Consider the following 56,394-nt stretch of genomic DNA (forward strand, 5'->3'; position numbering starts at 1 on the left):
GTCGGATTCCTCATGATGGCTCACTCGATTCCGCCGGAGAAGCTGGCCAAGCAGGCTCGCATCATGGCCGACGCGGGTTGCCAGTGTGTGTACGTGGTCGACTCGGCCGGCGCGCTGGTGCTCGAGCAGGTATCCGATCGCGTCGAGGCGCTGGTTCAGGAACTCGGCAACGACGCTCAGGTCGGCTTCCACGGACATGAGAACCTGGGCCTGGGCGTCGCCAATTCCATTGCGGCAGTTCGTGCGGGAGCCAAGCAGATCGACGGTAGTACCCGTCGGTTCGGTGCCGGCGCCGGCAACGCCCCGGTCGAGGCGTTTGTCGGTGTCTGCGACAAGATCGGAGTCAAGACCGGTATCGACTTCTTCGCGATCGCCGATGCAGCCGAAGACGTTGTGCGCCCGGCAATGCCGCAGGAGTGCCTGCTCGATCGTCAGGCACTGATGATGGGCTACGCCGGCGTGTACTCGAGCTTCCTCAAGCATGCCGAGCGTCAGGCCGAGCGGTACGGAGTGTCGTCCGCGGAACTGCTGGTGCGCGCAGGTAAGCGCAAGTTGGTCGGCGGACAGGAAGATCAGTTGATCGACATCGCGCTGGAACTCCAGCGCGAAGCAGCGGCTTCCTAGGTCATGGCAGACGTACTGGCCGGAAAAGTGGCCTTGGTGACCGGCGCGTCCTCAGGGTTGGGGCGCGCGGTGGCCGAGATACTCCACCGCAGGGGCGCACAGGTTTTCGGTATCGCCCGCGACAAGGAAAAGCTGCGACAGTCGATGGTCGAGGTGGTCGGCGCGGATGGAGAGCGTCGTTTCGCGGCGACGGACGTCTCGGATTCCGCTCAGTGTGATGCGGCCGTGCAGGCGTGCGTCGACGAACTCGGTGGTATCGACATCCTCGTCAACGTGGCGGGATCGCACTCGTTGCGCCACACGGCAGACATTGCGGATTCCGAATGGGCACATGACCTTGCGGTCAATCTGAACGGACCGTTCTTCCTTTCCCGAGCAGCACTGCCGCACTTGCTGGAACGGGGCGGCAACATCGTCAACGTCTCCTCGATCGCGGGACTGGAAGGGCAGGCGTACTCGGCTGGATACTGTGCTGCCAAGCACGGACTCATCGGACTGACCCGAGCGATGGCGATGGAGTTCACCGGAAAGTCTCTGCGTGTCAACGCAATCTGCCCCGGCGGCATGATGACTCCTCAAGTCACCGGATTCACCTTCCCCGACGGAGTCGACTTCGACCTCGTCATGAAGGTTGCCTCGCCGCGTGGCTTGATGGAAGCCGAGGACGTTGCGAAGATGGTGGCTTTCGTCGCCTCCGACGACGCCTCGGCGATACACGGGGCCGTCTACTCGGTGGACAACGGAAAAATGGCATGACCCCGTTGGTCTCGGGACCGATCTTCCAGATCTGCTGGGCGGTCGAGGAGATCGAGGCCGCCGAACAGGAGTTCACTCGGCAGTGGGGAGTGGAGCGATGGCTACGTATGCCAGACATCGCCTTTGGTCCCGAGACCACAACGTATCGAGGTGAGCCCGCGGACTATGTCGTTCACGTGTCGATCGGATATGCGGGCAGCCAACAGCTCGAGTTGATCCAACCAGTGTCCGGACGCAACCTGTACACGGAGTTCCTGGAGACTCACGGCGTCGGAGTTCATCACATGGCTTGGGTTCCAGGCGATTACGAGGCGACGCTGCTCGAGGCCGAGCGTCGCGGAATGTCGGTGGTGCAACAAGGTCGGGTAGAGGGCGCCGGCATGGAGTTCTCCTACCTCGATGCCGGGCCGTTGGGTGGATACGTCGAGTTGATGAAGCTCTCGCCCGAGATTCGGTTGATGTTCGCTTCGCTCATTCCTGATTGACGGCAAACACTTTCGTGAAGTAATCGGAAACGTTCTCCGGGTGACCACGGAATCCGAGGTAGCCGTCGGGGCGAATGACCAGCGCCGCCGTACCTTCGACCCCATACGCGGCGCACAGTTGCGAGGCGTTGTCCTCGATGATCGGCACCAGCGAGTCGACGGTCACGGTTCCCGGTGGCACTATCGCGTAGACGTCCAGCAAGCCGTGCGCTGATCGAATTGCGGCGTCGGCGACCTTCTCCAAGCTGTTGATGCTCTCCGCGGATCCGTCCGAAGTCAGCAGTAACGTGTGGTCGACTCCGGACAGCAAGTCGAACAACCGAATTGGATACTGCACACCGTCTCGGCGCATTCCGCGTGCATCGGGTGCACGCTCGCCCGGTTGAACGTGTGGACTCGAAGAATTACGCCCGGTGTTCAGCGGACTCTCCGAGTAGTCGATCAACAATTGAGCCTGGCGCCGCATTGCCGTGTCGATGGAGGACTCTCCCGAACCGATTCCTTCTCGAGCATTTCGGACCGTCATCCCGACGACTTCTTCACCGACCGGCCGCCTTTCGGCGTCGTAGGTCTCGAGAAGATCCGCTTTCGCAACACCTTTGACGGCGAGCGCTATCTTCCACGCAAGATTGTGGGCGTCCTGGATCCCGGTGTTCATGCCCTGCGCGCCAGTCGGGGGATGGATGTGCGCGGCGTCGCCGGCGACAAAAACCCGTCCGCGGCTGTAAGCGTCGACGATGCGGTGGCTGATGCGGAAGACCGAGGACCATCGCAGCATCGAGGCGGTTGTCGGTTCTGGGGACAGTCTGTCGAGCACGGCCTGGATGTGATGGAGTTCAGGTGTCTTGCCGGTTGAAAAACCGTGTTGTACAGCGGCTTTGTTCGACGATTCGTCCGGCATCAACTCGTCCGGAACGAGCATCGACATGCGGTACCGCTTGTGTCCGGGAAGTGGGATGCAGACGAGTAGATCGTCGGTGGTTCCGTCGTCGGCGGTGTGGTTGGCGCGGACGGAGTAGCCGCTGGGTATCGACCAGTCGACTTCGACGTCGCCGAGCATGTAGCTCTCGGCAAACGCGCCGCCCTCGAAGCTCAGGCCCAGCCCTTTGCGGACCACGCTGTGCGCGCCGTCGGAACCCACCAGGTACCGGGCTGTCACAGTGCTGCCGTCGCTGAGGGTGCAGGTGACGGCGTCGTCGGACTGTTCGAATGCGGTGAGGCCGACTCCGCGTTCGACGGTTGTTCCCAACTCGGTGAGGCGCTCGGTGAGGATGCGCTCCGTCGAGTACTGAGGCAGGCAGAGAAACCAGTAAGGAACGTCGTCGGGGAGGGTGAGGTCGACGCGGCCGACCTCGACGCCGTTCGTGTACATGATCTGACCGCGCATCAATGTCGAGGCGTCGAGTGCCTGGCGGAGCACCCCCATGTTCTCGAAGAGTTCGAGAGTGCGTGGCTGAATCCCGACTGCTTTCGCGTATTGCCGCGGTTCGTCGAGGGGGTCGACTATTCGACAGGAGACACCGCGTCTGCGCAGCTCGATCGCGGTGGTCAATCCGATCGGGCCGGCGCCCGCTACCAATACGTCGGTATCCATGAGGACCCACTCACGTCGGGGACAGTCGGTCATTTCAGTATGGGTACGCGAACTTTTGTTTTGGGGAAATTCGCGCAGATCGGGCATTTTGGGGCTTTCCACACGGGTCGCAGACGTTGAGGTCGTGGGAAGATCGCGACGTGAAGGCAGGCGAGTTGCATCATGAGCCGCCTGGGTACCGGTGCCCGTTCTGTCGCTTCGCGCTGGGCGAGTTCGACGAGCACAACGCGTCGACCGACCTGGTTGCTCGAACCGACCACGCAATCGCTCGGATTTCCCCGAAGTGGTGGCCGGGCAACCCCGGCCACGTACTTGTGTCGCCGATCGAGCACTTCGAGAATCTCTACACTTTGCCCACGAGCGTCGGGCACTCGGTTTTCGACCTGGTTCAGGCCGTGGCTGTTGCAATTCGTGAAGCCTACGGCTGCGACGGCGTCTCGACCCGGCAGCACAACGAACCGGCGGGCAACCAGGACGTCTGGCACCACCACGTCCACGTATTTCCGCGATACGAGGACGACCACCTGTATTCCCGGCATGGCGAGGCGGCCTACGTTCCGCCTGAGGCGCGAGCGCCTTTCGGCGCACTTTTGCGCCCTCGATTCCTTGAACGCTGATCTCCCGCCACATCCTAGTGATGTACAAATCTGCGTGTTTGTAAAACTTTTACCTCAAAAATCGTTGACAAAACGCCATCATTTGTCCACTCTCTATACATAGATGTTGTTCGTGTCGCGGATTACCGCGCAGGACGCACTCACTGATCCGAACGAGAACTGGAGAATTCGATGGCGGCGTTGGTGTACACCGAGCCAGATGGTCGGCTCGCAACTTGGAGAGACCGGAAACGCTACTTGTGGCTGTTGGCGCTGATTCCGTCATCGGCAACTTTCATCGCCGTGGGGCTTGTTACCGCCACCGGATGGAATGTCTTCTGGTGGACCGGCCCACTGATCGCGTTTGCTCTCATTCCCGTCATCGACATCCTGGCGGGTGAGGACGGGAAGAATCCGCCCGACGAGGTGATCGACGAACTCGAGAACGACCGCTTCTACCGGTGGTGCACCTACGCCTATCTGCCGCTGCAGTACACGGCCTTCTTCCTGTCCTGCTACATCTGGGCGCGTTGGGATTTGAGCGTCCTCTCCAATATCGGACTGGCCGTGACGATCGGCGTGACGGCCGGAATCGGCATCAACACCGCCCATGAACTCGGGCACAAGAAGGAGAGCGTCGAGCGCTGGTTGTCCAAAATCGTTCTCGCGCAGAGTGCTTACGGTCACTTCTACCTCGAGCACAACCGTGGCCACCATGTGCGAGTGTCGACTCCGGAAGATCCGGCGACCTCGCGCTTCGGTGAGACCCTCTACGGTTTCTGGCCGCGCAGCGTCGGCGGGGGATTGAAGTCGGCGTGGCATCTCGAGAAGACCCGCTTCGAGCGTTTGGGCACCACGCACTGGAGCATCAAGAACGACGTGCTCAACGCCTGGCTCATGTCTGTAGTCCTGTTCGGTGTCGCGCTTGCAGTGTTCGGGATCGGCATCGCGCCGTACCTCGTGATCCAGGCGTTCATCGGGTTTTCGCTGCTCGAAGCGATAAACTACCTCGAGCACTACGGACTCCTGCGTCAGAAAACCGCAAGCGGACGGTACGAGCGATGCACGCCGGCGCACAGCTGGAACAGTGATCGCATCTGCACCAACGTCTTCCTTTATCACTTGCAGCGGCACAGCGATCATCATGCGAATCCGACACGGCGCTACCAAGCGCTTCGCAGTATGGAAGAGGCCCCTCAGCTCCCGAGCGGCTACGCCAGCATGATCATGCTCGCCACAGTTCCGCCCCTGTGGCGCAAGGTGATGGACCACCGCGTTCTCGAGCACTACCGAGGTGACATCACCCAGGTCAACATCGCGCCGAAGAAGCGGGCCAAGATCCTCGCAGCCTACGGGGTGAACGCATGAACGCCTACATCTGCCCGATCTGCGACTACACGTACACCGAATCGACAGGCGCTGCGCGAGAAGGCTTTCCGCCCGGCACACCGTGGTCGAGCATTCCGGACGACTGGTGCTGCCCCGACTGCGGTGTCCGCGAGAAGGTCGACTTCACCCTCGTCACGCAATCCTGATCGAATTACCCACCGGTGAAAGGAAAACCGATGTCCGAGACTGCCACTGCATACAAATTGTTCCGCTGCCTCCAGTGCGGGTTCGAGTACGACGAAGCGATCGGCTGGCCCGACGACGGTATCGAGCCGGGTACTCGCTGGGACGAGATTCCCGAAGACTGGTCCTGCCCCGATTGTGGTGCTGCCAAAGTCGATTTCGAAATGGTGGAGGTGGACCGCTGATGACAGCGGTCAGCGAGCCCGACACCCGGACCGTCGTGATCGTGGGCACGGGTATCGCCGGTTCCGGTGCGGCGCAGGCTTTGCGCAAGGAAGGGTTCGGCGGCAGCATCATCCTGATCGGCAGCGAACCTGAGGAGCCGTATCGCCGCCCAGCGCTGTCGAAGGAGCTACTGTCCGGGAAAGCGTCGATCGATCGGGCTCGGTTGCGGCCGTCGACTTTCTGGACCGAGCAGAGTATCGATCTTCGGATCGGCGCAACTGTCACGAGTATCGACACAGATTCCCGCACAGTACTTTTAGCCGACGGTGACAGCATCGACTACGACGTTCTGATTCTTGCCACGGGTGGACGGTCCCGACGGTTGACCGCGGAAGATTCTGAGCGCGTTCACTATCTTCGGGATATCGCAGACATGCGACGCTTGCAATCCCAGCTGATCGAAGGATCCTCGCTTTTGGTGGTCGGCGGTGGCTTGATCGGATCGGAGGTGGCGTCAACGGCACGCGACTTGGGTTGCAGTGTGCAGGTTCTCGAAGCGCAACCGGTGCCCCTGTCCAGGCTGCTTCCACCGTCGATAGCGGAGAAGATCGCCGCGCTGCACGCCTCGGCGGGCGTCGCCTTGCAGACGGGAGTTGACCTCGAGACGCTCACGACGGGTGCCGACGGCGTCACCGCACGTGCGCGTGACGGACGCGAGTGGACAGCGGACTTGGCCGTCGTCGCAATCGGATCCTTGCCCGATACCGATGTGGCTGCTGCGGCGGGTATTGCGGTGGACAACGGGATTTCGGTAGACGGATACCTCCGGACGTCTGTCGATAATGTGTACGCGATCGGCGATGTGGCCAACGTGCCCAACGGTTTTCTCGGCGGCATGCACCGTGGTGAGCACTGGAACACTGCGCAGGACCACGCAGTTGCAGTTGCCAAGACCATCGTCGGGAAGGAAGAACCCTTCGAATCCGTCCCTTGGAGTTGGTCGAACCAATTCGGCCGCAACATTCAAGTAGCGGGTTGGCCAGGCGCGGACGACACCGTGATTGTTCGAGGAGACTTGGACTCCTATGACTTCACTGCGATCTGCATGCGCGACGGAAATATCGTCGGTGCTGTGAGCGTGGGCCGGCCGAAGGACATTCGTGCCGTCCGAACCCTTATCGAACGCTCCCCGGACATCAGCGCCGACGTACTCGCCGATACAAACAGGGATCTGACCGAACTTGCGGCGGGTCTTGTCGCCTCACCGGTGCTCTGAGTGCACTCGTGACTTCTGTGGCTTGCGTGTCCACCGTTTTGACACCGAGCACGGGCGATGGAAATCTTCCCGATATGTCCACCGCTCGTGCCCGTGTCCCGTACCACGAGGCAGCTCGTCAACTCCTCCGTGCGTCAGCGCTCGACGCCACACGCGAACTCTTGACCGAGAAATCGTGGAACGACATCACGATGGCGCATATCGCGGAAGCTGCGGGCATGAGCCGGCAGACGTTGTACAAGGAGTTCACGTCCCGCCAGGGATTGGCGTCCGGATACCTCATCCGTTTCGTTGACGAGTTCCTCGAAGAGGTGGAACGCGAAGTAACGCTCCATCATTCGGATCCGCGGGGCGCGGTCTCGGCAGCCTTCCGTGCCTTCTTCGACGCCGGTGCCCGGGATCCGATGGTGGTCAGCATTGTCGGTCCCCGGCCGCAGCACGACCTGCTGAGCTTGGTCACCACTGACGGGACTCCGCTGCTCGAACATGCGAGCGCGAGGTTGGCCGAGATCTTCATGACCAGTTGGGCGAACGTCGACCGCATCCATGCCGAGATGTTCGGCAGCACGATAGTGCGTCTGGCGATCAGTCACGTGACGTTGTCTTTCGGTACCCCCGATCAGATCGCCGAGAACCTGGGGGAGATGTTCGGGCCGTTCCTCGATCAGGTCATCGGTTCGGGCACAGTCGAACCGAACTGAGCCGACAGGATCGATACGGTTTCCGGGCTAGGACGGAAGTTCGATCGAGCGTGATCGCCGTAGTTCTTTGGTGGGAAATATCGTCGTTATGTGTGAATCCGCGTCTCACTTCTCGGTAGCGTGCCGGGCGTAGATCGAGGTGCGATCCGCAGGGGGTGGCTCGCGTGAATTTCCGTCAACGGTGGAGGAATTCGAAGATGAAGAGCCGCAACAAATCTCGAGTGATGTCGACAGTCGCGCTAGTTGCAACATTTGTCATGGCCGGTGCAGGTGTGGCAATTGCCGACGAATCATCGTCAGGGTCTTCCGGCAGCGGATCGCTCGGTTCCTCCGGTGCGGCAGCGGTTGATCCGTTGACCTTCGACGGTTGGGGCACGTGCCCGATCGAGGATCTCGAGGTGACGACGTGCGCCAGCGTCGTAGTTCGCGGAGGGACCATGAAATTGGGCGCACTTTCGGTGCCGATCCCGGACGGAAGCCTCAAGGTTGCGGGCGGAGTGAAATACGCGACCCAGTCGGACAACAGTTTCATCGAGACGTTCGTCGCCAAGCAGGACGGGTCCAACGGGGTCTATTCCAATCCGATTTCGGTACCCGGAGGTGCTCTCGGGATCGATACTCCGCTGGGACTGACTCAGATCAGCGCGACAGTGGAATCGGTGGGAGTCCCGGATCTGAAGGTTCTCGAGCAGGAACTCACCATGCCTGTTCGATTGAAACTGTCTAATCCCTTGCTCGGTGACGATTGCTACATCGGTTCGGTTTCGAATCCGATCAACCTTCACCTGACCACAACCGGAAACCCTCCGTCGGAACCTATCGGTGAGTTCCCCGGTGCAGTGTTCCCGGCAGTCCCACATTCGGATGCGGTGTTTGCGGCGCCGGGAGCCAGCGGGTGTGGACCGCTGGGTGCGCTCAACTGGGCCGTGAATCTACGCGGGGGAGTGCCGGCGGCCAGCGGAAAGAACTCTCTCACCACGTCGAGCGACGTCTACGCGGTGGCTGCACGAAAGGTGCGACCGCCTGCCTGACGGACGCGCGGGCGCTGGAACGTAAAACGAGGGCCGACCCGTGGGTCGGCCCTCGTTCTACACAATCAGGTCAGCTGACCTCGGGATCACGCACCGTGATGGTGCCGTCCCTAACCGCGTCGGCGATGCTGTCGTGCAGTTTCGGGCATCCGTCTTTCAATGCCGACGACTGCCCGGAAGCAATTGCCTCTTTGAAGGTGTGGCAACGCAGCGCCGGGTCGGAAGTCCACTGAACGCTGGTGTGTTTGTACGTGTTCTTGCGAACCAGTACGCACGCGCCGCATGCCTTGCAGTCGACTTCCTGCAGACCCGAGTCGAGGTATTCGTGCTTGTCCTCGATCGTCTGGGCCGCGATCGCCTCGAGCCGTTCCGTTTGCCCGGCAAAGTCCGGTGCCTTGGCCCAACGAGCCCACCGTGCGTCGGTTCCGATCGAGGCGCTCACGACTAGACCTCTGCTTCCTTCTTTGCCGCTTCTGCTGCAGCTTCCTTCTCGGCCTTCTGGCGTGCGAGGTTTTCCTCGACCTCGGCGTGCCAGGCTTCGTTTGCCTTGGTGGTGTCCACCTCGAACTCGAAGCGCTGCGTCATCTTCTCGGTGACGTCGGCCTTGTCCACGTAGAACTGCTCGTACCAGCGTCGTAGCTGGTAGACGGGGCCGTCTTCTTCGCAGAGAAGGGGATTCTCGATCTTGGTCTTGTTCTTCCAGATCGCGACGTCCTGCAGGAATCCCTCGCTGATGCCCTCGGTGAACTTGCCGGCCAACTTGTCGGCCATCTCGTCGGAGACACCCGTCGGCTTCTTCACCGTCACGCCCCACTGCAGCACGAACGAGTCCGGGCTGATCGGGTAGTGGCAGTTGATCAGAACACTCTCGACCTCGTATCCGCTGTAGCTGTTCCACAGGGGATTGACCATGTACGACGGTCCGTAATACGCAGCTTCGGAGCGAAGCAGCGTGTCGCCGCCGTACTGGGAGGCCATTCCGATGTCGGGACGGCCCGTGGTGTTGAGGTACTGAGTGGCGATCTCACCTTCGAAGACATTCTTGAAGTACGTCGGGAAGGCGTAGTGGATGTAGTAGAAGTGCGCCATGTCGACCACGTTGTCGATGATCTCGCGGCAGTTAGACCCCTCGATGACCATGGAGTTCCAGGTCCAGTCGGTCCATTCGTCGCTGTACGCACCCTCGATACGAGGAATCACGATCTCTTCGGGCGGCGGATTGCCCTCGGGGTCGTTCCAGACGAAGAGCTGACCGTTCTGCTCGAGGGTCGTCCACGCGCGGGTGCGTGCGAGCGGAGGCACGCGGCGGGCATAAGGAATGCCGGTGCACTTGCCGTTGCCGCCCCAGCGCCAGTCGTGGAAGGGGCAGGCGATGGAATCGCCCTTGACCTCGCCTTGTGTGAGGTCACCACCCATATGACGGCAGTATCCGTCGAGAACTTTGATGTCGCCCTTGCTGTCGGCGAACACCACGAGCTTCGTACCGAAAGCCTCGATCGCGTGCGGTTTGCCGTCCTTGAAGGTCTTCAGTAGACCCAGGCAGTGCCAACCGCGGGCGAAACGAGTTTGCACCGTTCCGACGTCGATCTCGCGAATCTGCGCCATTGTGACCTCACATCCCTTCTAGCTGTTAGTAGAACACGTTATAGAACTCGATCCGGTTCCGCCAGATTTTGGGGGCACTTGTTACAGCATTGCGGCCACAAACGGGACCTTTGTCAGCGTCTCGACAGAAAAGAGAACGTGTTCTAGTCTCAAGTGTAAGTGAACCAACCGATCGAGGAAGACGGGAGCGTCGAAGTGGGTAACCATGACAGCCACGAGGTGATGCAGAGGCTCGACGCACTACTGCCGGCACTGCGCGAGCGCGCACAGGAGACCGAGGATCTGCGTCGTATCCCCGACGAGTCCATCAAGGCTCTTCAGGAAACAGGCTTCTTCCGCTTGCTGCAGCCGAAGCAGTGGGGCGGATACGAAGCCGATCCGGTGCTGTTCTACTCCGCGGTCAAGAAGATCGCCAGCGCGTGTGGTTCCACAGGGTGGGTCTCCTCGATCATCGGGGTACACAACTGGCACCTCGCCCTCTTCTCTCAGCAGGCACAGGAAGACGTGTGGGGCAACGACACTGACGTTCGCATCTCGTCCTCTTACGCCCCGATGGGTATGGGTGAAGTAGTCGAGGGTGGATACAAAGTCAACGGTGCGTGGGCGTGGTCTTCGGGTTGTGACCACGCCAGCTGGGCCGTTCTCGGTGGTCCGGTGTTCAAGGACGGCCGCGCAGTCGATTTCGTGAGCTACCTGATTCCTCGCGAGGACTACCAGATCGACGACGTGTGGAATGTGGTCGGTCTGCGTGGAACCGGCTCCAATACCGTTGTGGTCAAGGATGTTTTTGTTCCCAAGCATCGCGTTCTGAGTTTCCGGGCGATGAGCGAACTGACCGCCCCGGGCCTCGAGAACAACACCGCGCCGGTCTACAAGATGCCGTGGGGAACCATTCACCCCACGACGATCTCGGCACCGATCGTCGGAATGGCTTACGGAGCTTACGAAGCGCACGTCGAGCACCAGGGCAAGCGTGTGCGCGCTGCGTTCGCCGGCGAGAAGTCGAAGGACGATCCGTTTGCCAAGGTGCGCATCGCGGAGGCGTCCAGCGACATCGACGCCGCGTGGCGTCAGCTCTCCGGCAACGTCGCCGACGAGTACGCGTTGATCCTTGCGGGCGAAGAGGTTCCGATGGAACTGCGGCTGCGCGCTCGACGTGACCAGGTGCGCGCCACGGGCCGCGCGATCGCCTCGATCGACAAGCTCTTCGAGAACTCCGGCGCCACGGCGCTGCAGAACGGCACTCCTATTCAGCGTTTCTGGCGCGATGCTCACGCTGGTCGCGTCCACGCCGCCAACGATCCCGAACGCGCCTACGTCATGTTCGGAACCGGCGAATTCGGTCTGCCGATCACCGACACGATGGTCTAGAGGAGGCTCAGTGACAACCACCGAAGAAGCCCTCACCTACGAGTCCACTTCACGGTTCGCGCAAGTGCGCCCCGATCTGAAACTGCACTTCCACGAGGCGGGCGTCGGAAACGACAAGACCATCGTGCTGCTGCACGGCGGTGGCCCAGGCGCGTCGTCGTGGTCTAACTTCGCCCGCAACATTCCGGTGTTGGCGAAGAGCTTTCACGTCATCGCGGTCGATCAGCCCGGTTACGGGCAGTCCGACAAGCCGACGGAGCATCCGCAGTACTTCGTGCACAGTGCGTCGGCGCTCAACGATCTCCTGGACACGCTCGAGATCACCGGTCGCGTTGATCTGCTGGGCAATTCGCTCGGTGGTGGCGCTGCTGTTCGCTTTGCGCTCGACTACCCGGACCGTGCGGGTCGCCTCGTTCTGATGGGCCCCGGCGGTCTGAGTGTCAACCTGTTTGCGCCGGACCCCACCGAGGGCGTCAAGAACCTCGGAAAGTTCAGCTACCAGCCCACCCGAGAAAACCTCGAAGCATTCCTGCGGATCATGGTCTTCGATCAGAAGCTGATCACGCCGGAACTCGTCGACGAACGTTTTGCTGCCGCCAGCACTCCCGAGTCGCTGGCTGCGGCCAAGGCGATGGGTAAGTCCTTCTCCAGCGGTGACTTCGAGCTCGGCATGCTCTGGCGCGAGGCGTACAAGCTTCGTCAGCGTGTGTTGCTGATCTGGGGCCGTGAGGATCGGGTCAACCCTCTCGACGGCGCACTGGTCGCGCTCAAGATGATCCCGCGCGCGCAGCTCCACGTCTTCGGCGGTTGCGGTCACTGGGCGCAGCTCGAGAAGTTCGACGAATTCAACCGGCTCGCAACCGACTTCCTGCTCGACGGAGGTAAATGATGGGTATTCGATCTCTGGCGTACATGCGCATCGGGGCCACCGACATGGCTGCGTGGCGCGAATACGGACTCAAGATCCTCGGAATGATCGAGGGCAAGGGCGTCGACGCGGAATCGCTGTATCTGCGTATGGACGACTTCCCGGCGCGCCTTGTCATCGTTCCGAACGACACGGACCGTCTGCTCGTCTCGGGTTGGGAAACCGCGAATGCCGCTGAGCTGCAGGATATCCGTGACAGGTTGTCGGCAGCCGGTGTTCCGTTCAAGGAAGGCACGGCGGAGCAGCTCAAGGACCGTCGCGTCGTCGAGATGATCGCGTTCGAGGACACCTCGGGCAACTCCCTCGAGGTGTTCCACGGAGCTGCTCTCGAACACCGCCGGATCGTGAGCCCGTACGGGCACAGGTTCGTGACGGGTGAGCAGGGCCTCGGCCACGTCGTGCTCACCACCGATGACGACGATGCTTCGCTGCGGTTCTACCGCGACGTACTCGGATTCAAGCTTCGCGACTCGATGCGTCTGCCTCCGCAGATGGTCGGCCGGCCCGCGGACGGCGACCCGGCGTGGCTGAGGTTCCTCGGCTGCAACCCGCGTCACCACAGCTTGGCGTTCCTGCCGTTGCCCAACCCGACGGGCATCGTGCACCTGATGCTCGAAGTGGAGAACTCCGACGACGTCGGACTGTGCCTCGACCGGGCACTGCGCAAGAAGGTCAAGATGTCGGCGACTCTCGGTCGCCACGTCAACGACGAGATGCTCTCGTTCTACATGAAGACTCCAGGCGGGTTCGACATCGAATTCGGTTGTGAGGGGCTAGAGGTCGAGGACGAAAACTGGATCGCGAGGGAAAGCACGGCCGTGAGCCTGTGGGGTCACGACTTCACGGTGGGAATGAAGCCGTGAGTTCGCCCGACGCGTCGGTGAGTGCGGAGCAGGCGATCGATCCACGCCAGTTCCGCACGGTTCTCGGGCAATTCTGCACGGGTATCACCATCATCACGACAGTCGACGACGGTGAGCCTGTCGGGTTCGCATGTCAGTCTTTCGCGGCCCTGTCACTCGACCCGCCTTTGGTGTTGTTCTGCCCCACCAAGGGTTCTCGGTCGTGGGCGGCAATCGAGCGGACCGGTAAGTTCGCCGTCAACGTGTTGGCGGAGGAACAGCAGGCGGTGTGTGCTCGTTTCGGGTCACGTGAGCCGGACAAGTTCGCCGGCATCGATTGGACGCCATCGCCTCTGGGCTCGCCGATCATCGACAAGTCCCTTGCACACATCGACTGCACGGTGGAAACCGTGCACGACGGCGGCGATCACTACGTCGTCTTCGGTCGGGTGTCGTCGATGAGTGAGATCAAGACCGAACGCCCGCTGCTCTTCTATCGCGGGCAGTACACGGGCATCGAGCCGGACAAGACTGTTCCGGCTACCTGGCGTGACGATCTGGAAGCGTTCCTGACGACCACGACAGAAGATACCTGGCTGTAGGGGGCAAGCCCCCTGTGCGCCTTTTTGGTAGTGGTAACTACCAAAAAGGCGCACAGGGCCGGAGGCCCTACAGCGAAAAACAGGTATGACAGAAGTCGTCACCGAACGGCGTCAGCAGGATGCTACGACGCACTATCTTGTTGGATCGTCCGGCTCGCTTGACCGCCTCGATCACCGACGGCTGTACCTCGACCACCTGGTACCGGTCGGCCTCGACGGGCTCGCGTGAGAACGCCACCAAACCGAGCCGATGCAGGTTGTTCAGGTACGCGCTGATGCGGTCCAGATGGCGACATCCCGCCAGTTCTCCGATCATCGACAGACCCTCGTCGATCATCTCCGAGCCGACGCCGAACGGCCGCGCCGTGCGTACGTCCACGCTCGGTTGCGCACCGGAGGTGGCCAACAGCCGAAGAATTCGGGCTTCGTCGGGCGCGATCTCGTCGAGGATCCGGTCGTAGGCCGGGTGCAGATCGTCACGATCGGTCACGTCCGCGGAACGGTCCAGCAATCTGTCGCCACGTGCCCGCAGCGCCGCGAGAGTGGCCTCGACGCTCTGCTTGCGATTGGTTCGAGTTGCCATTGCTGCCCGTAGGTTCTCGGTCCGCGAGCCGTCTCCGTTGGAGTTCTCGGCCCGACGTTCGGATTGAACATTGGCCGATTCAGCGGCCTCTGCCGCGGCTTCGGCCGCAGCCTGAACGATCTGCCGCGTCGCCTCCTTCGCCGTTCCGAAAGCCCAACCCGTCAGCTTGATCGACGTGAGCGTCGTCGTGGCGGTCAGCCCGACGAGGCTACGGATCAGACGCTTTTCGACGGATTCGACCGGCGTGATGTCCGCAGCCCAGTCGTACGATTCCGCTTCGACGATCATGCGATGGTCGTGCTCACTCATGCTCATACTCCGAATATTGCGAGGTGTAGGAAACCGGCAAACGAGCCCAGCACGGCCCCGTGTACGAACAACAGCCACTCGTCCTGCTTGACGGCTGAGCGTAGTAGTTCGCTGAAATCTTCCGGTGAAAGGATGCTCATGCGTTCGGTGACGAAGACACGAATCTTCTCCGACTGGTTCTCGGCGAACTCCGCGTCCTCGAAGACCCGGGGGTACAGGTCGAGCACTTCGGTGGTGGCCAGGCCGGGCAGACGCTTGTAGCTCTGCGAACCGACTGTCATCTTGACCACTGACTTTGCCCAGCCGGCTGCGTCGTCGACGGATTCGCGCAGTACCTGATCGAGCATCCGCCGCGTTCGGTCCGAGCGGGGACCTTCGAGGAGTTCGGTGCCGATGTTCTCGAGCGTTACGACGTGATCGGCGAGGGTTTTTGCGTACCCGGCGATGATCTCGGTGCGGCGTTTCAGGAAGAGTCCCTGCCGCCACGGCACCCAACGGCTGGGGGTGATCGGTTCGAAGATCATCGTGATGCCGAGGTAGTTCACGATGTATCCGATGATCACACCGCCGATGGGAAGCACCCACCACTGCGGAACCAGGTGGAGGATCCCGACGAGCACGAAGCCCATCGGGAAGCCGAAGTAGAAGCCGAAGTTCTGCATGAACCTGAGCTCTTTGTTGCCCATCGTGCGGAAGATGTCGTTGAGCAGTTTGGGGTGCGAAGAGAGGTAGCGGATCACCATCAGCTTCGCGTCGATGAACTCGTCGATGTCCTCTTCGATGCGGTCGGTGATCATGCGCACGCTGGCCGGCAGATCGTCCTCCACTTTGCGGAAGACGGCTTCCTTCACCGACGTCGGAAGGTTGTGCCAGAGCTGAGGATTCTCGGCCGTCATGATTCTGGTGACCACACCGCGCACTTCACTGCGCGAGATGTTCACCAAGTGCTCGGCGATGCTGTCCGGGTCCAGAACGCGGTAGAAGTCGGCGATGCTGCCGACTTTCGCGAGGGATTTGTCGACGGCGATCGACGCCATCTTCTCCGCCCTCGAGGGGACGATGCCTTGCCAGCCGAATCGGCCGTCGCTCGTGATCGCCGGGATCACCTGGACGCGCCGGGGGAGGAACGGGAAGAGCAGTTTGAGGCCGGGCACTTTGATCCCGTGGAAGTTGATCGGCGCAAAAAGCATCAGGACGCCCGACCAATTGGTGATGTACCCGATGATTCCCGTGAACAAAGGAATGGTGATCAACTGTTCGAGCAAGTGGTCCGGCACCGTCGCACATCCTCCTCATATCCGAGAACCTCACGTTCGGACATGATTGCCGAAACTTCGCTCTTCGTGGGTGTTTCGTTGGCTACTGCTGCGCCTTCCCAGTTGCGTCAGCATAGAGGCCCGACAATTCGGGCTGTAGGTGGGTAGGAAGTTGATGTAACCTCACGTACATGGTCAGTATTGCGCACAACACGACGACGCCGGTTCTCTTCCGGCGCATCGTTTAGCAACTGCTGACCGAACCCTTTCAGCCCCGGGAGTTATCGCCCCGGGGCTTTCCTGTTTCGTCGCTCCGTGTGCGTCTCCCCTTGAACGATTCGGAGAGCTCTCATGAGCGTTGACCACCGCGAACTCGGGCGCGACCTGGAGTTTTTCGCCACCACCCCCACCGTCGGGGCCGGCCTCCCACTCTGGTTACCGGACGGCGCGATCATCAGGAACGAACTCGACAAGCTCGCCGCCGAACAAGCAGCGCGATCCGGATGCCGGGGTGTCTATACCCCCGTTATGGCGAAGAAAGAGTTGTACGAGAGATCTGGGCATTGGTCCAAGTTCTCGGACGACATGTTTCCCGAAATGAAGATAGGCGGAGAGTCATTTCTCCTTCGTCCGGCTAACTGTCCCCATCACGCTCAGGTATTCGCCGCTCGCGGTCGTAGTTATCGCGAGCTACCTTTCCGCGTTCGTGAACTCGGCTCGATGTTCCGTAGCGAACTCTCCGGAGTTCTCAGCGGATTGAGTCGAGTCTGGCAGATCAATCTCGACGACGCACATGTCTTCTGTAGTCGTGAACAAGTGCAAGCGGAAGTGATAGTCGCGCTCGACGCGATCGAGCGCTGCTACTCGACTCTGGGGATTGCCGAACGGAAGTACCGCCTCTCGATCAGAGGGGGAGAGGGGCAGTACCTCGGCACCGACGAGCAGTGGGCGGACGCCGAGGATCACCTTCGCGGGGCGCTGAATGAACGCTCGATCGAGTACGTGGAAGCGAAGGGGGAGGCAGCGTTCTACGGTCCCAAGATCGACGTCCAGGTGCGAGACGCGCACGGCCGCGAGGAAACACTCTCGACCGTGCAACTCGACTTCAATCAACCGGAGCGGTTCGACCTCGAGTACACCGCTGAGGACGGATCCAAGGCTCGCCCCGTCATGATCCATCGGGGCTTGCTCGGATCGATGGAACGCATGACTGCGCTTTTGATCGAAAGGTTCGAAGGGCGGATGCCGCCGTGGCTGGCACCCAACCAAGTCTCGATTCTGCCCGTCGGCGACCGGCACCAGGTTGAGGCCGAGCGTTTGCGGGCCGATCTCGAGGCTCGCGATGTTCGAGTGGCGATCGCGCCTGACGGATCGTTGGGACGTCGCATCCGCGAGGCACGCACTCACCGTGACCCGTACATCGCGGTGATCGGGGACAACGAGGTGCACGGCGGCACCGTCGACGTTCTGGTCCCCGCGCGTGGTGGGCGGGTGGTCGTCGATGTGAGTGTGTTTGTCGCTCAGGTGGTCTCGGGCATCAAAGAGCGTGCCCTGCTTCCGGCAGACTTCTAGCCGACGGGAAGCTTGTGGAGGGCGCGCACCAGTGGCGCGAGTTCGGGTGTCTTGCATGCCTCGTCGAGCGCCGCCTCGAGGGTGGCGTCGTGCGTCGGCCGTGCGCTTTCGAGAAGCTCGCGGCCGGCCGGCGTCAGCTCGGTGTAGATGCCTCGACGGTCGTCGGCGCACAGGATGCGCGTCAATAGTCCTCGATCTTCGAGTCGATTGACCAAGCGCGTCGTGGCGCTGCTGCTCAGTGCGGCAGCGCGAGCCAACTGAGCCATCCGCATGTGCCAGCCGTCCTGGCGGCTCAACGCGTCGAGGACGGTGTATTCGACGACGGACAGTTTGTGCTCACGCTGGAGCGCGCGTTCCAGTTCGGTGTCGAGAGCGCCGTGCAGTGCTGCGAGCGTGCGCCACCCTTGCGAACGGATTTCGACGGCGTCGTCGGCGATCCCCATGTGATTCTCCTTGTCCGTTTCCTGCGACTCCAGGTTACCAGCTTGCGCATGTAGCGCGCGCATGCAACTATTTATAGCGCGCCTGCAACTACTGCACACGCCCGCTAACGGCTTACGCGTAAATCTGTGAAAGGAACATCGAGATGCCATTGGGTCTCATTGCCCTCGCTATGGGCGGGTTCGGGATCGGCCTCACCGAATTTGTCATCATGGGCCTCCTGCCCGAGGTCTCGGCTGATTTCGAGGTCACCGAGTCCGTCGCGGGCTACCTGATCTCGGGCTACGCACTGTCGGTGGCGATCGGCGCGATCCTCCTGACCGCTGCCGTCACCCGCTTCGAGCGCAAGAAGGTCCTTCTCTCGCTCATGGTGCTGTTCATCATCGGCAACCTGATGTCCGCGCTCGCTCCCTCCTACGAGGTCATGATGGGCGGACGCATCGTCGCGGCGCTGTGCCACGGTGCGTTCTTCGGAATCGGCTCGGTGGTTGCCGCCGACATGGTCGCGCCCAACAAGCGCGCCGGCGCCATCGCGATGATGTTCGCGGGCCTGACCATCGCCAACGTTCTGGGCGTTCCGTTCGGCACGCTGCTGGGCCAGCAACTCGGATGGCGCTCGACGTTCTGGGCCATCACCGTCATCGGCGTCATCGCCCTGATCGGAATTGCAGCACTCGTCCCGACGACGCCCGCCAGCACGACCGGTGGCGGATTGCGCGGAGAGTTGGGGGCATTCCGCAACAAGCAGGTATGGCTCTCGATCGCCATCACCATCCTCGGCTACGGCGGAATGTTCGGAGCCTTCACCTACATCGCCTTCACCCTCACCGAGGTCACCGGCTTCGCGACGTCCAGCGTTCCGTGGCTGCTCATCCTCTTCGGCTCGGGCCTGTTCGTCGGTAACTTCCTCGGCGCCAAGGCGGCCGACCGTTCGCTCACGAAGGCGCTGGTCTGGATTCTCGCGATCCTGACCGTCGTTCTGATCGTGTTCGCCGCCACCGCGGAGAGCAAGGTCATGACAGTGATCTCACTGTTCTTCATGGGCGCCTTCGGTTTTGCGACGGTACCCGGGTTGCAGATGCGGATCATGAACTACGCGTCGGCAGCACCGACCATGGCATCGGGTGCCAACATCGCCGCCTTCAACGTCGGCAACGCACTCGGGGCATGGCTGGGCGGAATCACCATCGCCGCGGGACTCGGCTTCACCTCCCCGATCTGGATGGGAGCGGCAGTCACTGTCGCCGGTCTGCTGGTCTTGCTCGTCGCGGCGAAGATCGACCGCCCGGCAGCGTCAGAGCAGTCGACGTCGAGCACCTCGCTGCACCCGACCGCCGCCTGAACCTGTCCACTGCGCTCTGACCCCATCGCGTGAACGTATCGCTCCCCTTGTCCAACAAGGGGAGCGATACGTTCACGCGGGTCAGGTGAGGCGGAATTCGGCGGTCACCCCGGAGAAAGGCGTGATCGCGCCGCTACCCCGAGCCTTCGACGCACCGAAGTGTTGGACTCGATACGTACCCGCCGGAGTATCGGCCGGAACATCCCACGTGATGCGCACGACGGAACCGTTGCTCCCGACCCGGCGCCAGTGCAGTTTGGTGGACCAGTCGTTGTCGTCGGCGACCCGTGTCCAGGATCCGCCGGTATTGCGCTGGATCTCGTAGAAGGTCCCGTTTCGGTGAGTGTCGTTCTTGGGGTGGCCGGTGACGAACTCGACGGCAACCTGCCCACCCGGTGAGGTGTCGCCGGGTTGGACGGTTGCGTCGCCGAATTGTGTTCCCGGCAAGGGCTCGTCGAAGTCGACGCCAGGTCCGAAGCTGGGTTGGAACCCGGACAGGTCGGCCGGAGCGGGGCCGCGAGGAGGTTCGGTGCCGTCGCGCATCGCGGCTGCAAGGGCGGCATACCCCTGCTGATAGGCCGGCAGTGTGTAACGACCGAACATCGTCGAACCGCCCTCGTACTGCTGCGAATCGTATTCCTGTGGTGTGGTGCAGTAGCTCGAGTACGAGTTCGCGTATCCCTGGAAGATGACGTTCTCGAGGGGAACCCCAAGCTCCTCGGCGACGGTTCGACGCACTCGTAATCCGGAGACGATGGTGAATTCCGCAGGGCCACCGACGATGTAGAACTGACCGATCCGCAGGATCTGGATCTTGAGTACGTTCGGCACCCATCCTCCCGGTGGCAGCAGGCCGACCGGAACGACTACGAGTTTGGGCGCCTGTGCATCCTGAAGCCATTGAGGCACAGGAGCATCCATACCGCCCAGGGCGTCGATCATGGGGTTTCGGGTGCCCTCGGGGAAGATCGGGATTGCCGGTCCGTCCTCGACGCTTCCGGCGCTCATTGCCGCGCCGATCGCGGCCGGAGCGGTGCGGTGCTCGCGTCCGTCGGGGGTGAATCTTCCGCTCACCACCTGATTTGCCATGTCCAGGTACATGATCCGACTGTCGACGCCACCGGTGACGGTGTCGGACGCCGCGTCGAAGGCAGTTCGAGCTGCCGCTACCTGGCGCAGCCCGATGATGCGTGCGTTCTCGAATTCGTCTTCGGTCGGTCCGCGTCCGGGCTCGAGGAAGAGGTTCGGTGACATGTCGCCGCTGTTGGTCTGCGGAAACGCAGCAATGAAGCTGGTGTCGCCGTCGAGGTAGCGCACGCCCTGGTCGTCGTGCTCCCAGAAGTACGCCGCGGCGCCCTTGTTGTCCCCGGAGATGAGATGGTTCTCGTTCGTGAGCGAGGCGCAGTGGGTGGCGAACCAGTTGATCGCTCCGATGTCCTTGCTGCCCCGACTGATCCGCATGACACGCATGTGGTGGTCGTTGCCACCGGGGTAGTAGGCCTTGTCCTCTTCGGGGTTGAGGTCGAACGCCACTCGCGATCGGTTGACGCTGGCGTCGGTGATATCGGACCGCCCGAAACGGACCGTGCCTGGCGCCAGGTTCTCGTGCGCAGCGCTGATCGCCTCGACCATGCCGTTGACCTCGGCTTCGAACACCTGCAGTTCGAAGCCGAGAACTGCGAGGTTGTACGCGTAGTTGTGCGAGGCCCCACCACATGCCGCGTGTGAATGGATGGCCGTCAACATGACGTTGCGCTCGGTGTAGATGTCACCGAACCTCCCGGCCAGTCGGCGCAGGACCTCGTCGTGAACGGACTGGAAGATCATGCAGTTGTCGACGCACACGTAGGCGACCCGCGACCCGCCGGACTCGAAGATGAAGGCGCGTGCGCGCATTCGCTGGTGCAGGCCTTCGGCGCGTTGGTCGAAGCTCGAGTAGCCCATCATGCCGACTTCGGCGACCGGTCCGGTCACGTCGGAAATTCCGACGCCCACCTGCAGTGACGCCGACGACTTGTCGGTGCGTGCGGGTGAAACGGTGCGTGCCGGCGAAGCTGCGACGGCCTGGTTCGTCGACAGAGCGGCGAGCGCAGGTGCGGCGGCAGCGCCTGCCAGTACGGTGCGTCGGGTGATCTGCACGAGTGTCCTTTCGGGCGGTCTGACGCGAGTTGGTCAACCGTCCAGGAGTGTAGCCCGAGTCACACGTGACCGAAAGGGGTGCCGTCGGCCGACACTCAGATTGTTGTGGCCTCCCCGAACGTCATCGCCAGGTTCTTGATGGTCGTGGTCATCAGGGCCCGGCGGGGGAGTCCCAGTTTCCGAAGCTCCGCCGCCATCGGGTGACTGCCCAGTTGAACCTCGGCTCCACCAGGGCGAGATTTGACGCCGGTCGGTGCCATGTCCCACGACGTGCACCTGGTGGCGCCGTCGAGATGTGAGTACGCGGCCAACGACATGTTGGCTCCGCCGCCCGGCACGCTGACGCCGGATTTCACACTCAACTGTGTGATGAGTTTGCCGTCGCGAGAGACCGATCCGCGCTTGACCGAGCCGACGTGCTCGGTGTCGAACTCGGCGAGCACCTTCGGGAATCCCCAGATTTCCCGGCCGGCGGCCTTGGTGAACTCGCCGTCCACCGGCAACTCGTGAATGAGTGCCCCTGCAGTTCCGGCAGCGAGCGAACGTAGATCTCCCAGCACCGAGGTTTCGGGAGGCGCAGTGTGGCTGCGCACCATGTACGTCACTCCGAATTCGTTGTACGGCCCCAGATCCCCGTCGATGTAGTCGACAAAAACCAGGCCGCACAGCGCCCGGCCAGGACGGTACTGGAGCACGGTCAAGCCGGTGTAATCGATGATCGACTGCGCGGTTGTGCTCGGTACCGAGTACAACGCCATGAAGGCAGACGCGGTGCGAACTTCGACGGGCATCTCGACCCTCTTGCCCAGAATCGTGTAGCTCATGGCGCTACCACCCCACGGAGTCCGTCGGAGCCGTAGACGGGTTCGAGCATCGAGCGGAAATCCGGTCCGCGGCGCAGCATTTGGCCTCCGTCGACGTTGATGATCTGCCCGGTGATCCAGGTGGATTGCGGTCCGAGTAGGAAAGAAGCGAGTCCGGCGACGTCCTCGACCTCGCCGACGCGTTCGAGCGGCGTGTTGGCCAGGTAGTCGTCCAGGATGGGGCCACCGTCGGTGATGAGCGCGACCAGATCCGTTCGGGTCAGACCCGGCCGGATCGCATTGACACGAATGTTGCTGGCGCCCAGTTCGTCTGCCGCCAATTGCACCAGGTGGTCGACGCCGGACTTCGAGACGCCGTACGCGCCGAACCAGCGATGTGTGTTGCTGCTGGCGATCGACGAGATCGCGACGATGGATCCACCGCCTCCTGCCACCAGTGCCCGCGCGCCGTGCTTGATCGTCAGCATGGTCCCCGTGACGTTGAGGTCGACGGTGCGGCGCCAGGCGTCGACGTCGAGTTGCGTGACCGGTGCGATGGTTTCGTTCCCGCCGGCGCAGGCCACGACTCCGTCGAGCTTTCCGGTGACGGACACCGCCGCGGCGACAGCGGCGACGACGTCTGTCTCGATCGTGACGTCGGCGGGGGAGGCGCTGACCGATCCTGCGGCAGTCGCCTGCCGGATCGATTCGGCGGCAGCATCGAGTTTCTCCTTGTTGCGTCCGCAGATCGTGACGTGAGCGCCGGACGCAACGAGCGAACGAGCGATGCCCAGGCCGATGCCACTACCGCCGCCGGTCACCAGTATCGATGTGCCGGTGAAAGTGGGTATGCCCGCTGAGGCGGTGTCGTCGTCCATGCGTGTCTCCTGGTCGTTGCTCCGGCGGGCTCGCGTGCTGCTTCTGGAGGTTTTCCGGTCCGGCTTCGGTGAAAACGCCCCACGCTATATAGGAACAGGTTCTACTTATTGAGGCAAGGGTTGTGCGAGAGGTGGAGTGATGGCTACCAGACCGACCTTCGATTTGATCGACGGACGCTTCTACAGCGGAGACCTCGGGAATGTGCGCGACGCATACGCCTGGATGCGTGATCACGAGCCCGTGTACCGAGACGACGCCAACGGAATCACCGCGGCCGCGAGTTACGACGCCGTCGTCGCAGCCGAGCGGGATCCCGAACTGTTCTCCAACGCCGGTGGCATCCGCCCCGAAACCGGTCCATTGCCGCAGATGATCGACATGGACGACCCGCAGCACCTCACACGTCGACGCTTGGTCAATGCGGGTTTCACACGTAAGAAGGTCGAAGCCAAGGCCGGCCGTATCCGGGAGATCTGCGATCAACTGATCGACGCCGTCTGTGAGAAAGGAGAAGCCGACTTCGTCGCAGACCTGGCGGCACCGCTGCCGATGGCCGTCATCGGCGACATGTTGGGTGTCCGTCCGGAGGAACGCGCGTTGTTTCTGCGGTGGTCGGACGATCTGGTGAAGGCATTGGGAAGCAACGCTTCCCAGGATCAACTGCAGGCCATGATGGTTGCGTACGTCGATTTCACCGCGTACATGATGCGAACCATCGCCGAGCGGAGGAGCGACCCGGCCGACGATTTGGTGAGCACGTTGATTCACAGTGCGGTCGACGGCGAAGCCCTCTCCGATCAGGAAATCGTCAACGAATCCCTGCTGATCCTGATCGGCGGTGACGAGACCACACGGCACGTGCTCAGCGGCGGCATGGAACAGCTACTGCGCCATCCGGACCAGCGCCGGGAGCTAGTCGACGATCCCGATGCCATTCCCTTGGCAATGGAGGAGATGCTGCGGTGGTCCTCGCCGATCAAGAACATGGCTCGAACCCTGACCCGTGACACCGATTTCTTCGGCGCGCAGCTGAAGGCAGGTGAGAAGATGCTGCTGCTCTTCGAATCGGCAAATTTCGACGAGTCCGTGTTCCTGAACGCCGAACGGTTCGATGTCGGCCGCACACCGAATCCGCACGTGGCCTTCGGCTTCGGAACTCATTTCTGTCTGGGCAATCAGCTGGCCAGGTTGGAGGGACGGATCATGTTCGAGCAACTCTTCGCCAGGCTGCCGGACATGGAACTTGCCACCGACGCGCCGTTGCAGCGGCGTGCGGCCAACTTCGTGTCCGGGCTCGAATCGATGCCGGTGCGGTTTAACTCTTCTGCCCCGTCAGCCGGGTAGTTGGCAGTTAGGAGGCGCAGCATCTTCGGAGAGGGGGCTGCCCGCCGGATTGACGTAGACGACCTCGAGCACCAATGGTGTTGTCTGCGAGTTGTTTCCGATGTGCACATGATCTGAACCGCTCGGTTCGATCAAAGTATTTCCGGCGCTGTAGATCCCGTCGACGGAGCAATCGGATCGGTAGTGGCTCAACGTGCCCTGCGCGATCAGCGCGTAGAGCGTCCCGTCGTGGAAGTGCCAACCGGTGGAACCGCCGGGGTCGATGGTGATCTGGCGCAGGATGTAGTCCTTGCCGTCGAAAGTCACCTGCCCGAGGTCTCCGTGTACTCCCGTGCTCGGTGTTGCCGACGCATTGATCGGCGTCAGCGACAGTCCGATCGCTGCGGACACTGCAAGCAGAACCTGATGGCGTTTACGCATGAGCGGCCCTCCCAGACGGATGTGCTCCTGAGTGTCCTCCGACAGTGTCCGATTTATCCCGGTTTTCGTGGATCTTGCAGGGTGAAGGCAGAGGTATGCCCTTGAGAGGCGGTTACGCTCGTGTCATGCAGCAAGTCGCGACGAGGCGCCGGAGCCAGCCGCCGCCTGCGCGCTTCATGTTCGAGGCATTGATCGATCCGTACCGCCAGCCCGCCCGGCACTGGCTGGAACTTCTCGAGAGCGAGATCGCACCGGAGATCGTCAGGGCTGAAGAACCGGAGTTGGTGATCTGGTCGTCGATCTGGCCGGACCGACCCGACGCCGTCATCCGATTCGACATCGAGGCGGTCGGAAACAGCACGATGCTGCGTTGGACGCTCTTCTTGGACGATCCGATACCGCCCGAGGCAGAGGTTGTCAGCATGCGAAAGCGGCTCAACACCTTGATAAATGCGAATCTCAGGTTCAACTTCGGCCAATAAGTTGGATCACTGCCGCATTACTTGGTGTCGACTCGGCCGATCGGGTCGGCGTTGTCGCTGAATGCGGCCCGGGCCGCTGGCCAGCTGTTCTCATCGATGCGCAACGCGGTCCGAAGGTAGGCAGTACTCATCCGTTGGATGGCGGCGACCCGCTCTGGGTTCTCGTCAGTGGTCTCGGCGACTTCGTATCCGACGATTCCACCGAGTGCGTGCTCGGCACCGTAGAAGGTCAGGAGGTCGGTGGCTCCGGGGCTGTGCGTGTAGGCGTCGGTGAACCAGTCGGGTCCGCGGCTGGACATCTTGGACTGGTCGTGGTCGCCCGCGACGACGAGTGTCGGCGTCGTCAGTTCCTGGAACGAGGGGCGCATGAACGGGAAGTTCGCCTGCGCGAACGGATGCAAGTTCTCGCCGCCGAGACCGGTTGCTGCGAAAAGGATTCCCGCGGTGACGCGACTGTCGGACATGTCCTGGCCGACCTGGCCGGCCTCGTCGAAGATCCTTGCTCCGAGGAGTGACTGAGCGGTTTGCCCGCCCCAGGAGTGACCAGTGGCGGCAACTCGACTGCGGTCGATGCGGCCGGCAAGCCCGGGCACGGCAAATTCGATGGTGTCGAGCTGATCAAGGATGCGTGTGAGATCCGCGATCCTCTCGGTCCAGATCGTCGGGAAAACCGGGTGGTCGAACCCGAAACCGTTCCGGCGCGAGTCCAGATGTGTCGGCTGGATCACCACGAATCCGTGGGATGCCCAGAATGCCGTGAGTGGCGAGTATCCATCGAGGTTCCAGCCGTTGCCGTGGGAGAACACCACAACGGGGAGGTTCGTGCCTGCTGCCGGAGCAGACACACGTACTTCCAGCGGGACAGGTCGATCGGGGGCGAACAACTCGACGGGGGCAACGGAGACGACCGGGGCGCCGGCGCCGATGATGCCGTTCAGAGTGTCGATCATTGATGAGGTCATGGCAAGTTCCTTGCTGAGGCTGCACCCTGCGATACTGTTTATCGGAGCGTCGCTCCGCAGCATTACGGAGCGTTGTTCCGTAATGCAAACATATGTCGTGAGTCAGCGAGGAGTGCACATGGCTGATGCGCAGGACGAGCAGTCGCGCGTCGCGTCTCCCAAGCAAGTCGGTCGCCCACGTCGGAGCGAGCAGGCGCTGCTCGACGCGGCGGCAGCAGTGTTCGTGGAGTCCGGAGTCGACGCTCCGGTGCGGGAGATTGCGGCGAAGGCCGGCGTCGGCATGGGGACGATCTACCGCCACTTCCCGACGCGTCCCGAGTTGGTGGTAGCCGTATACCGACACCAAGTCGAGGCGTGTGCGGACGCGGGCCCACAGATGCTCGCGGAGAGTGCAACGCCCGAGGCGGCTTTGCGGGCATGGGTGGCTTTGTTCGTGGAGTTCCTGGTAACCAAGCATGGGCTCGCCGGTGCACTACAAGGAGACAGCGCCGGGTCCGACGCTCTGCATATCTACTTCGTCGACCGCCTCGTTCCGGTATGTGACTCCCTCCTCGCGGCAGCGCTCGAGTCCGTTGGCACTGCTTCGCGGGTCGATGCGTACAACGTGCTCAAAGGCATCGGGAACCTTTGTATCGGTGCTGGGTCCGATGACCGGTACAAGGCCGAGGTCCTTGTACAGCTATTCATCTCGGGCGTACTCGCGCGGGAGGTTCGCTGACGCTCGGCAGTCAGATCAGCTCCGGATTCTCCGCGTACACCTCCTCGAGGATCGACATGTCGAACAGTTGCTCCGCCGTAATCTCCAGCCCCGCTTTCGACAGTGCCGCGATGTTCTGTTCGATCAGTTGGGGTGTCATCGTGAACAACCCGTTGGCTTTGGTATCTGCCGACACCACCAGATCATTCTGTGCGGTGGCTTCCTTGATCTGCTCTTCGAGTTCGAGGTTCTGGTCCTTGCCGTAGACCTCGACGGCAAGCCGTGCCGACTCTGCCGGATCGGCGACCGCATCCTTCCATCCTTGGATCTCGGCCTTCAGGAATGCCTTGAGTTTGTCCCTCTCGTTGTCGATGGTGGACTGGAGAACCGTGAACGATTCGGCGACCAACGGCAGGTTGTAGTCCGCGAAGAGGAAGTGGGCGTTGGGGAAACCTTTGGCGGCCAGTGTGATCGGCTCGTTGGTCACGTAGGAGACCCAGCCGTCCACCTCGCCGTTTGCCAGGGGGCTCGGATCGAACTGCGCGGGCACGATCGTCATCTGGCTTTCGGTCAGGCCGTTTGCTGCCAGGAGAGCTCCGAAGACGAGCTGATTGGAATCCTGGACGCCGATCTTCTTGCCGATCATGTCCTGCGGTGAGTTGATCGGTGCCGCAGCGGAACTGACAATCGCAAACGGATTCTTCTGGAACGTGGCCCCGACGATCTTCGCCTCCAGTCCGTCGAGCACAGCGGGGGCTGTGAGCTGCGGTGCGGACATTCCGATCCACACCTTGCCGGTGTCCAAGCCGGCTTCGACGCCGGTACCGGCTGCGCCACCTGCCACCAGGTCGACATTCCCGAACCCGGCATCCTTGTAGTACCCCTTGTCGAGAGCGAAGTACTCGCCGGCGAACTCGATGTTCTTGATCCAGGACAACTGCACTGCAACTGTTCCGAATTCGGAACCGTCGTCCGTGGTTCCGCCACTCGAACTGCTGGAGTCACTGCTACACGCGAGCAATGACGCACTACCGGCGACTGCGATGCCGGTCAGCGCGGAGTAGCGGAAGAAGGCCCTGCGGTCCAGCTGGCGGACGGGCTTGAATGGCGTCATGAATCGGAACACTAGGGCCAGTCGGTTTCGTTCAGTTTGCTTGGGAGAGAGAGTTTGTTGAGGTCGTGTTAACAGATGTCACGACTTGCCCGCCGAAGGACCGAAACGAGACAGAGCGATGCTTTCGAAGATCCCGACCACGGCGTAGAGGACGATCGACACCACGGTGATCACCACGATAGATGCCCACAATTCGTTGTACTGGTAGCGCGGAATGGCTTTGATCATGCTCGAACCCAAGCCTTGACCGCTACCGAGCCATTCGCCGATCAGTGCTCCGATCAAAGCGCCGGGCACTGACACCCTAGCGGCGGCGAACACCGCCGGAAGTGCGGACGGTACGGACACCATTCGCAATGCGGTCCAACGACTCCCGCCGTACGCAGCGATGAGGTCTTGTGCCTGAGCTGGAGCGGCGCGCAGACCGACCATGATCATGACCAGGGCCGGAAAGAACACCACTATCGCAACCATGACCGTCACACCCACGATTCCGCGGCCGAATATCAGGACGATGATCGGGGTCATCGCAACGAGAGGAACAGATCGTAGAAGCATTGCAACGGGCATGAAAGTCTGTTCGACAGTGCGGGAAACGACGAAGATCGATGCCACCACGAGCGCGGCAGTCATTCCGACGGCAAAGCCGACACCGGCGTCGCGCAGAGTGATGAACAGGTTGTCGATGATGCCCGAACGAGCGTCGGCGGATTTTGGGCCGGAGAACAGGTACTCCCAGACGTCGGCCGGCGTCTTTCCCACACGCGGGCCGACCTGGGGGAAGGCGTTGAGGAAGACCACCCAGATGACAAGCAACAGCGCCGAGGCGATGGCAATCGGGGCGAGGAATCTCAATGTTCCTCGTACCGCGGTCATTTCTGTGCTCCCGGAGCGCTCGTCCACGGGGTGACGAGCCGGGCGATCGCTGCGACGACGGCGTACCCCAGACCGGCGAGCAAGGCGGCGGCGATAGCCATTCCCCACGTTCGCGGGACGTTGTACGACGTCTGAGCGGCCGTTAGTGCGACGCCGATCCCGCTGTCCACCCCGCCGAGATACTCGCCGAGAATTGCACCCAGTACGGCCGAAGGTGCAGCAATCTTGAGGGCAGCAAAGGTGCTCGGAAGTGCGCTCACAAGTTGAACTTTGGTGAACTTCTGCCAACGCCCACCGCCGTAGGCGGCGACGAGATCGAGGCTCGTCTTGTCTGCCGATCTCAGGCCTGCGAGTGTGCCGACCATCGTGGTGAAGAAGCAGTACATTGCGGCGAGAAAGATTGTGGGGGTCCGGCCGCCGAAGACGACCAGGATGATTGGGCCAAGCGCCAAAAGCGGTGTGCAGTAGCTCAGGATCGCCAGTTGTGTGGCCAATCCCTCGATGGGCGGAATGAGAACGACAAGCACGGCAAGCGTGATCGCCAGCAGGTTTCCCCAGAGAAAGCCCTGCAGCGCACCGGAAGCCGTGACGGTGAAATTGGGTCCGTACAGCGACCAACCGTCGTCGAACATCGTCGAGACAACCACCCACGGCGTCGGAATCGTGCCTCCCGCAACACCGGCCGCCGCCAGAATCCACCAGAGAGCGATCAGTCCGCAGATGCCGACTGCACCACCGAACCACGTCGGACGCTTCAATCGGATCCGGCGCGGCACAGATGGCTGCGCCGCCGCGGTCGCGACGTTCTCGATATCGGTAATTGTCATGCGACGCCTGCTTTTCCGAAGAGCAGTCCGGAGAGGTAGTCGTGGATCTCGTGGAACTCGGGTGTACGCATCATCTCGGGTGTACGCGGGCGCGGCAGGTCGATCGGCACGACTTCGAGGACGCGTCCGGGCCGCGGCGTCATGACGGCAACGACGTCGGAGAGGAACACGGCTTCGGCGATTCCGTGAGTCACCATCAACGTGGTCGCCGGTTTCTCGGTCCAGATCCTGAGCAATTCGATGTTGAGCCGTTGACGGGTCATGTCGTCCAGCGCGCCGAAGGGTTCGTCGAGTAGGAGGACACTCGGCTTGACCACGAGCGATCGTGCGATCGACACACGCTGACGCATACCGCCGGACAATTGGGCGGGCTTGGCCTTCTCGAATCCTTCGAGGCCGACGAGAGCGATCAGGTCGGCTATCAGTCCGGGGTCGGGATCGATGCCGGCAACCTGAAGGGGCAGTTTGATGTTGGAGGCCACTGTTCGCCACGGCAGCAAAGCCGAATCCTGGAAGGCGATTCCGAGTTCGCGGCGCTTGCGTAACTCGGCGGGCGACTGCCCGTTGACAAGGGCCGTTCCCGACGTCGGATTATCGAGGCCCGCAAGGATGCGAAGAACGGTGGACTTCCCGCATCCGGACGGCCCGAGCAGAGACAGGAAAGAGCCTTCGCTGGTTTGAAGGGACACGTCGGTCAGCGCGGTCACCGACCGACGACCCATCTCGAAGGTCTTGCCGAGGCCGGAGATGTCGAGACCGGTTCCAGCGGGGCGAGGTGTGGTGACGGGACTGGTCATTCCCGCACAGTACGAACGTCCGGTTGCGGTCATGTTGCCTGCGCGTCACCGCTGCGTGAGGCTGGTTCAGCGTCTCCTGTCATAGCGCCGTGGTGAGATGGACCTCTGGACGGAGTGAGGGGAGCGAAGATTGCTGAAGTTGTACCGGGCCGAGCGTTCGGACACCTTGGTCTCGGCGTTGGCCACGCTCCTCCGTACACCGCTGTCGGATCCATTCGCCCGGGAAACTGTTGCCGTGCCGGCCAAGGGCGTCGAGCGTTGGCTCAATCAGCGGCTGTCCTCCCAGCTAGGCACGTCCGGACCGTCAGCAGTGGACGGAATTTCTGCGAACATCGCGTTTCCTTCACCCGCGCGCCTGGTCGCGGAGTCCGTGGCCGCGGTCAGTGGAATCACGGCTGACGACGACCCATGGTCGCCGACGCGATTGGTGTGGACGGTTCTCGATGTGATCGACGAGTCCCTCGGCGAGCCCTGGTGCGGAGTCCTGGCGAAACATCTCGAAGGCCATCGTGAAGGTCGACGGTTTGCCTCCGCCACACATGTCACCGAACTCTTCCGCAGTTATGCCGCGCAACGCCCGCAGATGCTGATCGACTGGGCCGCCGGGCGGTTGACCGACGGACACGGATTGGCGCTGTCGGAGGATTTCGAATGGCAGGCACGTCTGTGGTGCATCGTCGCGGACAAGATCGACGTTCCGGGGCCCGCAGAGCGACTGGGGCAAGTGAGCCGCGCACTGGTCGAGGACCCGGCCTTGGTCGACCTACCGGAACGTCTGTCGGTCTTCGGGCCGACCCGGCTGCCGGTCGATCAGCGAATGATCTTGAGCGCACTCAGTGCGAATCGGGACGTGCACATCTGGCTCCCGCATCCCAGCCCCGCGCTGTGGACCAAGATGAGCTCGCGCATACCGCCTCGAAGTGAGAGCACGATCCGACGTTCGGAAGACGGGTCAGCGCTGATATCCGCCAATCCGTTGCTGTCGAGTCTTGCTCGCGACGTTCGTGAACTTCAGATCAGCCTCGGTGCCGCCGAGTTCGAGTCGGTGCATCTTCCCGAACCAGCCGGCCCGAAATCCCTCCTCGCGACGGTCAAAGCCGACGTCATCGCAGATCGTGCTCCCAGCGTTGCAGCGGAACCGGATGGGACAGTTCAGGTCCACGCTTGCCACGGGCCGGCACGGCAGGTCGAGGTGCTCCGCGAATGTCTGCTCCGATTGTTCGAGGACGACCCGACATTGCAGCCACGCGACGTACTCGTGATGTGCCCGGACGTCGAAACGTACGCACCCTTGGTTCGTGCTGCATTCGGGCAAGGCGTCCATGGCCACCCCGGGCATCTTCTTCGAGTAAGGCTGGCAGACCGCGGATTACGTCAGACCAATCCAGTCCTCGCCGTTCTCGGCTCTCTCCTCGAATTGGCCGACGGCCGGGCCACAGCCAGTGAGGTTCTCGACCTGGCCGCGACCGAGCCTGTCCGCACACGTTTTTCGTGGGGCGACGACGAGTTGGAAAGACTGCGGGAATGGACGACGGAAGCGGGTGCTCGCTGGGGAATCGGTAGTCGGCAGCGTGCCACGTTCGGCCTCGATGCATTTCCGCAGAACACCTTCAACACCGCCATGGACCGAATCTTGTTGGGGGTCAGCGCGGACGAATCGGAAAATGCCTGGTTGGATCTCGCGCTACCACTCGATGACGTGGACGGCACAGACATCGACCTGACTGGACGTTTCGCAGAGTTCGTCGATCGCCTGGCCGTCTCGCTTCGCGATCTTGCCGGCCCACATTCACCGGCCGAATGGCTTCGTGTGCTGATGCGGGCCCTGGATCTGCTGACCGACACAGCGCCCGCAGATTCCTGGCAGAGCGCGGGGGCCCACCGCGAACTGGTAGCTGCTGTGGAATTCGGCGGAGAGACGGTGTTACGTCTGGCCGATGTTCGCGCGATGCTCTCGCGCAGCCTCGCGGGCAGACCGACGCGTGCCAACTTCCGAACCGGCGAACTGACGGTGTGCACGATGGTTCCGATGCGTTCGGTACCGCATCGCGTGGTCGTGCTGATCGGACTCGACGACGAGGTGTTCCCTCGAACCGGTGGAGTCGACGGCGACGACATCTTGTCACGTGATCCCGTTGTGGGGGAGCGCGATCTGCGCAGTGAAGACCGGCAACTGCTTCTCGATGCCGTGATGTCTGCGGGCGAACATCTGATTCTGTTGTATACCGGTGCCGATCCGGTCACCGGTGTCGTCAGACCACCGGCGATCCCCCTCAGTGGCCTTCTCGACGTACTCAGTGCGACGGTGGGTCCGGACGCTGTGAACGGGGTGCTGACACGGCATCCGTTGCAATCGTTCGACAATCGAAACTTCGCGCCGAACAAGCCGTTCAGCTTCGACACGGCAGCGCTGGCCGGTGCGAGGGCTGCCTCCGGAACACCGGTCGAATTGCCGACAGTCTTGTCGGCCGAGCTACCCGAGGTGCATCCGAAGGAAGTGAACCTCGCAGACTTGGTGAACTTCCTGGTACATCCCGCGCGTGGTTTTCTGCGCCAACGCCTCGGCGTCCGGGTACCGGAACTCGACGACGACATCGCGGATTCGCTGGCAACCGAGCTCGATCCACTGTCCACCTGGGCTCTGGGTGACCGAATGCTTCTCTCGCGCTTGGCTGGACGCAGCTCGGCGGATTTCCGTGCGGCCGAGTGGCGCCGCGGCACTCTGCCGCCCTACAACCTGGGCGCCACGGTTCTGGGCAACGTCGAGTGGGTGGTAGACCAACTTGCCGGTCTTGCATTGCCACACCTCGAGGGCGACTCCGAGGCTGTCGACGTCGACATCGACCTCGGTGACGGGCGTCGTCTCACCGGAACGGTAACCGGTGTGCACGGCGATTCAGTGGTGCGAGCGTCGTATTCCTCACTGGCGCCTAAACATCGGATGACGGCCTGGATCAACCTCCTCGCCTTGAAAGCACACGGACGACCCGGTCCGCTCGATGCAGTGTCGATCGGACGGGGTCGGGGAAAGACAGCAGCGGCACGATCAGTGCTCGATGCGCCGGGCAATGCGGTCGAGATCCTGCAGCAACTGGTGGACCTACGCGAGCGGGGGCTGCAGCGTCCGTTGCCGATGTGGGCCGCTACTTCAGCCGAATATGCGCGCCGACGCTTTGGTGGCGAGTCGGTCGACGATGCGACAAACGGTGCGGACACCCAGTGGACCGGGCAGTACGGCGAGATGATCGATCCAAGCAACACTTACGTTTTCGGAGAGGCTCGAACACTGGCGGAGTTGGCTGCGGATCCGCCGTCGGACGACGAATTCGTCTGGGCCGAGGAACCGACTCGATTCGGAGTTCTCGCCCGACGACTGTGGGATCCGTTGCTGACCAACGAAAGAGCGGAGTAACCCGTGGACTTCGATCTATTGGGGCCACTACCGACCGGCACTACGGTGTTGGAAGCGAGCGCCGGAACTGGCAAGACCTACGCGATCGTCGGACTCGCGACCCGTTGTGTTGCCGAAGGTCTCGCCGACATATCGCAAGTTCTGCTGGTGACATTCAGTAGGGCCGCCACTCAGGAACTTCGTGAGCGTGCCAGGGAGAGGTTCGCGGGAGTGTCCGCCGCTCTGGTCGACCCGGAGGCGGCGAGGCGGTCGGATGATGATCTGGTGGCGTACCTCGCCACAGCTGACGACGAGGAGATCGGCGTGCGGCGTCGTCGACTCCTGCGCGCTCTCGCGGAGTTCGACGCCGGCACCATCACGACCACCCACAGTTTCTGTCAGAGGATGCTCGACGGGCTGGGCATCGCCGGGGAACGTGAACCGGACACAACTTTTGTGGAGTCGGTCGACGACCTGATCAGTGAGGTCGTCTCGGATTTGTACCTCAGCCGCTACAGCCGGACGGACTCGTCTCCACCGTTCTCCACGAAGGACGCGCTGGCCATCGCCCGAAGCGCAGTCGGCGATGGTCAGGCAATTCTCGAACCCGACGGCGAGGAGGAGACCGCACCCGGTCAGCGCGTCCTCTTCGCGGCTGCTGCTCGTGTCGAGGTCGAACGACGTAAGCGGACCAAAGGAATTCGCGACTTCAACGATCTGCTGACGCTGTTGCACGGTGTATTGACGGATCCGGAATACGGTCCCGTCGCGTGTCGTCGGGTGCGCGAAAAGTTCAAGGTTGTGTTGATCGACGAGTTCCAGGACACCGATCCGTTGCAGTGGGACATTCTGCGGTTGGCCTTCCACGGTCACACCACCCTGGTCCTGGTCGGTGATCCCAAACAAGCCATCTATGCGTTCCGCGGGGCAGAAGTCCTGAGTTATCTCGATGCGGTCGATCAGGCTGATGCGCACCAGGAGTTGACCACCAATTGGCGTAGCGACCCAGGGTTGTTGGCGGCACTCGAACACCTCTACGGTGGTGCCGCACTCGGCAACGAAGGCATCGTCGCGCATCCGGTGGAGGCTTCGCACAAGAAGTCTCGGTTGTTCGGCCCGGTGCCGATGCGTGTACGCCATCTGCCCCGTACCGGAGCCGGACCGCTCAATCGTTCGGGATTTCCGGCCGTAGGCAGACTTCGCAGTCGCGTCGCGGACGACGTCGCAGCAGACGTGGTCGCGCTCCTGGGCGGCGATGCCCGCTTGGCAGTCGACGGTGATCCACGCCCGGTCGAACCGGGAGACGTCGCGGTGTTGGTGCGCACCCACAAGCACGTGGCGATGATCCGCGATGCTCTCGATGCCGTCGGTGTACCTTCCGTATTGACCGGAGGGTCCAGTGTTTTCGCGACACCCAGTGCGACCCAGTGGCTGTGGCTGTTGCAGGCGATCGAGCAGCCCCATCGCTCCGATCGTGTCCGGTTGACGGCCCTCTCGCCGATTTTCGGGCGCACCTCCGAAGAACTGGACAAGGACGGCGACAACGTCGTTGCAGAACTTGCAGGTCAACTGCGCTCCTATTCCGGGCTGTTCGCACGCGTCGGGTTTGCGGCTGTGTTCGAAAGAATCTCTGCCGAAACAAATCTGGAGAAGCGTGTACTCGCGGCCCCGTCCGGCGAACGAGATTTCACCGATTTGCGGCACGTCGCACAACTCCTCGGTCGCGTCGCCACCGAGGAAGCGTTCGGGTTGAGCGCACTGGTTCGCTGGCTTTCCGACCGAATCAAGGATCCGACGTCCGGGAGCGCGACCGACAGAAGCCGTCGCCTCGACAGTGACGCTGCCGCAGTGCAAATCGCTACGGTGCATGCCACCAAAGGGCTCGAGTTCCCGATCGTCTACGTCCCGTTCAGTTGGGAGAGCGTTGGCGGCTTCAACTCGCCGACGCAGCTGTTGCACGACCCGGAGGGACGCCGCATCCTCGACGTCGGCGGGCAGGAAGGCCCGGGGTACAACGCCAGAAAGACTGTTGCGGAGGCCGAAGAAGCGGGCGAAGAACTGCGGCTGCTGTACGTGGCGCTGACCCGGGCGCAGTGCCAACTCGTGCTCTGGTGGGCACCCAGCTACGGGACCTCCCGCTCGCCGCTGCACCGGTTGATGCTCGGACGTACACCCGGCATCGCCGAACCTGCTCGGGTAGTGAAGGTGCTCGACGACGGTACAACCGCAGCACGGCTCGCAACCTGGCCGGCAGCAGCGTCCGACGTGATCTCGGTGGAACCTGTTGGTCCCCATCCGCCCTCGCCCGTCCACTGGTCCAGAGCGGCTGCGGACATGACCGAACTGGCCGCGGCGCGTTTCGATCGAGACCTGGACACTCTTTGGCGTCGTACGTCGTACTCGGCACTCACCGCCGGAGCGCACCACGCGGTCACGACCACGGGCAGCGAGGTCGAGGATCCCGAAAAAGACGACGAGCCAGAGGATTCCGTAGACCTCGGGAGCATTACCCCCTCGCCCCTGGAGGCGTTCCCTTCACCCATGAACGGACTTCCCGCGGGCGCCGCATTCGGCACGCTGGTGCATGAGGTGCTCGAGGTGGTGGACACGGCTGTGGCAGATCTGAGAGAGGAACTCGGGATGCGTTGCGCCGAGGCGGTCTCGGTACGGGCGGCCGAGGTCGACTCCGAAGCACTCGCGGATGCGCTGTATCTGGTGATGCAGACTCCCTTGGGATTCGGAACCTTGGCAACGATCGCGCCGAAAGATCGTCTTCCCGAACTCGATTTCGAACTCCCACTGGCCGGTGGCGACGATCCGGTGTCGATGAGTGTCACACTCCGCGGAGTGTCGGAACTGTTGAGGCGCCACCTTTCCTCCGACGACATTCTGGCGTCGTACGCCGACTATCTGGACCGTGTCGAGACGTCACCGATGCGCGGATTCCTGACGGGCAGTATCGACGCAGTCTTGCGGATCCCGGGCCCGTCGTTCGTGATCGTCGATTACAAGACCAACCGGATCGGTCGCGGCGATCTGACGGCTGCCAACTACACGCGTGAACTCATGGCGACGGAGATGATGCGCTCGCACTATCCGCTGCAGGCACTGCTGTATTCGGTTGCACTGCATCGGTATCTGCGGTGGCGCCTGCCCGACTACGATCCGCACCGTCATCTCGGGGGCGTGCAGTATCAATTCGTGCGTGGGATGCTCGGCCCGGACAGCCCGCCGGAATGCGGTGTCTTCGAATGGAAACCGCCTGCTCAGCTGACGGTTGAACTATCGGATCTGCTGGCCGGTCTTGATGCGTCCCACACAGTAGGGGAGAAGATTCGATGACCGAGGCGCAATTGGCGCAGCGCGCCAAAGGGATCGTGCGAATCTTCAACGAAGCCGGGGTTCTGGTTGCCGCCGATGTTCATGTCGCGACGAGAGTGTGCAGCCTGGGCGGTGAAACTTCCGAAGAAGTGATGCTGGCCGCGGCGTTGGCAGTTCGGGCCGTGCGATCAGGTTCGGTGTGCCTCGATCTACGACGGATGCGTGATGTGAGCGTCGACAATGCGACGGAGGAGGAACTTACGTCGTTGCCGTGGCCCGAACCGTCGGAGATCGTTGCCGCCCTTCGGCTGAGCCCTCTGGTGATCGGCGGAAACGCCGGACCTCTCAGACCGCTCCGGTTGGTCGACACGGACGACGGTGAACTCCTCTACCTCGATCGATATTTTCTGCAGGAGCAGACGATTCGGCGAGTGCTCGACGAGCGGGCGTCCACGTGGCCGCCCGCCGACCTGAAGGCGGTCCGAACGCGGCTGGATTCGCTGTTCGTCGACGAGAACGGGCCGACCATCGCGCCGGATCGTCAACGGATAGCAGCTGCTCTCGCCGCGACACAGTGGACCACCGTCATCGCCGGTGGGCCCGGAACCGGCAAAACCCATACGGTCGCACGTATTCTCGCTCTCCTGTCGGAGGAACTGGGTTCGAATGCTCGCATCGGTCTGGCCGCACCGACGGGTAAAGCCGCAGCACGGCTGCAGGAGTCCGTACGTGAGCAGACCGCGAGCCTTGGCCTTCCCGAAGAACTCGCGGCCATGACCCTGCACCGCCTACTCGGTTGGCAGCGGGGGAGTTCGAGTCGTTTCAAATACAATGCGACCAACAGACTTCCCTACGATGTGGTCGTCGTCGACGAGACGTCGATGGTCTCCCTCACGTTGATGGCGCGCCTGCTCGAAGCCGTTCGCCCCGATGCCCGGCTACTGCTCGTCGGCGATCCCGATCAGTTGACCTCAGTCGACGCGGGCGCTGTTCTTGCTGATCTTGTCGCCCGCCCGGTAAAGGTCAGTGGAAATCCGACGCTGACACAGTTGGTGGGTGACGATCTCACGGCCACTGGTTCCGAAGAGGCATTGAGTGCGGATGAACAGGATCGTCTGCGGGGCGGGATCATTCAACTCTCACGCGGGCGCCGCTTCGACGGAACCATCGCGTCGTTGGCCAGGGCAGTTCGAGCGGGAGATTCCGCTGAGGTTCTGCGTATCCTGCGCAGCGGTGATCCAGCCGTCTCCTTCCATTCGCCCGAGGATGTTGACGCATTGCGCGCCGACATCGTTGCGAGTTCAGAGGTGGTGACGGCGTCGGCCGAGGTGGGTGATGCGATCGGCGCGCTGAAAGGCTTGGAATCGCACCGCCTTCTGTGCGCCCACCGTGACGGACCGTACGGTGTCGGGAGGTGGGCGCAGCAGGCGATGGAGTGGGTCGGCACGGCATCAGGGCAATTCCTGGACCCGACGAGGTGGTATCCGGGCCAACCCCTGTTGGTGACGGCCAACGACTACGAGGCGAAGATCTACAACGGGGATGCCGGGGTGATCGTGCAGCGTGAGGATGGCGTGCCTATTGCCGCATTCCAGCGGGGCAGTGATGCGTTTCTGATTCACCCGAGCCAACTCTCGTCGGTGCAGACGGTTTACGCGATGACGATTCACCGGAGCCAGGGCAGCCAGTACGACACCGTATCGGTGATGTTGCCGGCCGAGGCGTCGTCACTGCTGACTCGGGAGTTGTTGTACACGGCGATCACTCGCGCCAGAAACCATGTGAGAGTAATCGGCACCGAGGATTCCGTGAGGGCGGGAGTGCAGCGACAGGTACTCAGGGCAAGTGGGCTGCGTCGTGAGATCCGTCCGTACGACGGGCCGTGAAAGTCGGATGTTGCGGATTCTCTCGGTCATACGTTGTATACGACGAACACCTTGCGTACGGTCTCGGTGACCGTCCACGTACCCTTCCATCCGATTGGGAAGATTGCACTCGTACCGGCAACGAGATGTACGGGATCGCCGTCGTCCTCCTCCACGGTCATGGCGCCGGAGACGATGGTGATGATCTCGCCGCGGGTGAGGAACTCCCACCGCGACTTTCCCGGTTCGCTCTCCCAGACTCCGGATTGAATGCGGCCGTCGTCACTGGTGAACTCGACATCTGCACGAGTGATGATGTCTCCGCCGAGTGGCTCTGCACTGGGTTGGCCGAGCAGTGCTTGCTGGAAGATCCCACTTGCGCTGTTCAACTCTGCGGCACGGAAGGCAATGGTCACAATTCAATCCTGACTTTCGAAACTCATATGAATCATCGGACTTGTCGATGATGTCGTGTGTCTGCTGAGCCGGGATACATTCACTTGTCGCATCTTTCGGCGTTTCGCTCGTACAGATGTCGAAAGGGTGATCGACCATCATTCAACCGGGGCTCAGGGAACCGTCTCACGCCGAAACATGCCCGAGCCCAGGGAAAACGCCCCCGCGCCGGTGATCTCGAACGGGGGTGATCGGTTGTGTATGAGGGGTTTACGTGGTGGACGCTGTCAACGAGGTGATGAAGCGCTCGGCTGCCGCGTCGACCTCGGCGTCGGGGGTGAGCAACCTCTGTAGCAACAGTCCTCGCAGACATGCGGTTGCGATGATGCTCTGCTGCTTTGCGTCCACCATTGTGAACCCTTCGCGGAGGGCCGCCGCTTCGAGGAGGTGCGCCAAATCGTCGAGGTCGGCGGCGAAATCTTGAAATGCTTTGTGCTCGTAAACCGCAAGTCCGGCCAGGTGAAAAAAGGTGCGGCTTCGATCTTCGTGCTCGGCGTTCGAGTAGAAGGTCCAGATCGCCCTGCACAGGGCCGCGAACCCGAGATCCTTGCCCATCGCGGCGATGACGAGGTTGTCACGGCGGCGAGCTTCCGACAGCACGGCGCTGAGGAGTCCCGGTCGTGATCCGAAGTGATAGGTCAGCAGCGTGTGGTGCACTCCGAGTCGCTCCGCTACTTGGCGCATCGACAGCTTCGGGCTTGGGCCGGTTTCACCGAACTCGTCGAACAGTGCCTGCAACAGTCGCTCTCGACCCTCCCCAACCGGCGATCTCACGCTACCTCCATTGACGGGTTCACCACTGTTGAGTACGGTACCGCATATCGAATTCACCAGTGTTTAGGAGAGTGGTTTCCAATGCTCGGGAGGTCCCTTTGACTGACGTATGGTTTGCCGGCGGCATGGTCGCGGATGGATCGGGCACCGAACCGGTCGAAGTCGACGTGTGCGTGAGTGGCGGCATTGTCACCGCGATCGGACAGGCGCCGTCGGGTTCGACGACAGTTGACTTGGACGGCATGCTTCTGACTCCGGGGCTGATCGATGCTCATGTGCACCTGGGTATTTCGAGTCCGATCCGAAGGCAATTCGGGTTTGAGCTCTCGGCAGCCGAACTGGCTGCGGGCATCTTCGCCACCGCGGGCGATGCCCTCGACGCGGGCTTCACCACGGTGCGAGACGTCGGTGGCATCGACGGCGGAGTCGTCGACGTTATTGCGAGCGGCAAGGTGCGTGGTCCGCGCGTCCTCTCGTGCGGTCCTGTGCAGTGCCAGACCGGTGGACACGGCTACTACGGGGCCGCGTGGGAGCCGACCGAGCTGTGGAACATGCACCACATTCCCGGGCTCTGCGCCTTGTCCTTGATGTCGGGTAATGCCGACGAGCTACGACGCAACGTGCGCGAATCGTTCCGCCGAGGCGCAACATTTCTGAAACTGTGCGTCACCGGCGGTGTCGTCGGAGGCCATGACAGCCTCACCGACACACAGTTCACCGTCGAGGAAATCTCCGTGGCAGTGGAAGAAGCAGCGTCGCGCGGCACCTACGTCACGGTCCACGCGCACAACAATGCGGGCATTCGCAACGCGGTGCGGGCCGGCGTCCGGTGCGTGGAACACGGCACCGACATCGATGCGGAGACGGCCCAGCTGATGCGGGAACATGACGTGGCACTTGTCCCCACCTTCGCCGTGGTCGAGCAGTTGGCGGACACCGAAAGCATGGACCTGGACCCGGCAATACGAGAGCGTGCAGCCGGAGTGCGTCAACGCATGGCCAGAGCGCTCGAGGCCTCTCGCGCAGCAGGCCTGAGGATCGGCCTGGGCTCGGACCTCATCGGGCCGCACCAAAAGCGCCGAGGTGAGGAGTTGCACTTGCGCGCGGAGTTGGAGTCGCCGATGCATGCACTCGTTTCGGCCACCAGCGTCAATGCCGACATTCTCGGTATCGGGGAAAGCGTCGGGACGATCCGCGTCGGTATGCAGGCGGACATGGTTGCCTGGCAGCAAGACCCACTCCGAGACGCAAAGGTGTTCGCCGATCCGGACATGGCTGTTCTCGTCGTGAAGTCCGGAAATATCGTCAAGGGAGACGTTCGATGAGCGCAATGCTGCACGGATGCTTTGCAGACACGGAGTACTTCGAAATCACGGCGAAGTCGGGGTACAGCTACGGCATCTGGGTGACCACACCCCCCGGCTACGCGGACTCCACGGATCCCTTACCGCTGATATACGTGATGGACGGCAACTGGGCTGTAGGTCTTACCGCCCCGCTCATCGTCACGCAGGCAGACCCGTATCTGACGATCGCCCCGTACATCCAGGTCAGCGTCGGTTATGCCGGTGAAGAAGCTGCCAACTGGGCACGACTACGCAACCGCGATCTCGTGCCGCCCGGGGAACCGGTAGGCGAAGAAATGATGGCTACTCTTGCCGCTGCTCGCGACTCGGGTGCAATGACCCAGGAGTATGTGGACGCCTACCTCGAGGAGCTGGCAGACACCCACGCGGACGTCTTCCTCGACTTCCTGACCAACGAACTCCACCCTCGCCTGTACTCGTCGGAGCTACGTGTCAGCGAGTCCGGGCACGGACTCTTCGGGTACTCGTACGGAGGCCTTTTCGCCCTCTACGCATGGCTGCGCGACGCGCCCCCATTCGCGACCTTCGGTGCGGGTAGTCCCGGAGTTGTGAACGCCGACAGCCAGATCCACACACTGGTCGAGGCACTGCCCGAGCGTGGCGTGGGCTCAGTCGTGCCGCAATTGCACGTCACGCTGAACGAAGCCGAACTGACAGGGCCCATTCCGATCTATCGCGGACTGGCACGTAACGTTCTTGCTGTCGTGGAGCAGTTGCACGGCAATGGGTGGTCGCAGGATGTTTCGACCGCGTTGTTGCACGAGACGCACGTCACCGGGCTGCAGGCATCGTTCCTGAGCTACTTGAAAAAATGCCATGCACGGTAGCTGTTCGTCCCGGCGACGATGTGCACGCTGACACGTTCGACGGGCGATTTTCCGTAGACGCCGTTGAAGGAGAAGTCGGCTGTGGGTGTCCACCACGTGGTGGACACCCACAGCCGTGTCTATTCAGTTGTCGTGGCTATCGATTCTCCAAGCCGGACAACACTTCTAACCCATGACGGTCCCGGTCGACTCGGCATTGGGTGCCCGAAGGCGGGAGAATGCGCCGAGGTCGATTTCGAGCCCGGTGTGCATCCCGACATAGGTCAGGGGATCAGCGTCGTGATCGTGTCCAGCTTCCACCTGGTCGATGATCCTGGACATGAGGCGCCCAGCGATGGGCGCATTTTTGAATTGGTTCCCGCTGGTGCCCATGGCGACGTAGAAACCTTGCCTGTCTGTCTTGTCATAGATCGGGGTCCAGTCGGATGCTGCGTCGTACACGCCGGCAATACCTTTCGGTTGTGACGGGACCTCCAGGGTGGGGAAACGCCTGGCGGCGCGGAAAACCTGCGCTTCGAACCGGGCAACAGTGCGATTCGGGTTGGCGGTATCAGGATCGTCGATCCACTCGAGCGGATCGCAATCCGGTTCGGTTCCGCCGACAAGGAAACCGTTTCCAGGTTCGGCTCGCATGTAGGTTCCGAGATCCAAATCGGCGATCATCGGGCCGAGGATCTCGTCGTCGTTGTAGCCAATGGGTGCGGTGACGTGATGAACTTCCTGGCGCAAGGGCCGAACCGAAACCTTGAAGTCGGCCCCGACGTTCGACAGCTTGTTGAACGCTCCTGACCAGGGGCCGGCGGCATTGACGACAATCTTGGATTTCACACTTTCCCCGTCGTCGAGCCCTAGCTGCCAGATGCCGTCAGGCAACTGCTCGACTGCCACTACACGCGTGTTGTATGCGAAAACCGCACCGTGCGAACGTGCTGCCGCAGCAAGATTCGCGGCGGCCAGTTGCGGGTCGTCGACGAACCCCGCCTGAGGTGTGTACAGCGCGCCGAGCGTGGTTTCGGCATCTGCGAAGAAGGACTCCGAGTCGACTGGCTTCGGAGGATAGTATTTGCCGGCGTCGATACCGGGAATCTTCTCGACGAGTGTCGTTGCGTCCCAAAGCTGGTAATCGATTCCTATCTTCTCGAATAATCCGATCGTGCGCGCGTGGGGCGCGACGTCGACGTCGAGCAGTGCCATCCCGCATTGCCGAAACTTCGCAAGCGCGCCGTCGACTGTCGCGTTGAGATGCTCGTTCCAGTTTTGCCAGCAATGCAGCGACTCCCAAGCCGCAGCCATACCGTCGAATGTGGAGTAGTTGAACCGGATAACCGCACTGGATGCACTGGTCGAGCCGTAGCCCGGACCACCAGACTTGTCGATGACCAGGACTTCGTAACCTCGAGCGGCCAGTTCGTAGGCGATGGAGCTGCCGATCACTCCAGCTCCGACCACAACTGCATCGGTCTTGTCGGTAGGCACTTTCGGCCTCTCTTTCTACTGATGGCTTCGCCGGATCGAAAGCACAGCTGTTCGATCCGGCAAGCTTGGGTTCTGGTAATTCCGACGCCGTCGACTTCCTCTGGAGAGCTTCATCCCGACTTCTCGGATTCGGCTCTGCCTTAATGAATTTGGCACCTGAAAGTCCAGAGGTGTTCGTCGTCCTCAACTCTCTCGTGGCGGCCATCGGAACGCTATCGACAGCTGCGCAAAAAATTACAGCCGTGGCGCGTCCGTTGTCAGAAATGTTTCGTCGGGCTGCCCTGCGTGGCAGACCAGTTTTTCGTTTCCGGAATCCCTCGCCACAGAATGGGAAGCGCGATCAAAGCGATGGCGGTCGCATAGAAGGCAGGCGACAGATCGCTTCCAGTGGCGTTGACCAGTGCTGCGCACACCAGAGGAGCGGTCCCTGCAAAAAGTGCATATGCGATGTTGTAGGGGATTGCCGTGCCGGTGAATCGAGCATGCGTCGGCATCATTTCGAGGATTACGAGCAAAGCGGACGCGAGTAGGGAAAGCGCGATGACCAGAGCAGCCAGTGCAATGGCAATCGCGAAAATGTTTCCGGTGCCGATGAGCATGTAGCTGGGCACCGAAACGAAAACTGACATCACCATGCCGATTCTGACAAGAGGTCTCCGGCCGATTCGGTCGACCGTGGCGCCGAAGAAGATGAACAGCGGGACTGCGAGAACCAAAGCGCCGGTTGTCATCAGCAGTGCCACCGTGCTCGAAACGTCGGCTGAAAGAATCAGAAATGTCGGCATGTAGCCGAGCAGCATATGAGTAACGACACCGAGCGAGGCGAAGTACACGAAGGACGTGAGCAGAGTCCGCCAGTGATTGCGGAACAGATCTGCGAGTGGGCGGGTTGGAAGGGAATCGTTTTCTTGCATTTCCTTGAACGCCGGAGTCTCCTCGACGGCAAGCCTCATGAACAGGCCCACCATGGCGACAACGCCTCCGATGATGAACGGCCAACGCCATCCTCCGTCGGCGAAGTGCTCAGCGCCGACCGAGCTGAATGACAAGACTGTGACCGTGGCCAAGATGCTGCCGACAAATGACGAAGAGCTGATTATCCCTGCGTACAAGCCTCGGCGGTGGGACGGCGCATGCTCGACGACGAAGGTGGCAGCTCCGGTGTATTCGCCCCCGGCCGAGAATCCTTGAACCAATCGGCACAGCAGCAGCAACAGCGGTGCGGCAACACCGATCGAAGCGTACGTCGGTAGGAGACCGATTGCCGCCGTCGAGCAGCCCATGAGCGTAATTGCCAGGGACAGTGACCTCCGTCGGCCGAGGCGGTCACCCAGTCTTCCGAAGAATATGCCGCCGGCAGGTCTGGCCAAGAATGCGACTCCGTAAAGAGCGAAGGTGGCAAGCAGTGCGCCACTGCCGAACTCCGGAGGGAAGAACACTGTCGCGAGAACTGCGGCAGTGAAACCGTAGATCGTGAAATCGAACCATTCGACGATGTTGCCTGTCGCGCCGGCAATCAGGGCCCTACGGCGTGCCGATCGACGTCCGGGTGACGTCTCGGTTTGATGCTCTACAGGAGCATTTGCTGTGCCGGTCATGATGATTCCTCTCGGGATATGCTGAATGGCAACGGCTTTGCGATATCACGGTCACCGATGTCATTCGAGGTATTCGACATTGAAAGAGGTCGGTGGGATTCGATGTTGAACTGGCGACCGAAGGTCGTTTGTCGATTTCGGGTCGGAGGCGACTTCGTCTGAGGGAGATCGTGCCGGCCGGCCTCGCTCCCCATTACGCAAATCCCACGGCTGCAACAGATCTCGTCGCTGCCACTTCTGCCGGTTTGCGGACCGAGTGAAGACGTCACGGGTCTCGGGTGCTTGGCATGAAGCGAGCCTATGGTGTAAAAGTTAGTTGCATCACTGTCATGTGTTCAATTTTCTACGTAGAAATTTGGGCATATGTTGCAAACCGGAGAGGGGGCTCGTACAGTTCGACCATGGTCGGAGAACTGCAGCATTTGGTGGACACTACCGGGCGCCGACTGGACCGTTCCGTTGCGATCGATGATGTACAGATTCGTCTGCTCGCGTACAACTCGCATGACAGTGCCGTCGATTCAGTCAGAATGAATTCCGTTCTACAGCGGAATGTTTCACGCGAGATCGTAGACTTCATCTACGCGAGTGGAGGCCGTGAAGCCCTCGATCTCTTCACTGTTCCCGTCAACGAAGAACTAGGGCTGACCCTTGGCCGGGTCGGGATGCCGATCCGATACCGCAATGCGCTGCTGGGCTTCGTCTGGCTGTTGACTTCGGAGGGCGAAGTTGACGAGGATCAAGCCGAGGTCTTGAGGCGCACGGCTGATGCGGCAGCGATGATCCTCCACCGCGAACAGTTGCTGGACGAGTTGTCCCGAAGTCGGGAGCGGGAACTTACTCGAGACGTCCTGTCGGGCGAGCGGTCGCTGCGCGAGGACGCGGCAAACAGGTTGGCCGAGGAGGGCTTGTTGGCTGCGGGTCCAGCAGTCGTGGTCACTGTGTTGCTCCGTCCTGGCGACCAGTCGACATTGACCGAAAGAGATCGTCTGAGTGTTGCCGTCGGCGTCGATCAGCTTCGTCGGAGGCTCCCGCGGAACAGTGCAATCCAACTCGACCGCCCCGACCACAGTCTGTTGATCGTATCGGTGGCCGAACGCTCGACTCAAACCCATCTGGTCTCGCTGATCGTGGCAGCCCGGGAGCGAGTCTTGTCTGAAAGTGGGCGCCAGAACATCGAATGTTGGGTCGGTATCGGTGAACCGCGAACCTCGGTTGCACACGTGCGCGAATCCTACGAAGAGTCCAGACGTTCCGCAGATGTGGCCCAGGTCGTCAAGGTGCTCGGAAATGTTGTGCGTTATCGGGATCTCGGCGTCTACGGACTTCTGGCCGAACTGTCGGAGGATCGACTCGAGAACAGTATTCACTCAGGTTTGCAGTCCTTGCTCAGCCATGAGGACTCGAAAAGTGAGGCTCTTCTCGCGACGCTGGAGAGTTTTTTGGACAATGCCGGTGACGTAAAGCGAACGTCAGAGGCGCTCTGTGTGCATCGAGGGAGCTTGTACTATCGCTTGCGGCGAATTCAGGAGATAACACGAGCAGACTTGGCAAACGGCGACGACCGGTTGGCCTTGCATTTGAGCCTGAAAGTCGCGCGGCTGTTGGATCTCCGATGATCCCGATCCGAGAAGAGGGGACTGCGGAAGAATCAAGCGGCTCAACGTAGTTGGCGGCTTTCGATCGTCAAGCGGGATGATTCCGGGGTGGGAAAGGAAGCGCGTCGTACATCGGCCGGGGTGGGTTGGCTTGACCTGCTGAGACGTTCATACGTTTGATCGGGCATCTTCTATTTTCTTGTCGGCAGATGCGGCGGAGCGCAACTTTTTCGGGCATTGAAAGTGCAGAATCGTCGAGATGGGTGTCGAGCTGTGTGAAGAAGGCGCGTTTTTGCAAACCGAAATGACGACGAATTTGGTCTGAGTTCGGTCCCCCGGTACGCAGATGTTCGCGCGCGAACTGGACTATTTGTTGCCGACTGCAAACAGGGGATCTAGCGTCCATTCCCGTTGGCTCCCTTTATGGTTGGATTGGATCAGATACCTGAGTCGGTGCGATTCGTATGCACCCCTTCACCGCAGGTCTGGTCTGATCTTTCCGAAGTCGGAGTCGCGGAGATACATGCAGTTGTTCGAGATCGTTCCCCCGAAATTGAACAAACGCGCCAGACTGGATTGTGGCCATCGAGGCTGTACGTCTATCCATTTGCTGGTTGCTGAGCCGGCTGGTCAGTACGACACTGAACCGGTGATGTTGCCGGCCTATCGCCAAACGGTGAAGTGGTTTTGCCAGGAGAACGACACGTTTTTGCCGGCATTCGAGACGACGACTCCGCGCGGATCGACCTCTGGCGGAAGGGGGACCGACCACATCATCTTTCCGTCGCGAGCCCTGATCGAATGCATGCCGGTGTAGTCGCTGAAGACGAAGTGATCGCCATCAGTCGCACCGCTTCGAACCCAGTACGCGTCTTGCCAGGGTGTTTGCCACAGTTGTCGGCCACTCTCGACGTCGAGACCCGAGATTGTGCGGGTCTCCGGCGACGTGACGAGGATTGTTTTTCCTACCACTGCGGCGATGGTGCTTCCTGTCCCGGCCGTCGCGGTGTTGACGATTTGTGAACTGCGCCAGAGTTCGTCACCCGACTCCGGATCGTAGGCGCCGTCGCCGAGAAACATCGGCACCGCCGTCGAGGGCTTACTCGGGTAGGACGACGATGAGTACGAGGGAATCGGTATCGCACGAATCGTGGATCCGTCGGAAGCCAAGAGGTTTTGGGTTCCGGCATATCCCGACCGGCCGCCGACACTGGTGAGGAACAATCCGTTCCCGGTAGGGACAAGCGAATCGCCCTCGAATCGGAATCGTTCGGCGCCGGACTGCAGATCGTAGATTCGATAGCGGTACTGCGGGTCCCCGCCGTCGCCCTGTTCCATCGCAATGACAGTGTCGGTGTGAGGGACCGTGTAGACGGCCCCGAACTTCTCACTTGGTTCGAAGGTACGCACGAAGTTGGCCGTCAAATTGGTTGTGGTGCCGCTGGCAAGAATTCGTGTTCGAACCGTTCCGTCCATCCTTTCGCCGGACGTGTACACGGTGTCTCCGGCGATGGTGGCGCCATTGAGATCGAAGTCGGTTCCGAGGTCGGACATCAGAGTTCCGGTCGCGGTATCGACAAAGATCATCCGTCGATCGCCCCAGCACGCGATGATCGTGGATTCGTTCTGCTGACTGCACTGGCCGATGACTCCGCCGATTCGCGTTTTCCACAGCGGACTTCCGTCGTCGGGATTCACCCCGACGAGTGTGACGGCACCGACTCCCTGACTCGACGAAGACTCGTCGGTCTTGGGAAGCGGATAAGCAGTCGCGGCCACCAGCACGTCACCGACTTGGTACGTGTTGCCGTAGCCGTAGTAGCTATCGAGCGTGGAAGGCATCGACAGCAGCACGTCCCCGGGGTTGTCCGTGAGCGCTCGGACATCGAGTTCCCAGGCTTGTTGCGGAGGATCGGAGAGGTCTACGTCGACAACGCCTTGCTCGACGATCGGACCGCCTGTCTTCTGCTTCGGCCATGCCGCATCACTGGAGTCGGAGATTACCGATACGACGATGAACGCGATCGCCACGAGCAATGCCAGTCCGAGTGCGACCAGTTTCCAATGTTCCTTCAACCGAAGCTGCATCGAAAGACCGTAACCGATCGATCAAACTGATCGGTTCGTTTCGCGGACGGCCGGCACGATGTCGATCGCGAGATCGAGCCCACGTGCTCGGTGTGACGAAGTGTGGTGGCCTCGTACGCACGAGACCACCACACCGACGGCGTCAGACGTAAGGCGAGTACGCCGGAAGATCCAACTGACCGTTGCCGGACAGCCCGATCACGATCACCTCGGGTTCGGTGACGGCACGGGCGTGAGCGATAGCGCCGGCAACCGCGTGGGTTGATTCCGGAGCCGGGATGATTCCTTCGGCGCGGGCGAAAATCAGACCTGCCTGGAGTGCGTCGTCCTGATCGACGGCAATTGCATCCATGAGTCCGAGGTTGACCGCGTGCGAGACCATCGGCGACATGCCGTGGTAGCGGAGGCCACCGGCATGGATGGCCGGCGGTACGAAATCCTTACCCAGAGTGTGCATCTTGAGCAGCGGCGTCAGGCCGGCGACATCACCGAAGTCGTAGCGGTACTCGCCCTGGGTGAGGGACGGGCATGCCGACGGCTCGCAGGCGACCAGACGAGTCTTGGTGCCTTCGCGAAGGTTTCGTCCCAGGAACGGGAAGGTGAGTCCGGCGAGGTTGGAACCGCCACCGGCGCAACCGAACACGGTGTCGGGGACGGCGTCGCCGGCTTCTTCGAGCTGGACCATTGCTTCCTGACCGATCACGGTCTGGTGCAGCATGACGTGGTTCAGCACGCTACCGAGTGAGTAGTGCGTGTTCGGATCCTGCGCAGCGACCTCGACGGCCTCACTGATGGCCATACCGAGCGAGCCGGTGGTGTCGGGATGCGACTTCAACAGTGCGCGTCCGGCTTCCGTCAGGTCCGAAGGCGACGGGTGACAGATTCCGCCGTACGCCTCCATCTGGATGCGTCGGTACGGCTTCGAATCGAAGGACGAGCGAACCTGCCATACCTCGACGTCGAGTCCGAGCAGCGCGCCCGCGAACGACAGCGACGCACCCCACTGTCCCGCACCGGTTTCGGTGGTGAGCTTGGTGGTTCCCTCGATTGCGTTGTAGTAAGCCTGCGCGACAGCAGTATTCGGCTTGTGTGAACCGACCGGGCTCACGCCTTCGTACTTGTAGTAGATGCGGGCAGGTGTGCCCAGAGCGCGCTCGAGTCGGTGCGCGCGGAACAAGGGAGAGGGCCTCCACATGCCGTAGATCTCGCGAACCGTCTCCGGGATCTCGATGTAGCGCTCGGTTGCGACTTCCTGCGCGATGAGGTTCATCGGGAACAGCGGCGCCAAGTCCTCGGGGCCGAGCGGCTCACGAGTGCCCGGATGCAGGTGCGGGGGAACAGGCTCGGGGAGGTCAGCCGCCAGGTTGTACCAGTGCGTCGGCACTTTCGACGGGATGGAGACGCCCAAAGGCTCGAGCGAACGGTTGAGTGGGGTGGTGGTCAACTAACTCTCCTTCGTGGATTCGGTACCTGATCTTGGCGGTCGTAGCGACGACGCGTACGGCATTTGCCGGATCGGGGATCCTGAGAGGAGCCTGCTGGACCACCCGATATCGGTCCGGGCAGCACGCAGTTGCGGCTGACCGTCAGCGGTCGGGCCACCAGAGGTGCGCAGTGAGCAGGGTCACGAGCCGATCGTACATCGGCACTCGCACCCTGCTCACGTCGGGCGCGGCTACATTTTCGCCATCCTCCGTCGGCTCAGCGGAAAATCATGCACGTCGTAGTTCCGTGCGCCACCAACTTGCCGTTCTTGTCCAAGACCTTGCCCTCTGCCGTCGCGGTACGCCCGCCCACGTGAATGACACTGCCGTGGGCTGTCAGCTCGTCACCGTCGAGAGGCACAGTGCGGATGTAGTTGAGCTTGAGTTCGAGGGTCGTGTAGCCGACGCCCGCGGGAAGCATCGTGTGTACCGCGCAGCCCATGACCGAGTCGAGCAGCGTTGCGCAGATGCCGCCGTGCACAGTGCCGAGCGGGTTGCTGAAATCGGCGCGCGGGGTCAGGGCGAAGCTGACGGATCCCTCGTTGACCTCGCGCATCTCCATGCCGAGGAGGCGTCCGATGCTGGGTCGGTCGTTGACCTGGGTTCCCATCCAGCGGAGAAGTTCGAGGCCTGTCATCTGCGCCGGATCGACGGTCGCGGTTGTCTCGTCACTCATTGTTTCATCCCATCACTATGTAGGTCGTCATACATAACGTAGCGTATGAGTCGACAGGTGTACCGACGGCCGAAGGATCTGTGACATGGCAGAGCTGAGCTCACGTGATCGCATGATTCGCAGTGCGGTTGAACTGATCAGCCGCAACGGTGTCGACGCGACGTCCTTCAGCGACGTCATCAAGCACAGCGGCGCACCCCGTGGGTCGATCTACCACCACTTTCCTGGCGGTAAGACCGAGTTGATGGTCGAAGCCGTGCGCGCGGCCGGTGCGATCATCACCAGACGGATCAGCTCGGCTGCGGCTACCGGTTCCACGGCCGACGTGATCGAAGCGGTCGGAGACATCTGGCGACTCAATCTCACACGCTCGGACTTCGCGATCGGCTGCCCGGTGATTGCCGGCGGGTTGGCGCGTGCCAGTGAGCCAGAAGTCGCGGAAGTGTCGGCTGAGGTCATGCTGGGATGGCAGAAGTTGATCGAATCGCAACTCGAAACTGCGGGTTATCCTGCAGTGCAGGCAAAATCGATGGCAAACCTGACGATCACGTCGGTCGAAGGTGCGGTGGCGGTGTGCCAGACGACTCGAAGTATCGAGCCGCTCGAACAGGTCATCGCTTCACTGCAGGGGCTCTCTCGTTCTGAGGCTTGGTCCGGCTGAGCCTTCGGGGGTTGACTTCGGTCGTCAAGTATCCGTAACTTCATGTAACGGCTAATTGGGCAGGAGTAGGCGATGACACATTGGTTCGACCTCGAACCGGTCGGTGTCGATTTCTTCGACACGGCACCGCATATCTTCACGTACTCGATCGACCTCACCGCCGAACCGGATGACGTCTGGGCTGGTCTGACCGCGGACGAACCGCTGTCGTGGTGCCGGCTGCTCACCAAAGTGCACTACACCTCGCCGCGCCCCTACGGCGTCGGCACGCGCCGAATCGCGGAGGTGGGCGGTGGTGCGATGCAGATGCGCGAAAAGTTCATCACCTGGGACGACGAAACGCGTCGGCACTCGTTTTACGTCGAACAGTCCAATGTTCCGCTGTTCCAATCCTTCGCGGAGGACTACCGCGTCGATGAGCTCGCAGTGGGTTCGAGACTGCAGTGGAATTTTGCATTCTCGCCGCGTCCGAAGCTGTCGCTCGCGGTGCGTGGCGGGCTACCGGTCAACTCACTGATCTTCTCGAGCTTCGTGCGCGATACCAAGCGGCACTTCGGTTCTGCGCCACGCCATTGACTTTCTTCCCTTCATACGAGAGGCATCCATGACCACACTCGGAGAATCGTTGACTTTGCCCTGCGGGCAGATCCTGCGGAATCGGACCATGAAAGCTGCGCTCAGCGAGGCTCTGGGTGACCGCACTCATGGACCGTCCACTCGCTTGGAAACGCTGTACGGTCGTTGGGGCAGTGGCGGGTTCGGTTTGCTGATCACCGGCAATGTCATGGTCGATCGATCGCAGATCGCCGAACCGGGTAATGTCGTCGTCGACGACGATCGTGATGCCGAAGCACTGACTGCCTGGGCCAAGACCGCCAAGAACGGCGGCGCCGAGATCTGGATGCAGCTGAACCACCCAGGGCGGCAATCCAACCCGATTGCCAGCAGAGGTAGACCGGTCGCCCCGAGCGCGATCGCGCTGAAGATTCCGGGAATGGCGACGCCGCGAGAACTCTCGACCGCTGAGATCGACGAGATCATCGACAAGTTCGCGGAAACCGCTCGCGTCGCCGAGTCCTCCGGCTTCGGGGGCGTGCAGATACACGCAGCGCACGGTTATCTTGTTGCGCAGTTCCTTTCGCCCTTGTCCAATCAGCGGACGGACGAGTGGGGTGGAGATCCTGAGCGTCGACGACGCTTTCTGATCGAGATCGTTCGGCGCATACGCTCTGCCGTTGCTCCGGGATTCGCGGTCTCGGTCAAGCTCAACTCGGCTGATTTCCAACGAGGTGGATTCTCGGAAGACGAGTCGCGAGAAGTAGTGCGCGCGTTGACCGAAGAGTCGGTGGATCTCATCGAGATCAGCGGTGGCAGTTATGAATCGCCGGCCATGATGGGTAAAGCGCAGAAGCAGAGCACTCGCGATCGAGAGGCATATTTCCTCGAGTACGCCGAGACAGTCCGAGCGATTGCCGGCGACATTCCCTTGGCGGTCACCGGCGGCTTCCGCTCGCGATCGGCGATGGTCGAGGCACTGGCTTCCGGCGCGTGCGACGTGATCGGCCTCGGCCGGCCGACGATCACGATCCCCGACGCGGCAACCGTTCTCCTGGAATCGGATCGGGAACGATTGACCGTGCCGACTGTTGAGTTCGGAGCGCGGAAGTTGTTGGGGAAGGTTGCCGACATCTCGATGCTCGACGGTGCACTCGACCTGCAGTGGCATACCGATCAGCTGCACCGGATGGGCGACGGAAGCGAGCCGGATCCGGCTCGGCCGTGGTGGAAGACCCTCGGAACGATGGTGAGGCGAAACGGATTCGATGCGCTTCGCCCCACCAAACGAGCGGCTTGATCAGTTCGGTGCACCGATGTTGAGTTCATCGGGATGCGCGCCGACGCGGGTACCGTCGTCGAGCGTATCGATTTCGCTCAGGTCGAGATCGGTGAGTTCGAAGTCGAATACGTCGATGTTCTGAGCGATTCGAGCATCGTGTACGGATTTCGGGATGACGATCAGGCCGTTCTGAAGGTGCCAACGGATCAGGACCTGCGCGGCAGTCTTGCTGTGGCGGTCACCGATTCGAGTGATGATCGGGTCGGTGAGCAGGGTGTTGGGCTTGGACGCCTTACCCCAACCTGCGTTACTGGTACCGCCGAGTGGGCTCCACGATTCGACCTTGATCCCGTGCTCGGCGGCTTTGTCGCGAATGGCCTGCTGCGTGAGGTGCGGGTGCAGTTCCACCTGATCGACTGCGGGCAACAATCCACCGCGTTCGACGAGAAGCTGCAGATGATGCGGCTCGAAGTTGCACACCCCGATTGCCTTGGCGCGGCCCGATTCCGCGATCTTTTCGAGTGCGTCCCACGTGCGGAGGAGTCGGTCGTTGTCCTGCAGAGGCCAGTGGATGAGGTAGAGATCGACGTAGTCGACGCCGAGCTTGTCGATGCTGGTGTCGAAAGCCTTCAACGCCGGCTCGTAGCCCTGATCTGCATTCCACAGCTTCGTGGTGAGGAAGATGTCCTCTCGCGCGACGGACGAGTTGGCGATACCTCGTCCGACGCCCTCTTCGTTTCCATAGGCGGCAGCGGTGTCGATGTGCCGGTAGCCGGCCTCGTCGAGTGCGAACCGTACTGCATGCTCGGTTTCGTCGTTGGTGGCCTGCCAGACTCCGAGGCCGAGTTGCGGGATCGTGGTTCCGGAATTCAGCGTGATGTCAGGAATGCTCATGGATCAAGGCTAGCGATCTCGAGCTGTCCTTGCCTGGGTCAGAGCTGCCTGGGTCAGAGAGTGGTAGCCGAGTACCCATGCGCCGCTGCAACACTGTCGGACAGGAGCAGGCCGTTGTGTGTGCTCAGACCTGACCCCAGGCCGGGAACTGTCGCGACCGCGTCCTTCCACCCCTTGTCGGCCAAGGCGACGACGTACGGAAGCGTCGCGTTGGTGAGTGCGTAGGTGGACGTACGGGGGACCGCTCCGGGCATGTTCGCAACGCCGTAGAAGACCGAACCGTGAACCTGGTACGTCGGATCGGCGTGCGTGGTCGCGTGTGAATCCTCGAAGCAGCCGCCCTGGTCGATGGCGATGTCGACCAGGACAGAACCCGGCTTCATACGCGCCACCAGGCTGTTGGAGACGAGAGTCGGCGCCTTCGCCCCGGGGACCAGCACTGCGCCGATGACCAGGTCGGCGTCGAGTACTGCCTGTTCGAGTTCGAGGCTGTTGGACGTGATGGTCTTGACCTGGCCGTGGTACAGCTCGTCGATTTCCCGCAGGCGCGCGATCGACAGGTCGAGAACGGTGACGTCGGCTTGCATGCCGTAGGCCACGGCGATGGCGTTCTTGCCGGAGACTCCCGCACCGATCACCACGACCTTGGCGGGGCGCACTCCGGGGACGCCGCCCATCAGAACTCCGCGTCCGCCGCCGTGACGCATCAAGTGATAGGCGCCCGCCTGCGGTGCCAGGCGTCCGGCTACTTCACTCATCGGGGCGAGGAGGGGCAGTGAACCGTCGGAACCGACAACTGTTTCGTAGGCGATGGAGGTGGTCTTCGACGTCAGGAGCGCGTCGGTGCATTCCTTCGACGCCGCCAGGTGCAGGTAGGTGAAGAGAACCTGATCCTTACGAAGTCGCGAATACTCCTCTGCAATAGGTTCTTTGACCTTCAGGAGTAGATCTGCGTCCGTCCAGACCTGATCGGCAGATCCGAGGATCTGCGCGCCCGCGGCCTTGAAATCCTCGTCACTGAACGAGGAGCCGACGCCTGCACCCGTTTCGATGACGACTTCGTGTCCTCGGCCGACCAGTTCGTGGACGC

At 61.8% G+C, this 56,394-nt stretch carries 52 protein-coding genes (2 of these 52 only partly in view); 28 read left to right on the forward strand and 24 right to left on the reverse strand.

The window, feature by feature from the left end; genetic code table 11:
- The 3 genes in view from dmpG to ACVZUB_RS03960 are tightly spaced (at most 3 nt apart) and all read left to right on the forward strand, a layout consistent with a single transcriptional unit that may run on beyond the window.
- Nucleotides 1–624: the 3' portion of a 4-hydroxy-2-oxovalerate aldolase gene (dmpG, locus tag ACVZUB_RS03950; protein WP_007734084.1), read on the forward strand. It extends 420 nt beyond the left edge of the window; the window shows 624 of its 1,044 coding nt (coding positions 421–1,044); the start codon falls outside the window, past its left edge; it ends in the stop codon at nt 622–624.
- Nucleotides 625–627: 3 nt separating this feature from the next.
- On the forward strand, nt 628–1,380 hold the full coding sequence (locus ACVZUB_RS03955) for an SDR family NAD(P)-dependent oxidoreductase (RefSeq protein ID WP_003945607.1): 753 nt from the start codon (nt 628–630) through the stop codon (nt 1,378–1,380).
- Complete coding sequence (locus tag ACVZUB_RS03960; protein ID WP_058227278.1) at nt 1,377–1,865, forward strand: VOC family protein; 489 nt, start codon at nt 1,377–1,379, stop codon at nt 1,863–1,865. Before ACVZUB_RS03955 ends, ACVZUB_RS03960 begins: the two co-directional genes overlap by 4 nt.
- On the opposite strand, the gene ACVZUB_RS03965 is transcribed toward ACVZUB_RS03960, so the two are convergent.
- Entirely contained in the window at nt 1,852–3,459 is a 1,608-nt protein-coding gene (locus ACVZUB_RS03965) for an FAD-dependent monooxygenase (RefSeq protein WP_063315038.1), read from the reverse strand. The two genes, ACVZUB_RS03960 and ACVZUB_RS03965, sit on opposite strands and share 14 nt — an antisense overlap.
- Nucleotides 3,460–3,599: 140 nt before the next feature.
- On the opposite strand from ACVZUB_RS03965, the gene ACVZUB_RS03970 reads away from it, so the two are divergent.
- From ACVZUB_RS03970 to ACVZUB_RS04000, 7 genes are all read left to right on the forward strand, one after another.
- Nucleotides 3,600–4,076 carry an HIT family protein gene (locus ACVZUB_RS03970; protein WP_054826824.1) on the forward strand — a complete coding sequence of 159 codons (477 nt, stop codon included), beginning with the start codon at nt 3,600–3,602 and terminating at the stop codon, nt 4,074–4,076.
- 171 nt (nt 4,077–4,247) lie between these two features.
- On the forward strand, nt 4,248–5,423 hold the full coding sequence (locus ACVZUB_RS03975) for an alkane 1-monooxygenase (protein ID WP_003945652.1): 1,176 nt from the start codon (nt 4,248–4,250) through the stop codon (nt 5,421–5,423).
- Nucleotides 5,420–5,590, forward strand: a complete 171-nt coding sequence (locus ACVZUB_RS03980) for a rubredoxin (protein ID WP_007734092.1) — start codon at nt 5,420–5,422, stop codon at nt 5,588–5,590. The genes ACVZUB_RS03975 and ACVZUB_RS03980 overlap by 4 nt, the downstream gene beginning before the upstream one ends.
- 30 nt (nt 5,591–5,620) lie before the next feature.
- Entirely contained in the window at nt 5,621–5,812 is a 192-nt protein-coding gene (locus ACVZUB_RS03985) for a rubredoxin (protein ID WP_007734094.1), read from the forward strand.
- A complete protein-coding gene (locus tag ACVZUB_RS03990; RefSeq protein ID WP_063315037.1) occupies nt 5,812–7,068 on the forward strand; it encodes an NAD(P)/FAD-dependent oxidoreductase in 1,257 nt (418 codons plus the stop codon). Before ACVZUB_RS03985 ends, ACVZUB_RS03990 begins: the two co-directional genes overlap by 1 nt.
- Nucleotides 7,069–7,142: 74 nt before the next feature.
- Nucleotides 7,143–7,769 (forward strand): TetR/AcrR family transcriptional regulator, encoded by a 627-nt coding sequence (locus tag ACVZUB_RS03995; RefSeq protein WP_007734097.1) that lies wholly within the window; start codon nt 7,143–7,145, stop codon nt 7,767–7,769.
- A 197-nt stretch (nt 7,770–7,966) separates the two neighbouring features.
- The gene (locus ACVZUB_RS04000) at nt 7,967–8,800 is read left to right on the forward strand and encodes a hypothetical protein (protein WP_063315036.1); all 834 of its coding nucleotides are present in this window, start codon (nt 7,967–7,969) and stop codon (nt 8,798–8,800) included.
- A 70-nt stretch (nt 8,801–8,870) separates the two neighbouring features.
- Here the strand turns inward: ACVZUB_RS04000 and ACVZUB_RS04005 are convergent, their stop codons facing one another.
- Together ACVZUB_RS04005 and ACVZUB_RS04010 are read right to left on the reverse strand one after the other, a co-directional pair.
- Nucleotides 8,871–9,242, reverse strand: a complete 372-nt coding sequence (locus tag ACVZUB_RS04005; RefSeq protein ID WP_003945499.1) for a hypothetical protein — start codon at nt 9,240–9,242, stop codon at nt 8,871–8,873.
- 2 nt (nt 9,243–9,244) lie between these two features.
- A complete protein-coding gene (locus ACVZUB_RS04010) occupies nt 9,245–10,405 on the reverse strand; it encodes a 3-ketosteroid-9-alpha-monooxygenase, oxygenase component (protein WP_003945847.1) in 1,161 nt (386 codons plus the stop codon).
- Between the two features lie 195 nt (nt 10,406–10,600).
- On the opposite strand from ACVZUB_RS04010, the gene hsaA reads away from it, so the two are divergent.
- The 4 genes from hsaA to hsaB are packed head-to-tail and all read left to right on the forward strand — an operon-like array spanning nt 10,601 to nt 14,148.
- Nucleotides 10,601–11,776, forward strand: coding sequence for a 3-hydroxy-9,10-secoandrosta-1,3,5(10)-triene-9,17-dione monooxygenase oxygenase subunit (hsaA, locus tag ACVZUB_RS04015; RefSeq protein WP_039973406.1), 1,176 nt, complete (start codon nt 10,601–10,603; stop codon nt 11,774–11,776).
- A 10-nt stretch (nt 11,777–11,786) separates the two neighbouring features.
- The gene (gene hsaD, locus ACVZUB_RS04020; RefSeq protein ID WP_003945808.1) at nt 11,787–12,665 is read left to right on the forward strand and encodes a 4,5:9,10-diseco-3-hydroxy-5,9,17-trioxoandrosta-1(10),2-diene-4-oate hydrolase; all 879 of its coding nucleotides are present in this window, start codon (nt 11,787–11,789) and stop codon (nt 12,663–12,665) included.
- Complete coding sequence (gene hsaC, locus ACVZUB_RS04025) at nt 12,665–13,567, forward strand: iron-dependent extradiol dioxygenase HsaC (protein WP_003945585.1); 903 nt, start codon at nt 12,665–12,667, stop codon at nt 13,565–13,567. Before hsaD ends, hsaC begins: the two co-directional genes overlap by 1 nt.
- The gene (gene hsaB / locus ACVZUB_RS04030) at nt 13,564–14,148 is read left to right on the forward strand and encodes a 3-hydroxy-9,10-secoandrosta-1,3,5(10)-triene-9,17-dione monooxygenase reductase subunit (protein WP_003945677.1); all 585 of its coding nucleotides are present in this window, start codon (nt 13,564–13,566) and stop codon (nt 14,146–14,148) included. Before hsaC ends, hsaB begins: the two co-directional genes overlap by 4 nt.
- Nucleotides 14,149–14,215: 67 nt before the next feature.
- On the opposite strand, the gene ACVZUB_RS04035 is transcribed toward hsaB, so the two are convergent.
- Both ACVZUB_RS04035 and ACVZUB_RS04040 read right to left on the reverse strand, forming a co-directional pair.
- Nucleotides 14,216–15,040 carry an Abi-alpha family protein gene (locus ACVZUB_RS04035; RefSeq protein WP_003945623.1) on the reverse strand — a complete coding sequence of 275 codons (825 nt, stop codon included), beginning with the start codon at nt 15,038–15,040 and terminating at the stop codon, nt 14,216–14,218.
- 2 nt (nt 15,041–15,042) lie between these two features.
- On the reverse strand, nt 15,043–16,317 hold the full coding sequence (locus ACVZUB_RS04040) for a DUF445 domain-containing protein (protein WP_007734105.1): 1,275 nt from the start codon (nt 16,315–16,317) through the stop codon (nt 15,043–15,045).
- A gap of 330 nt (nt 16,318–16,647) precedes the next feature.
- Between ACVZUB_RS04040 and thrS the strand changes: the two genes are divergently transcribed.
- On the forward strand, nt 16,648–17,868 hold the full coding sequence (gene thrS / locus ACVZUB_RS04045) for a threonine--tRNA ligase (protein ID WP_083056037.1): 1,221 nt from the start codon (nt 16,648–16,650) through the stop codon (nt 17,866–17,868).
- Here thrS and ACVZUB_RS04050 read toward each other — a convergent pair.
- Nucleotides 17,865–18,311, reverse strand: a complete 447-nt coding sequence (locus ACVZUB_RS04050) for a MarR family winged helix-turn-helix transcriptional regulator (RefSeq protein WP_083056039.1) — start codon at nt 18,309–18,311, stop codon at nt 17,865–17,867. The genes thrS and ACVZUB_RS04050 overlap by 4 nt on opposite strands.
- A gap of 143 nt (nt 18,312–18,454) precedes the next feature.
- Here ACVZUB_RS04050 and ACVZUB_RS04055 point away from each other — a divergent pair, with 143 nt between their 5' ends.
- Nucleotides 18,455–19,651, forward strand: coding sequence for an MFS transporter (locus ACVZUB_RS04055; protein WP_482628156.1), 1,197 nt, complete (start codon nt 18,455–18,457; stop codon nt 19,649–19,651).
- Between the two features lie 81 nt (nt 19,652–19,732).
- Here the strand turns inward: ACVZUB_RS04055 and ACVZUB_RS04060 are convergent, their stop codons facing one another.
- From ACVZUB_RS04060 to ACVZUB_RS04070, 3 genes are all read right to left on the reverse strand, one after another.
- Nucleotides 19,733–21,790, reverse strand: coding sequence for a neutral/alkaline ceramidase (locus tag ACVZUB_RS04060; protein WP_482628157.1), 2,058 nt, complete (start codon nt 21,788–21,790; stop codon nt 19,733–19,735).
- 95 nt (nt 21,791–21,885) lie between these two features.
- Entirely contained in the window at nt 21,886–22,614 is a 729-nt protein-coding gene (locus ACVZUB_RS04065) for an acetoacetate decarboxylase family protein (RefSeq protein ID WP_042920495.1), read from the reverse strand.
- Nucleotides 22,611–23,471: an SDR family oxidoreductase gene (locus ACVZUB_RS04070; RefSeq protein WP_075832148.1), complete on the reverse strand. Its 861-nt coding sequence runs from the start codon at nt 23,469–23,471 to the stop codon at nt 22,611–22,613. The genes ACVZUB_RS04065 and ACVZUB_RS04070 overlap by 4 nt, the downstream gene beginning before the upstream one ends.
- Before the next feature lie 139 nt (nt 23,472–23,610).
- On the opposite strand from ACVZUB_RS04070, the gene ACVZUB_RS04075 reads away from it, so the two are divergent.
- Nucleotides 23,611–24,816, forward strand: a complete 1,206-nt coding sequence (locus ACVZUB_RS04075; RefSeq protein WP_007734124.1) for a cytochrome P450 — start codon at nt 23,611–23,613, stop codon at nt 24,814–24,816.
- On the opposite strand, the gene ACVZUB_RS04080 is transcribed toward ACVZUB_RS04075, so the two are convergent.
- Nucleotides 24,805–25,236, reverse strand: a complete 432-nt coding sequence (locus ACVZUB_RS04080; RefSeq protein WP_482628158.1) for a cupin domain-containing protein — start codon at nt 25,234–25,236, stop codon at nt 24,805–24,807. The two genes, ACVZUB_RS04075 and ACVZUB_RS04080, sit on opposite strands and share 12 nt — an antisense overlap.
- A 125-nt stretch (nt 25,237–25,361) precedes the next feature.
- On the opposite strand from ACVZUB_RS04080, the gene ACVZUB_RS04085 reads away from it, so the two are divergent.
- Nucleotides 25,362–25,718, forward strand: a complete 357-nt coding sequence (locus tag ACVZUB_RS04085; RefSeq protein WP_039973407.1) for a hypothetical protein — start codon at nt 25,362–25,364, stop codon at nt 25,716–25,718.
- Nucleotides 25,719–25,735: 17 nt separating this feature from the next.
- On the opposite strand, the gene ACVZUB_RS04090 is transcribed toward ACVZUB_RS04085, so the two are convergent.
- On the reverse strand, nt 25,736–26,680 hold the full coding sequence (locus ACVZUB_RS04090) for an alpha/beta hydrolase family protein (protein ID WP_165638607.1): 945 nt from the start codon (nt 26,678–26,680) through the stop codon (nt 25,736–25,738).
- Between the two features lie 118 nt (nt 26,681–26,798).
- On the opposite strand from ACVZUB_RS04090, the gene ACVZUB_RS04095 reads away from it, so the two are divergent.
- The gene (locus tag ACVZUB_RS04095; protein ID WP_007734129.1) at nt 26,799–27,398 is read left to right on the forward strand and encodes a TetR/AcrR family transcriptional regulator; all 600 of its coding nucleotides are present in this window, start codon (nt 26,799–26,801) and stop codon (nt 27,396–27,398) included.
- A 10-nt stretch (nt 27,399–27,408) separates the two neighbouring features.
- Here the strand turns inward: ACVZUB_RS04095 and ACVZUB_RS04100 are convergent, their stop codons facing one another.
- From ACVZUB_RS04100 to ACVZUB_RS04115, 4 genes are all read right to left on the reverse strand, one after another.
- Nucleotides 27,409–28,491 carry an ABC transporter substrate-binding protein gene (locus ACVZUB_RS04100; RefSeq protein WP_031332841.1) on the reverse strand — a complete coding sequence of 361 codons (1,083 nt, stop codon included), beginning with the start codon at nt 28,489–28,491 and terminating at the stop codon, nt 27,409–27,411.
- A 78-nt stretch (nt 28,492–28,569) separates the two neighbouring features.
- A complete protein-coding gene (locus ACVZUB_RS04105) occupies nt 28,570–29,367 on the reverse strand; it encodes an ABC transporter permease (RefSeq protein WP_003945590.1) in 798 nt (265 codons plus the stop codon).
- The gene (locus ACVZUB_RS04110) at nt 29,364–30,194 is read right to left on the reverse strand and encodes an ABC transporter permease (RefSeq protein WP_003945560.1); all 831 of its coding nucleotides are present in this window, start codon (nt 30,192–30,194) and stop codon (nt 29,364–29,366) included. The genes ACVZUB_RS04105 and ACVZUB_RS04110 overlap by 4 nt, the downstream gene beginning before the upstream one ends.
- Complete coding sequence (locus tag ACVZUB_RS04115) at nt 30,191–31,024, reverse strand: ABC transporter ATP-binding protein (protein WP_063315026.1); 834 nt, start codon at nt 31,022–31,024, stop codon at nt 30,191–30,193. The genes ACVZUB_RS04110 and ACVZUB_RS04115 overlap by 4 nt, the downstream gene beginning before the upstream one ends.
- Before the next feature lie 97 nt (nt 31,025–31,121).
- Here ACVZUB_RS04115 and recC point away from each other — a divergent pair, with 97 nt between their 5' ends.
- The 3 genes from recC to recD are packed head-to-tail and all read left to right on the forward strand — an operon-like array spanning nt 31,122 to nt 39,589.
- Nucleotides 31,122–34,403 (forward strand): exodeoxyribonuclease V subunit gamma, encoded by a 3,282-nt coding sequence (recC, locus tag ACVZUB_RS04120; RefSeq protein ID WP_482628159.1) that lies wholly within the window; start codon nt 31,122–31,124, stop codon nt 34,401–34,403.
- A gap of 3 nt (nt 34,404–34,406) precedes the next feature.
- Complete coding sequence (locus tag ACVZUB_RS04125) at nt 34,407–37,724, forward strand: UvrD-helicase domain-containing protein (RefSeq protein WP_482628160.1); 3,318 nt, start codon at nt 34,407–34,409, stop codon at nt 37,722–37,724.
- A complete protein-coding gene (gene recD, locus ACVZUB_RS04130; protein ID WP_064075154.1) occupies nt 37,721–39,589 on the forward strand; it encodes an exodeoxyribonuclease V subunit alpha in 1,869 nt (622 codons plus the stop codon). The genes ACVZUB_RS04125 and recD overlap by 4 nt, the downstream gene beginning before the upstream one ends.
- Nucleotides 39,590–39,615: 26 nt before the next feature.
- Here recD and ACVZUB_RS04135 read toward each other — a convergent pair whose 3' ends face one another.
- Nucleotides 39,616–39,984, reverse strand: coding sequence for a cupin domain-containing protein (locus ACVZUB_RS04135; protein WP_058039220.1), 369 nt, complete (start codon nt 39,982–39,984; stop codon nt 39,616–39,618).
- A gap of 250 nt (nt 39,985–40,234) precedes the next feature.
- Complete coding sequence (locus tag ACVZUB_RS04140; RefSeq protein ID WP_007734140.1) at nt 40,235–40,798, reverse strand: TetR/AcrR family transcriptional regulator; 564 nt, start codon at nt 40,796–40,798, stop codon at nt 40,235–40,237.
- 98 nt (nt 40,799–40,896) lie between these two features.
- Between ACVZUB_RS04140 and ACVZUB_RS04145 the strand changes: the two genes are divergently transcribed.
- Both ACVZUB_RS04145 and ACVZUB_RS04150 read left to right on the forward strand, forming a co-directional pair.
- Entirely contained in the window at nt 40,897–42,123 is a 1,227-nt protein-coding gene (locus ACVZUB_RS04145; RefSeq protein WP_482628161.1) for a metal-dependent hydrolase family protein, read from the forward strand.
- Complete coding sequence (locus ACVZUB_RS04150) at nt 42,120–42,992, forward strand: alpha/beta hydrolase (protein WP_482628162.1); 873 nt, start codon at nt 42,120–42,122, stop codon at nt 42,990–42,992. The genes ACVZUB_RS04145 and ACVZUB_RS04150 overlap by 4 nt, the downstream gene beginning before the upstream one ends.
- 165 nt (nt 42,993–43,157) lie before the next feature.
- Here the strand turns inward: ACVZUB_RS04150 and ACVZUB_RS04155 are convergent, their stop codons facing one another.
- Nucleotides 43,158–44,468 carry an NAD(P)/FAD-dependent oxidoreductase gene (locus ACVZUB_RS04155; protein ID WP_482628163.1) on the reverse strand — a complete coding sequence of 437 codons (1,311 nt, stop codon included), beginning with the start codon at nt 44,466–44,468 and terminating at the stop codon, nt 43,158–43,160.
- 257 nt (nt 44,469–44,725) lie between these two features.
- The gene (locus ACVZUB_RS04160; protein WP_063315020.1) at nt 44,726–46,066 is read right to left on the reverse strand and encodes an MFS transporter; all 1,341 of its coding nucleotides are present in this window, start codon (nt 46,064–46,066) and stop codon (nt 44,726–44,728) included.
- A 401-nt stretch (nt 46,067–46,467) separates the two neighbouring features.
- Between ACVZUB_RS04160 and ACVZUB_RS04165 the strand changes: the two genes are divergently transcribed.
- Nucleotides 46,468–47,685 (forward strand): PucR family transcriptional regulator, encoded by a 1,218-nt coding sequence (locus ACVZUB_RS04165; protein ID WP_007734149.1) that lies wholly within the window; start codon nt 46,468–46,470, stop codon nt 47,683–47,685.
- Between the two features lie 642 nt (nt 47,686–48,327).
- On the opposite strand, the gene ACVZUB_RS04170 is transcribed toward ACVZUB_RS04165, so the two are convergent.
- The 3 genes from ACVZUB_RS04170 to ACVZUB_RS04180 form a co-directional block, all read right to left on the reverse strand.
- Nucleotides 48,328–49,752 carry an outer membrane protein assembly factor BamB family protein gene (locus ACVZUB_RS04170; protein ID WP_482628164.1) on the reverse strand — a complete coding sequence of 475 codons (1,425 nt, stop codon included), beginning with the start codon at nt 49,750–49,752 and terminating at the stop codon, nt 48,328–48,330.
- A 142-nt stretch (nt 49,753–49,894) separates the two neighbouring features.
- Entirely contained in the window at nt 49,895–51,196 is a 1,302-nt protein-coding gene (locus ACVZUB_RS04175; protein WP_003945451.1) for a TrpB-like pyridoxal phosphate-dependent enzyme, read from the reverse strand.
- Between the two features lie 257 nt (nt 51,197–51,453).
- A complete protein-coding gene (locus tag ACVZUB_RS04180) occupies nt 51,454–51,912 on the reverse strand; it encodes a PaaI family thioesterase (RefSeq protein ID WP_003945940.1) in 459 nt (152 codons plus the stop codon).
- 85 nt (nt 51,913–51,997) lie between these two features.
- Between ACVZUB_RS04180 and ACVZUB_RS04185 the strand changes: the two genes are divergently transcribed.
- From ACVZUB_RS04185 to ACVZUB_RS04195, 3 genes are all read left to right on the forward strand, one after another.
- Nucleotides 51,998–52,573 carry a TetR/AcrR family transcriptional regulator gene (locus tag ACVZUB_RS04185; RefSeq protein ID WP_003945856.1) on the forward strand — a complete coding sequence of 192 codons (576 nt, stop codon included), beginning with the start codon at nt 51,998–52,000 and terminating at the stop codon, nt 52,571–52,573.
- Between the two features lie 72 nt (nt 52,574–52,645).
- The gene (locus tag ACVZUB_RS04190) at nt 52,646–53,149 is read left to right on the forward strand and encodes an SRPBCC family protein (protein WP_042920475.1); all 504 of its coding nucleotides are present in this window, start codon (nt 52,646–52,648) and stop codon (nt 53,147–53,149) included.
- A gap of 28 nt (nt 53,150–53,177) precedes the next feature.
- On the forward strand, nt 53,178–54,428 hold the full coding sequence (locus tag ACVZUB_RS04195; RefSeq protein WP_007734160.1) for an NADH:flavin oxidoreductase/NADH oxidase family protein: 1,251 nt from the start codon (nt 53,178–53,180) through the stop codon (nt 54,426–54,428).
- On the opposite strand, the gene ACVZUB_RS04200 is transcribed toward ACVZUB_RS04195, so the two are convergent.
- Nucleotides 54,429–55,304, reverse strand: coding sequence for an aldo/keto reductase (locus ACVZUB_RS04200; protein ID WP_063315018.1), 876 nt, complete (start codon nt 55,302–55,304; stop codon nt 54,429–54,431).
- 53 nt (nt 55,305–55,357) lie between these two features.
- Nucleotides 55,358–56,394 carry the 3' portion of an alanine dehydrogenase gene (ald, locus tag ACVZUB_RS04205; RefSeq protein ID WP_063315017.1) on the reverse strand. Its footprint extends 64 nt past the window's final position, so the window shows 1,037 of its 1,101 coding nt (coding positions 65–1,101); the start codon falls outside the window, past its right edge — the gene reads right to left on this strand; the stop codon is at nt 55,358–55,360.

This window comes from Rhodococcus sp. OS5, from assembly GCF_056837585.1.

What these genes read in the sequence shown, in the direction of transcription:
- ACVZUB_RS03985 (WP_007734094.1), top strand. Translation starts at nt 5,621, where the DNA reads ATGTCCGAGACTGCCACTGCATACAAATTGTTCCGCTGCCTCCAGTGC.
- ACVZUB_RS03975 (WP_003945652.1), top strand. Translation starts at nt 4,248, where the DNA reads ATGGCGGCGTTGGTGTACACCGAGCCAGATGGTCGGCTCGCAACTTGG.
- ACVZUB_RS04070 (WP_075832148.1), bottom strand. Translation starts at nt 23,471, where the DNA reads ATGGACGACGACACCGCCTCAGCGGGCATACCCACTTTCACCGGCACA.
- ACVZUB_RS04100 (WP_031332841.1), bottom strand. Translation starts at nt 28,491, where the DNA reads ATGACGCCATTCAAGCCCGTCCGCCAGCTGGACCGCAGGGCCTTCTTC.
- ACVZUB_RS03980 (WP_007734092.1), top strand. Translation starts at nt 5,420, where the DNA reads ATGAACGCCTACATCTGCCCGATCTGCGACTACACGTACACCGAATCG.
- ACVZUB_RS03955 (WP_003945607.1), top strand. Translation starts at nt 628, where the DNA reads ATGGCAGACGTACTGGCCGGAAAAGTGGCCTTGGTGACCGGCGCGTCC.
- recD (WP_064075154.1), top strand. Translation starts at nt 37,721, where the DNA reads ATGACCGAGGCGCAATTGGCGCAGCGCGCCAAAGGGATCGTGCGAATC.
- ACVZUB_RS04075 (WP_007734124.1), top strand. Translation starts at nt 23,611, where the DNA reads ATGGCTACCAGACCGACCTTCGATTTGATCGACGGACGCTTCTACAGC.
- ACVZUB_RS04095 (WP_007734129.1), top strand. Translation starts at nt 26,799, where the DNA reads ATGGCTGATGCGCAGGACGAGCAGTCGCGCGTCGCGTCTCCCAAGCAA.
- ACVZUB_RS04115 (WP_063315026.1), bottom strand. Translation starts at nt 31,024, where the DNA reads ATGACCGCAACCGGACGTTCGTACTGTGCGGGAATGACCAGTCCCGTC.
- ACVZUB_RS04160 (WP_063315020.1), bottom strand. Translation starts at nt 46,066, where the DNA reads ATGACCGGCACAGCAAATGCTCCTGTAGAGCATCAAACCGAGACGTCA.
- ACVZUB_RS04200 (WP_063315018.1), bottom strand. Translation starts at nt 55,304, where the DNA reads ATGAGCATTCCTGACATCACGCTGAATTCCGGAACCACGATCCCGCAA.
- ACVZUB_RS03965 (WP_063315038.1), bottom strand. Translation starts at nt 3,459, where the DNA reads ATGGATACCGACGTATTGGTAGCGGGCGCCGGCCCGATCGGATTGACC.
- ACVZUB_RS04080 (WP_482628158.1), bottom strand. Translation starts at nt 25,236, where the DNA reads ATGCGTAAACGCCATCAGGTTCTGCTTGCAGTGTCCGCAGCGATCGGA.
- ACVZUB_RS03995 (WP_007734097.1), top strand. Translation starts at nt 7,143, where the DNA reads ATGTCCACCGCTCGTGCCCGTGTCCCGTACCACGAGGCAGCTCGTCAA.
- ACVZUB_RS04010 (WP_003945847.1), bottom strand. Translation starts at nt 10,405, where the DNA reads ATGGCGCAGATTCGCGAGATCGACGTCGGAACGGTGCAAACTCGTTTC.
- ACVZUB_RS04180 (WP_003945940.1), bottom strand. Translation starts at nt 51,912, where the DNA reads ATGAGTGACGAGACAACCGCGACCGTCGATCCGGCGCAGATGACAGGC.
- ACVZUB_RS04185 (WP_003945856.1), top strand. Translation starts at nt 51,998, where the DNA reads ATGGCAGAGCTGAGCTCACGTGATCGCATGATTCGCAGTGCGGTTGAA.
- ACVZUB_RS04085 (WP_039973407.1), top strand. Translation starts at nt 25,362, where the DNA reads ATGCAGCAAGTCGCGACGAGGCGCCGGAGCCAGCCGCCGCCTGCGCGC.
- ACVZUB_RS04110 (WP_003945560.1), bottom strand. Translation starts at nt 30,194, where the DNA reads ATGACAATTACCGATATCGAGAACGTCGCGACCGCGGCGGCGCAGCCA.
- ACVZUB_RS04105 (WP_003945590.1), bottom strand. Translation starts at nt 29,367, where the DNA reads ATGACCGCGGTACGAGGAACATTGAGATTCCTCGCCCCGATTGCCATC.
- ACVZUB_RS04195 (WP_007734160.1), top strand. Translation starts at nt 53,178, where the DNA reads ATGACCACACTCGGAGAATCGTTGACTTTGCCCTGCGGGCAGATCCTG.
- ACVZUB_RS04000 (WP_063315036.1), top strand. Translation starts at nt 7,967, where the DNA reads ATGAAGAGCCGCAACAAATCTCGAGTGATGTCGACAGTCGCGCTAGTT.
- ACVZUB_RS04165 (WP_007734149.1), top strand. Translation starts at nt 46,468, where the DNA reads ATGGTCGGAGAACTGCAGCATTTGGTGGACACTACCGGGCGCCGACTG.
- hsaC (WP_003945585.1), top strand. Translation starts at nt 12,665, where the DNA reads ATGGGTATTCGATCTCTGGCGTACATGCGCATCGGGGCCACCGACATG.
- ACVZUB_RS03990 (WP_063315037.1), top strand. Translation starts at nt 5,812, where the DNA reads ATGACAGCGGTCAGCGAGCCCGACACCCGGACCGTCGTGATCGTGGGC.
- ACVZUB_RS04170 (WP_482628164.1), bottom strand. Translation starts at nt 49,752, where the DNA reads ATGCAGCTTCGGTTGAAGGAACATTGGAAACTGGTCGCACTCGGACTG.
- ACVZUB_RS04150 (WP_482628162.1), top strand. Translation starts at nt 42,120, where the DNA reads ATGAGCGCAATGCTGCACGGATGCTTTGCAGACACGGAGTACTTCGAA.
- ACVZUB_RS04035 (WP_003945623.1), bottom strand. Translation starts at nt 15,040, where the DNA reads ATGAGTGAGCACGACCATCGCATGATCGTCGAAGCGGAATCGTACGAC.
- thrS (WP_083056037.1), top strand. Translation starts at nt 16,648, where the DNA reads ATGAGCGTTGACCACCGCGAACTCGGGCGCGACCTGGAGTTTTTCGCC.
- ACVZUB_RS04190 (WP_042920475.1), top strand. Translation starts at nt 52,646, where the DNA reads ATGACACATTGGTTCGACCTCGAACCGGTCGGTGTCGATTTCTTCGAC.
- ACVZUB_RS04055 (WP_482628156.1), top strand. Translation starts at nt 18,455, where the DNA reads ATGCCATTGGGTCTCATTGCCCTCGCTATGGGCGGGTTCGGGATCGGC.
- ACVZUB_RS04090 (WP_165638607.1), bottom strand. Translation starts at nt 26,680, where the DNA reads ATGACCTCATCAATGATCGACACTCTGAACGGCATCATCGGCGCCGGC.
- ACVZUB_RS04050 (WP_083056039.1), bottom strand. Translation starts at nt 18,311, where the DNA reads ATGGGGATCGCCGACGACGCCGTCGAAATCCGTTCGCAAGGGTGGCGC.
- ACVZUB_RS03960 (WP_058227278.1), top strand. Translation starts at nt 1,377, where the DNA reads ATGACCCCGTTGGTCTCGGGACCGATCTTCCAGATCTGCTGGGCGGTC.
- ACVZUB_RS04065 (WP_042920495.1), bottom strand. Translation starts at nt 22,614, where the DNA reads ATGAGCTACACGATTCTGGGCAAGAGGGTCGAGATGCCCGTCGAAGTT.